Annotated in this window: 45 protein-coding genes and 1 pseudogene (2 of these 46 cut by a window edge); 13 read left to right on the forward strand and 33 right to left on the reverse strand. The window is 46.1% G+C overall.

Annotation, left to right across the window (positions count from 1 at the left end; all coding sequences use genetic code 11):
• Window positions 1–283, forward strand: partial view of a bifunctional phosphoribosyl-AMP cyclohydrolase/phosphoribosyl-ATP diphosphatase HisIE gene (gene hisIE, locus ABIE29_RS10970; protein WP_021805010.1) — the final stretch only. It extends 335 nt beyond the left edge of the window; the window shows 283 of its 618 coding nt (coding positions 336–618); its start codon lies off the left edge, out of view; its stop codon occupies window positions 281–283.
• A gap of 74 nt (window positions 284–357) precedes the next feature.
• Here the strand turns inward: hisIE and gndA are convergent, their stop codons facing one another.
• The 15 genes and pseudogenes from gndA to ABIE29_RS11045 form a co-directional block, all read right to left on the reverse strand.
• Window positions 358–1,764, reverse strand: a complete 1,407-nt coding sequence (gene gndA / locus ABIE29_RS10975) for an NADP-dependent phosphogluconate dehydrogenase (protein WP_065685396.1) — start codon at window positions 1,762–1,764, stop codon at window positions 358–360.
• Between the two features lie 153 nt (window positions 1,765–1,917).
• Window positions 1,918–3,039 (reverse strand): glycosyltransferase family 4 protein, encoded by a 1,122-nt coding sequence (locus ABIE29_RS10980; RefSeq protein WP_429618706.1) that lies wholly within the window; start codon window positions 3,037–3,039, stop codon window positions 1,918–1,920.
• An 8-nt stretch (window positions 3,040–3,047) separates the two neighbouring features.
• Window positions 3,048–4,181 (reverse strand): glycosyltransferase family 4 protein, encoded by a 1,134-nt coding sequence (locus ABIE29_RS10985; protein ID WP_337049712.1) that lies wholly within the window; start codon window positions 4,179–4,181, stop codon window positions 3,048–3,050.
• 2 nt (window positions 4,182–4,183) lie between these two features.
• A complete protein-coding gene (locus ABIE29_RS10990) occupies window positions 4,184–5,077 on the reverse strand; it encodes a GDP-mannose 4,6-dehydratase (protein ID WP_429618708.1) in 894 nt (297 codons plus the stop codon).
• On the reverse strand, window positions 5,077–6,111 hold the full coding sequence (gene gmd / locus ABIE29_RS10995) for a GDP-mannose 4,6-dehydratase (protein ID WP_429618710.1): 1,035 nt from the start codon (window positions 6,109–6,111) through the stop codon (window positions 5,077–5,079). Before gmd ends, ABIE29_RS10990 begins: the two co-directional genes overlap by 1 nt.
• The gene (locus ABIE29_RS11000; protein ID WP_429618713.1) at window positions 6,108–9,389 is read right to left on the reverse strand and encodes a glycosyltransferase; all 3,282 of its coding nucleotides are present in this window, start codon (window positions 9,387–9,389) and stop codon (window positions 6,108–6,110) included. The genes gmd and ABIE29_RS11000 overlap by 4 nt, the downstream gene beginning before the upstream one ends.
• Before the next feature lie 3 nt (window positions 9,390–9,392).
• Entirely contained in the window at window positions 9,393–9,809 is a 417-nt protein-coding gene (locus ABIE29_RS11005; protein WP_429618715.1) for a hypothetical protein, read from the reverse strand.
• A 21-nt stretch (window positions 9,810–9,830) separates the two neighbouring features.
• The gene (locus tag ABIE29_RS11010) at window positions 9,831–10,697 is read right to left on the reverse strand and encodes a class I SAM-dependent methyltransferase (RefSeq protein WP_429618717.1); all 867 of its coding nucleotides are present in this window, start codon (window positions 10,695–10,697) and stop codon (window positions 9,831–9,833) included.
• Complete coding sequence (locus ABIE29_RS11015; RefSeq protein ID WP_209555158.1) at window positions 10,694–11,905, reverse strand: ABC transporter ATP-binding protein; 1,212 nt, start codon at window positions 11,903–11,905, stop codon at window positions 10,694–10,696. Before ABIE29_RS11015 ends, ABIE29_RS11010 begins: the two co-directional genes overlap by 4 nt.
• Complete coding sequence (locus tag ABIE29_RS11020) at window positions 11,905–12,699, reverse strand: ABC transporter permease (protein ID WP_309048707.1); 795 nt, start codon at window positions 12,697–12,699, stop codon at window positions 11,905–11,907. Before ABIE29_RS11020 ends, ABIE29_RS11015 begins: the two co-directional genes overlap by 1 nt.
• A complete protein-coding gene (cpsG, locus tag ABIE29_RS11025) occupies window positions 12,699–14,075 on the reverse strand; it encodes a phosphomannomutase CpsG (protein ID WP_429618720.1) in 1,377 nt (458 codons plus the stop codon). The genes ABIE29_RS11020 and cpsG overlap by 1 nt, the downstream gene beginning before the upstream one ends.
• 14 nt (window positions 14,076–14,089) lie before the next feature.
• Window positions 14,090–15,499, reverse strand: a complete 1,410-nt coding sequence (locus ABIE29_RS11030) for a mannose-1-phosphate guanylyltransferase/mannose-6-phosphate isomerase (RefSeq protein WP_429618723.1) — start codon at window positions 15,497–15,499, stop codon at window positions 14,090–14,092.
• A gap of 667 nt (window positions 15,500–16,166) precedes the next feature.
• The gene (gene galE, locus ABIE29_RS11035; protein ID WP_429618726.1) at window positions 16,167–17,189 is read right to left on the reverse strand and encodes a UDP-glucose 4-epimerase GalE; all 1,023 of its coding nucleotides are present in this window, start codon (window positions 17,187–17,189) and stop codon (window positions 16,167–16,169) included.
• 1,146 nt (window positions 17,190–18,335) lie between these two features.
• Window positions 18,336–18,740 (reverse strand): annotated as a pseudogene (gene tnpA / locus ABIE29_RS11040) (IS200/IS605 family transposase).
• Window positions 18,741–18,972: 232 nt separating this feature from the next.
• Complete coding sequence (locus ABIE29_RS11045) at window positions 18,973–20,871, reverse strand: acyltransferase family protein (RefSeq protein WP_429618727.1); 1,899 nt, start codon at window positions 20,869–20,871, stop codon at window positions 18,973–18,975.
• A 162-nt stretch (window positions 20,872–21,033) separates the two neighbouring features.
• On the opposite strand from ABIE29_RS11045, the gene ABIE29_RS11050 reads away from it, so the two are divergent.
• On the forward strand, window positions 21,034–22,200 hold the full coding sequence (locus tag ABIE29_RS11050) for a hypothetical protein (protein ID WP_429618728.1): 1,167 nt from the start codon (window positions 21,034–21,036) through the stop codon (window positions 22,198–22,200).
• Here the strand turns inward: ABIE29_RS11050 and ABIE29_RS11055 are convergent.
• The 11 genes from ABIE29_RS11055 to galU all read right to left on the reverse strand — a co-directional run bounded on the left by ABIE29_RS11055 (window position 22,180) and on the right by galU (window position 35,010).
• Window positions 22,180–23,235 (reverse strand): glycosyltransferase, encoded by a 1,056-nt coding sequence (locus tag ABIE29_RS11055; RefSeq protein ID WP_429618730.1) that lies wholly within the window; start codon window positions 23,233–23,235, stop codon window positions 22,180–22,182. The genes ABIE29_RS11050 and ABIE29_RS11055 overlap by 21 nt on opposite strands.
• On the reverse strand, window positions 23,225–24,478 hold the full coding sequence (locus tag ABIE29_RS11060; RefSeq protein WP_429618733.1) for an O-antigen ligase family protein: 1,254 nt from the start codon (window positions 24,476–24,478) through the stop codon (window positions 23,225–23,227). Before ABIE29_RS11060 ends, ABIE29_RS11055 begins: the two co-directional genes overlap by 11 nt.
• Window positions 24,468–25,295, reverse strand: a complete 828-nt coding sequence (locus ABIE29_RS11065; protein WP_429618734.1) for a glycosyltransferase — start codon at window positions 25,293–25,295, stop codon at window positions 24,468–24,470. The genes ABIE29_RS11060 and ABIE29_RS11065 overlap by 11 nt, the downstream gene beginning before the upstream one ends.
• A 31-nt stretch (window positions 25,296–25,326) precedes the next feature.
• The gene (locus ABIE29_RS11070; RefSeq protein ID WP_429618735.1) at window positions 25,327–26,562 is read right to left on the reverse strand and encodes a lipopolysaccharide biosynthesis protein; all 1,236 of its coding nucleotides are present in this window, start codon (window positions 26,560–26,562) and stop codon (window positions 25,327–25,329) included.
• A 5-nt stretch (window positions 26,563–26,567) separates the two neighbouring features.
• Window positions 26,568–27,308: a glycosyltransferase family 2 protein gene (locus tag ABIE29_RS11075; RefSeq protein WP_429618736.1), complete on the reverse strand. Its 741-nt coding sequence runs from the start codon at window positions 27,306–27,308 to the stop codon at window positions 26,568–26,570.
• Between the two features lie 134 nt (window positions 27,309–27,442).
• Window positions 27,443–29,608, reverse strand: coding sequence for a polysaccharide biosynthesis tyrosine autokinase (locus tag ABIE29_RS11080; protein ID WP_429618737.1), 2,166 nt, complete (start codon window positions 29,606–29,608; stop codon window positions 27,443–27,445).
• A gap of 16 nt (window positions 29,609–29,624) precedes the next feature.
• Entirely contained in the window at window positions 29,625–30,059 is a 435-nt protein-coding gene (locus tag ABIE29_RS11085) for a protein tyrosine phosphatase (protein ID WP_429619061.1), read from the reverse strand.
• Window positions 30,059–31,198 (reverse strand): polysaccharide export protein, encoded by a 1,140-nt coding sequence (locus tag ABIE29_RS11090; protein ID WP_429618739.1) that lies wholly within the window; start codon window positions 31,196–31,198, stop codon window positions 30,059–30,061. Before ABIE29_RS11090 ends, ABIE29_RS11085 begins: the two co-directional genes overlap by 1 nt.
• 106 nt (window positions 31,199–31,304) lie before the next feature.
• Window positions 31,305–32,387, reverse strand: coding sequence for a UDP-N-acetylglucosamine--undecaprenyl-phosphate N-acetylglucosaminephosphotransferase (gene wecA, locus ABIE29_RS11095; protein ID WP_429618742.1), 1,083 nt, complete (start codon window positions 32,385–32,387; stop codon window positions 31,305–31,307).
• A 780-nt stretch (window positions 32,388–33,167) separates the two neighbouring features.
• Window positions 33,168–34,064 (reverse strand): sugar phosphate nucleotidyltransferase, encoded by an 897-nt coding sequence (locus ABIE29_RS11100; protein WP_429618744.1) that lies wholly within the window; start codon window positions 34,062–34,064, stop codon window positions 33,168–33,170.
• 46 nt (window positions 34,065–34,110) lie between these two features.
• Complete coding sequence (gene galU / locus ABIE29_RS11105; RefSeq protein ID WP_429618747.1) at window positions 34,111–35,010, reverse strand: UTP--glucose-1-phosphate uridylyltransferase GalU; 900 nt, start codon at window positions 35,008–35,010, stop codon at window positions 34,111–34,113.
• 668 nt (window positions 35,011–35,678) lie between these two features.
• Between galU and ABIE29_RS11110 the strand changes: the two genes are divergently transcribed.
• Window positions 35,679–37,265: a TerC family protein gene (locus ABIE29_RS11110; protein WP_429618748.1), complete on the forward strand. Its 1,587-nt coding sequence runs from the start codon at window positions 35,679–35,681 to the stop codon at window positions 37,263–37,265.
• 116 nt (window positions 37,266–37,381) lie between these two features.
• Here the strand turns inward: ABIE29_RS11110 and dcuC are convergent, their stop codons facing one another.
• Complete coding sequence (gene dcuC, locus ABIE29_RS11115; RefSeq protein WP_429618751.1) at window positions 37,382–38,740, reverse strand: anaerobic C4-dicarboxylate transporter DcuC; 1,359 nt, start codon at window positions 38,738–38,740, stop codon at window positions 37,382–37,384.
• Between the two features lie 564 nt (window positions 38,741–39,304).
• On the opposite strand from dcuC, the gene ABIE29_RS11120 reads away from it, so the two are divergent.
• From ABIE29_RS11120 to araD, 7 genes are all read left to right on the forward strand, one after another.
• A complete protein-coding gene (locus tag ABIE29_RS11120) occupies window positions 39,305–40,372 on the forward strand; it encodes a zinc-binding dehydrogenase (protein ID WP_024528572.1) in 1,068 nt (355 codons plus the stop codon).
• A gap of 133 nt (window positions 40,373–40,505) precedes the next feature.
• Window positions 40,506–41,423 carry a substrate-binding domain-containing protein gene (locus ABIE29_RS11125; RefSeq protein ID WP_429618753.1) on the forward strand — a complete coding sequence of 306 codons (918 nt, stop codon included), beginning with the start codon at window positions 40,506–40,508 and terminating at the stop codon, window positions 41,421–41,423.
• Between the two features lie 186 nt (window positions 41,424–41,609).
• Window positions 41,610–43,100 (forward strand): sugar ABC transporter ATP-binding protein, encoded by a 1,491-nt coding sequence (locus tag ABIE29_RS11130; RefSeq protein ID WP_429618755.1) that lies wholly within the window; start codon window positions 41,610–41,612, stop codon window positions 43,098–43,100.
• Entirely contained in the window at window positions 43,097–44,086 is a 990-nt protein-coding gene (locus ABIE29_RS11135; RefSeq protein WP_429618757.1) for an ABC transporter permease, read from the forward strand. Before ABIE29_RS11130 ends, ABIE29_RS11135 begins: the two co-directional genes overlap by 4 nt.
• 16 nt (window positions 44,087–44,102) lie before the next feature.
• Complete coding sequence (locus ABIE29_RS11140; protein WP_429618760.1) at window positions 44,103–45,593, forward strand: FGGY-family carbohydrate kinase; 1,491 nt, start codon at window positions 44,103–44,105, stop codon at window positions 45,591–45,593.
• A complete protein-coding gene (locus ABIE29_RS11145; RefSeq protein WP_429618763.1) occupies window positions 45,580–46,449 on the forward strand; it encodes an L-ribulose-5-phosphate 3-epimerase in 870 nt (289 codons plus the stop codon). The genes ABIE29_RS11140 and ABIE29_RS11145 overlap by 14 nt, the downstream gene beginning before the upstream one ends.
• Window positions 46,443–47,135, forward strand: coding sequence for an L-ribulose-5-phosphate 4-epimerase (araD, locus tag ABIE29_RS11150; protein WP_429618766.1), 693 nt, complete (start codon window positions 46,443–46,445; stop codon window positions 47,133–47,135). Before ABIE29_RS11145 ends, araD begins: the two co-directional genes overlap by 7 nt.
• A 360-nt stretch (window positions 47,136–47,495) precedes the next feature.
• Here the strand turns inward: araD and ABIE29_RS11155 are convergent, their stop codons facing one another.
• The 4 genes from ABIE29_RS11155 to udk all read right to left on the reverse strand — a co-directional run bounded on the left by ABIE29_RS11155 (window position 47,496) and on the right by udk (window position 51,880).
• On the reverse strand, window positions 47,496–48,500 hold the full coding sequence (locus tag ABIE29_RS11155) for a LacI family DNA-binding transcriptional regulator (RefSeq protein WP_429618769.1): 1,005 nt from the start codon (window positions 48,498–48,500) through the stop codon (window positions 47,496–47,498).
• 155 nt (window positions 48,501–48,655) lie between these two features.
• Window positions 48,656–50,497: an outer membrane assembly protein AsmA gene (gene asmA, locus ABIE29_RS11160; RefSeq protein ID WP_429618771.1), complete on the reverse strand. Its 1,842-nt coding sequence runs from the start codon at window positions 50,495–50,497 to the stop codon at window positions 48,656–48,658.
• 34 nt (window positions 50,498–50,531) lie between these two features.
• Entirely contained in the window at window positions 50,532–51,113 is a 582-nt protein-coding gene (dcd, locus tag ABIE29_RS11165; protein WP_024484888.1) for a dCTP deaminase, read from the reverse strand.
• Between the two features lie 125 nt (window positions 51,114–51,238).
• Entirely contained in the window at window positions 51,239–51,880 is a 642-nt protein-coding gene (gene udk, locus ABIE29_RS11170) for a uridine kinase (RefSeq protein WP_021180590.1), read from the reverse strand.
• Between the two features lie 255 nt (window positions 51,881–52,135).
• Here udk and ABIE29_RS11175 point away from each other — a divergent pair, with 255 nt between their 5' ends.
• Window positions 52,136–52,771, forward strand: coding sequence for a phosphatase PAP2 family protein (locus ABIE29_RS11175; RefSeq protein WP_429618775.1), 636 nt, complete (start codon window positions 52,136–52,138; stop codon window positions 52,769–52,771).
• Between the two features lie 7 nt (window positions 52,772–52,778).
• Here ABIE29_RS11175 and apbC read toward each other — a convergent pair whose 3' ends face one another.
• Window positions 52,779–53,891, reverse strand: coding sequence for an iron-sulfur cluster carrier protein ApbC (apbC, locus tag ABIE29_RS11180; protein ID WP_429618778.1), 1,113 nt, complete (start codon window positions 53,889–53,891; stop codon window positions 52,779–52,781).
• A 160-nt stretch (window positions 53,892–54,051) separates the two neighbouring features.
• Between apbC and metG the strand changes: the two genes are divergently transcribed.
• Window positions 54,052–56,082, forward strand: a complete 2,031-nt coding sequence (metG, locus tag ABIE29_RS11185) for a methionine--tRNA ligase (RefSeq protein WP_024528561.1) — start codon at window positions 54,052–54,054, stop codon at window positions 56,080–56,082.
• A gap of 419 nt (window positions 56,083–56,501) precedes the next feature.
• Here the strand turns inward: metG and ABIE29_RS11190 are convergent, their stop codons facing one another.
• On the reverse strand, window positions 56,502–56,867 hold the full coding sequence (locus ABIE29_RS11190; protein WP_429618782.1) for an endonuclease domain-containing protein: 366 nt from the start codon (window positions 56,865–56,867) through the stop codon (window positions 56,502–56,504).
• Window positions 56,868–57,105: 238 nt separating this feature from the next.
• Between ABIE29_RS11190 and ABIE29_RS11195 the strand changes: the two genes are divergently transcribed.
• Window positions 57,106–57,671 carry the 5' portion of a sugar ABC transporter substrate-binding protein gene (locus ABIE29_RS11195; protein ID WP_429618784.1) on the forward strand. The gene runs 508 nt beyond the window's last position, so 566 of the gene's 1,074 nt are visible here — the first part of the coding sequence; the start codon lies at window positions 57,106–57,108; the stop codon falls past the right edge of the window.

Below are 57,671 nucleotides of genomic sequence, written 5' to 3' on the forward strand. Positions count from 1 at the left end.
GGGCTTCCTGTACCAGCTTGAACAATTGCTGGCTTCGCGTAAAACCGCCAGTCCGGATAGCTCGTACACCGCCAAACTGTATGCCAGCGGCACCAAGCGCATTGCACAGAAGGTGGGCGAGGAAGGCGTAGAAACCGCCCTGGCCGCCACGGTGAACGATCGCGAAGAGCTGACCAACGAAGCTTCCGACCTGATATACCACCTGCTGGTGCTGTTGCAGGATCAGGAACTCGATTTGAGCAAAGTGATTGGCCGCCTGCGCGAGCGGCACGAGAAGAAATAACCCAGTTTTGCAGGCAATAAAAAAGCCGCCGGGCGTTAACCTCGGCGGCTTTTTTTATCGTTCAACGAGCGGGATTATTCCATCCATTCGGTATGGAATACGCCTTCTTTATCGGTACGCTTATAAGTATGAGCACCGAAGTAGTCACGTTGCGCCTGGATCAGGTTGGCAGGCAGTACCGCAGAACGATAGCTGTCGTAGTACGCGATCGCCGCAGAGAAGGTTGGCGTTGGGATACCGTTCTGCACCGCATAGGAAACCACGTCACGCAGCGCCTGCTGATACTCATCAGCGATTTGCTTGAAGTAAGGTGCCAGCAGCAGGTTGGCGATGTCAGCGTTCTCAGCGTAGGCATCGGTGATCTTCTGCAGGAACTGGGCGCGGATGATGCAACCGGCACGGAAGATCTTGGCAATCTCGCCGTAATTCAGATCCCAGTTGTTTTCCTTAGAGGCCGCTTTCAGCTGAGAGAAACCCTGCGCATAGGAAACGATTTTACCCAGGTACAGAGCGCGACGAACTTTCTCGACAAACTCGGCTTTCTCGCCGCTGAAGGCTGCAACTTTCGGGCCGGTCAACACTTTAGAAGCCGCTACGCGCTGGTCTTTCAGAGAAGACAGGTAACGCGCGAACACCGATTCTGTGATCAATGACAATGGCTCACCCAGGTCCAGAGAACTCTGGCTGGTCCATTTGCCGGTGCCTTTGTTGGCCGCTTCATCGAGGATCACATCAACCAGGTATTTACCCTCTTCGTCTTTCTTGGTGAAGATGTCTTTGGTGATGTCGATCAGGTAGCTGTTCAGTTCGCCCTTGTTCCACTCGGCGAAGGTTTCAGCCAACTGCTCGTTGTTCAGATTCAGCGCCTGCTTCAGCAAGGAGTAGGCTTCTGCGATCAGCTGCATGTCGCCATATTCGATACCGTTGTGCACCATCTTCACGTAGTGGCCAGCACCGTCAGCACCGATATAGGCCACGCATGGCTCACCTTCGGCCACAGCGGCGATTTTCTTCAGGATGGGTGCCACCAGCTCGTAAGCTTCTTTCTGGCCACCAGGCATGATTGAAGGCCCTTTCAGCGCCCCTTCTTCGCCACCGGAAACGCCAGTGCCAATAAAGTTGAAGCCCTGAGCAGACAGCTCGCGGTTACGACGGATAGTGTCCTGATAGTAGGTGTTACCACCGTCGATCAGGATATCGCCTTTATCCAGGTGCGGAGTCAGCGAGGCAATGGTCTTGTCCGTAGCTTCGCCCGCTTTTACCATCAGCAAAATGCGGCGCGGTGTTTCCAGCGATGCAACAAACTCTTCGACGGTGTAGTGCGGCACCAGGTTTTTGCCCGGGTTCTCTGCAATAACTTCGTCAGTCTTATCGCCTGAACGGTTAAAGATAGAAACGGTATAGCCACGGCTTTCGATGTTCAAAGCCAGATTGCGGCCCATCACCGCCATGCCGACAACGCCGATTTGCTGTTTGGACATTAGGAACTCCTGTCTGAGGATGACACCTGTATCACGGCTCTTGGCCAACAGGTTTTTGATGTGGCCAACATGTTAACTCAGGATTGCGTTCGCTGGGTAGTGATTGGTGCGATAGGTCACATAATTGCATATCACGGATAGACAATGCGGTTTTTACAAGCGCTTCTCGATCAACTGCTGATAGAGCTCAATGTAGCTTTCCGCCATACGTGCAGAAGTGAACAGGTCCTGGAAACGCTTTGCAGCATTCTCTCCGTAACGGGCTGCCAACTGCGGATCGTTCCACAGTTGCACCATCGCTTGGCGTAATGCATCAGCATCTGACGGAGGGACGACGATGCCGGTTTCCTTATCCAGATTGATGTAGGTTGTACCTGTGCCGATCTCACTGGAAATGAGCGGCTTACCAAACATCGCCCCTTCAAGCAAAGTGATACCAAACGCCTCTGAGCGCAAATGGGACGGGAAAACCACGCTGTAGCACAGTTGTAATAAGGCAGCTTTATCTTCATCCGGCAACGCGCCAAGGAAGTGAATATTGTTTAAACCTAAATCTGCGGCCTGCTGTTTCAACTCTTGCTCGATCGGACCAGCTCCAACGATCACCAACGGGAAGTCGGTGCTTTTTACCGCTTCAAGCAGAATATGGAGACCCTTGTAGTAGCGGAAAGCGCCAACAAACAGGAAGAAGCGATCGCCCACCTTTTGTCGCCAATGGTCGAGGTGCTGTTCATCCGCCATAGGATAAGAGTTCTTATCCAAACCATAAGGGATCACTTTGACTTTTGGCAGATATTTCTGCAAGGTCACGCTCGTTTCCACATAGTTTGGCGAGGCCGCAACAATACAATCAACCGAATCTAAAAATTTGCTCATCAACGGCGTATAAAATTTTAACGCCAACTTTTGCTTCACTATGTCCGAGTGATAGCTCACAATCGTCGGTTTTTTGACACCCGCGATAAAATGCACCATATCCATAAATGGGTATGGAAAATGATAATGAATAATATCCGCCTGTGCAGCCAACTGTTTAAACTTTTTTACTGCACTTATAGAAAATGGCGTTGACGCTACTTCAAAATTTGTTGCTGAGTAATAAGCCGAGTGCGAGCCGACGCGTTCATTATCAATATCACCACGCGTGCTTAGCGACAGCGTTGTCGATTCGATATCATGACATATGCCAGCTTCGCTTAACTGGTAGATAACCTGTTCAATGCCGCCAAAAGAATCAGGATAATATGTTTTATAAAAATGCAGAACTTTTAACATGAAAGCTATTAAACCTGCTGATATGCGTGAATAGTCTCTGCGGCACAACGCTGCCAAGAGAAGGTTTTTGCCCGACTTAAACCACCAGTGATGGCAGATTCACGCCAAGTCTCATCTTCAATGCTCTGATGAATTAACTGCGTCAAGGTTTCGACATCCAAAGCGGCGCAGGTCAACGCGCACTCTCCAACCACTTCGGGTAACGAAGAACTGTTGGAACACACCACCGGCACGCCCGATGCCATGGCCTCCAGCACCGGCAACCCAAACCCTTCATATAACGATGGGAATAGGAAGCTCCTGGCGCCAGCGAATAGGTAAGGTAAATCTGATGACTTGGTGTAGCCCAGATAACATAACCACCCTTCGCGTTCAGCCTGTTCAAAACGCACGTGCAAAGCCTCACTACGCCAGCCTTTAAAGCCGCTGATAGCTAATGGATAAGCCTTTCTTAAGCTAAGTGGCAACCGTTCGTAGGCGGACAGCAAGGTTTCAATATTCTTGCGCGGCTCAATCGACCCGGTAAATAAACAATATCGCCCTGCCTGCAGCCCATACTGGGATACTACGGCAGTAATAGACTCGGGATCGCGTGGGTAAAATTCCCCACTGCTAGCCAGCCTTGCCGCATACACTTTATTAGCAGGCAAGTTAAAATAATCCATCACCTCTTGCCGTGTAAAATCTGAGTCAGTGATCAAGATATCGGCACGTTTCATCGTCAGCAGTAGTTCTTTCTGCATAAAACGGACGCGCTCTTGAGGATGACATTGTGGCCACGTAAAGACAGAGAGATCGTGAAAGGTGGCTACGCTAGGCCCAACTTTGGGAGGTAAATAGAAATTTGGGCCGTGGTAGATAGCATCAGGGTGTTTCTTTAACGCTAACGTTTTTAACCAGGGAGCCGTCAAACGGTATAGCTCAGAAGCAACTCTGCTTTTTTGCACCATATGACGCAAACCCTGGCTTGAAGAACTGCTTTCCCTAGCTTGCGGTATTTGCTTACTTAGCCTACGCCCCTGAAGAAATAAAAGCTCAGATATCTCTGGGCTTTTAGTTAAACAGTTAGCTAACTCATAAGCATATCGGCCAATCCCAGTTAACGGATATTTAATCGGGTCAGTACCAAATATGACTTTCATCGTCAGTTTTCCAACATCCAGCGCAACGTTTCCTCCAACGGAGGAGTATCCCAATCACCGACAAGACTGCGCAGTTTTGTCGCATCACCACACAGTATCTTGACTTCGTTAGGACGGACAAAAGCCGGATTTACGCGGATATCCAAGTGGTGTGATGTGATTTTCTCGCACAAATCAACCGCATCACGTAAAGAATAAGTTCGCCCAGAGCAGACATTGATCGTTTCGCCGATAGGCTTGACCCGTAACAGTGCCACATAGGCCTTGCTCAAGGCGCGGACATCGGTAAAGTCACGCCAAACGTCGATATTACCGAGCTCGATAACGGCAGCCTTACTCTTGTAGTGTTTGACGATTTTCGGCAACAAGAAATTATCTGCCTGGCCAACACCGGTATAATTAAAGGGCCGCGTAATGAATATCGGCAGTTTATCCACCCACAATCTGGCCATAAACTCCATGGCTAGCTTACTCACCGCATAATCATTCGCTGGATTGGCGGGGGTCCCCTCACCGAGTTTACCCTCAGTGCTGTTACCATAAACATTGGCACTGCTGGCAATTAACACGGCATCCAATGGATGCCCACTGTCGGAGAGTGCTTGGAGTAAATTCCGGGAGCCCTGCAGGTTTACGCTATAGAAAGCATTCGCGTCACCATGGCCCACAAACGCAATGGCGGCAAGATGAACAACGACATCTGGCTTAACCTGGCCGATAGCTTCCGCTAACGCCGCTTCGTCTTGCAAGTCTACCTGAAAATAGTCTGCCTGAGCCGAAGGTAATGAACCCAGCCCATAAACCCGATATCCGGCAGCGGATAATTCCGCTGCCACATAACGGCCGGTAAACCCATTGATGCCCGTAACCAAGGCACGTTTGCCGGCGCCGAACATCAGAAGGAGGACCCTTTCTGATTACGTACAAGATCCTGCTCCACCATCATCTGGCACAGCTGCTCCAGAGTGGTCTTAGGCTCCCAACCCAAAATTTCCTTGGCGCGAGCTGGATTACCGATCAACAGTTCCACTTCTGCCGGACGGAAGAATTTCGGGTTAACGCGAACCAGCGTTTTGCCGCTAGCAACGTCAATCCCTACCTCTTGCTCATCTTTACCTTCAAAGCGCAGGGTATAACCGGCGGCTTTGAATGCCATGGCAACGAAGTCACGAACGGTTTCTGTACGGTTGGTTGCCAGCACGAAGGTATCCGGCTGCTCAGCCTGCAACATACGCCACATGCCTTCGACATATTCTTTGGCAAAGCCCCAGTCGCGTTTGGCATCCATGTTACCCAGTTCCAATACGTCCAGTTTGCCCAGTTTGATTTTGGCAACGGAGTCAGTAATTTTACGGGTAACAAACTCGCGACCACGCAGCGGCGACTCATGGTTAAACAGAATACCGCTGGAAGCGAAGATACCGTAGCTTTCACGATAGTTGATAGTCATCCAGTGGGCATACAGTTTAGCAACGCCATACGGGCTACGCGGGTAGAATGGCGTATCTTCTTTCTGAGGAACAGCTTGTACTAAACCGAACATTTCAGAGGTTGATGCCTGATAGAAACGGATTTTAGGATTAACGATGCGGATCGCTTCCAAAAGGTTAACCGGGCCAATGCCAGTGATTTCCGCTGTGGTAATAGGTTGTTCAAATGAAACACCAACAAAGCTTTGCGCTGCCAAGTTATAAACTTCTGTTGCACCTGTTTGTTGCAACAGACGAATACTGGCAGACAGATCGGTCAGATCATATTCAACCAAATGCAGATTCGGATGCTTATCAATACCCAGTTCTTCTATGCGCCAGAAGTTAACCGAACTGGTTCTACGGTAGGTACCATGAACCTGGTAACCTTTTTCGAGTAAAAGTTCAGCAAGATATGCGCCATCTTGACCAGTTATACCTGTAACCATTGCTGTTTTCATAATGATTTAATACCTAAAATCAAACGATTATATAATTCTTCGGATTGTAAAGCGGAGCGGTTTGACGATAAATATTTGACTCGAGCCTTAGCCCCCAGAGAAAGCATTTCGTATAGTGCATTATTTTTACAAAGTCGCGCCATCTTTTCCGCCAGTTCGACTTCAGAACCGTCGTCAAAAATAAGTCCGCATTGTTCATCTAATACAACCTCAGGAATTGCCCCCCCACTACTACCAATGACAGGCTTTCCATGAACAAAAGCCTCAAGCGGTACAAGGCCAAATGACTCATACCTGGATGGGAAAACCACAACATCACAAAATGCATATAGCTTTTCGCGATCCCAATCTGAAACTTCACCTAAAAGAAGTATGTTATCTTGTTGCTCGTTCAAGTGCTCATCAAGTAAAGCATTGACTCCAACACCATCGTTACCCGCCAAAACAAACATCACATCGTTAGTTTTTTCTGGGTACTGATGGTTAAACTGGCTGATTGCTTTAATAAAGACATCAATCCCTTTACGTTTTTCTAGCCGACCAAGGAACAGATAGATCATTTTTCCCTGTTGCTTGGCATTCACCAGTTCAGGGAAATGACTAATATCATTATAACCCCGTGACACATCATAACTTGGCCAATAAGCAATGCCAGCATTAATAATATTAAAGCGCTCATCTGCCTCAATACCATAGCGTTTGGTGAATGTATTTTGAATTGATTGACTGATAGGCACTACAGCATCGGCACTCTGCACCATCGCTCTCTCGAACCCGACCAACAAATCCTTATCAACGGCAGGCATATTCCAACCATTAGTCTCATCAGCAACAATCAATGGGGTGACCAAACGAACAACCAAAGGTATATTTAATTCATTTTTAACCTGCAAGAACGCATAACACTCGGCATCCCAAAGACAAGTGTCAACAACAGAGATAGGGAGTTCTTCATGTAATGCATCAAGCGCTATCGCAACTTTTAACGACCAGGACAAATTGATATTGGCGATGGCAGAATCTGTATATGTATCATTACATTCAGGAGCCGCCAAACTGATTAAACGGAAGTTCCCGCGCTCGATCCTGTCCTCACTACCCTGTGTTATGACAGTAACATCATGGCCTTGTAGTAAGAGTTCGCTTGCCAAATGGTAATAAAGAGTTCCAATCCCACCAGACTTAGTAAATGGAGGGAATTCTTTTGTTACCAATACGATGTGCAATTTATTAAATGATTTATTGGCAGAAACCGTTTCAAAAGGCAGCCAGCCGTTATTATTTGGCGCCAGTTCAATTAGCTTACGAGGGTGATTGGCAGCAGCAATACCAGCGTCAAAACCATCCCAAACACTTTTAACTAACGAACTAAAGTCAGCGGATGAGATTTCCCCCGAACGAAGCCCAGCTTCAAGGTAAGCAATACGCTCTCTTTCAACAATTTTTCTTGTTTGAGCGATAATGAAGTCCTTGTCACCTTCATTGAAACGCAAAGCAAAATAAACCGTGTTCTTGACAATCGAAAACCAGTTATACTTATATTTACTTACACGATTATCGCTTTGCGCAAATTCATGCCTCAAGTAGGCATTAGCGCAATGCTGTACTTTATAGCCATTTTTAATTAGCCGGAAACAAACATCCGTTTCATCAAGGAAATAATCGTATTCCTCATCAAAACTACCTACTGAAAGCAAATAGTCCCTACGAAAAGAGGAGTTAGTACCTAATAAGGTGCGATGATAATCCGGGTTGCTATACAACTCTTTTTCAGGGTTACTCACTCCCGAACCAAAACTATCAACCAGAATGTCAATGGCCTGGAATTGCAAGGAACCGGCATAATAAGTCGGCCCCCCGGCACCCGCAACAAAATTGTGAGAAGAATTATAGTAGGCAAGTATGCAATCGCACCAATCATAGAATGGCATAGCATCATCATCAATAAATGCAACAATATCGCCAGAAGCTAAATTACTACCTATATTACGTGATATTGAAAGATTACGTACTGGATTATCAGCATAGATAATCTTATCACGCCAACGCTCAACCACTGATGATGTATCATCAGTTGAGGGGCCATTAACAACGATGACTTCAAAGTTTTTATTATAGCTACGAGTCAAGTAATCCAGGCATCGTTCTAAATAGTCAGCGCGATTGAATGTACAAATAACAAAACTAACCGATTTAAAACGGTCAGGTCCACCAATTATTTTATCAAAGAAATTAGTGGCAATTTTTATCCAAGCATTATAATCACTAGCATGGAGGACTCTTTTTTGATGCTCAAGTAAAGCATTTCTAAATTTGTCATCCGAACAGACTTTCTCGAATTTATCAAATAGCTCAGCTTCATCTTTAAAGATACCAGCAGAGTTCCCAAGTGTTTCTGGAACCGCAGCCGCATCAAGAGCCAATACAGGAATATTATGCAATGCAGCTTCAAGTAACGGAACACCAAAACCTTCATGCTCGCTGAAGCACATAAAGCAAAGTGAATTATGATAATAATCTTCAAGCACAGACTGACTAACCTTGCCAGTAATATGCACATTAGCCTTGAGATCCAGATCACCGATGAGAGTCACAATACGCTTGTAGAAGGAAGAAGAAGAATCATATCCTCCAACAAGAATTAAATCACCGATATTAGGGAATGCTTTTCGAAGCTTTGCATATGCTTCAACAAGCCTGTCCTGACGTTTATTTTCACAGATTCGACCAACGAAGAGAATGTTGTTATCTTTCTTACTGCCGGCAACTTCGAGGAAATTAGCCTCATCAATATCATCTATAATTATCGGCAGTTTAAAGGTTTTATCAGGGTTATAACCTAGTTCGATAATTTCTTTAAGATTATAATCGCTTACACCTGTCGCAAAATCAAAATGATGAATAATTTCCTTTAACTGCTCACGTCCACGTTTACAATAGCTGTAAAGATGGCTGTTTTTCTCAAAGAAATAATGAGGTGTAATATTATGATACAGTATAACCTTCAAACAGTTTTGCTTAATAACCGCGTCCGCGCAAAACTCCGAGAGGCCAGAGAAATGAAAAATAATTATATCTTCTTCATTGGCGTCCAAAGCGCTAATGTGGTTAGCAAATTTCTCGCGTTCTGGGTGAAAGTGCGTAACGTAAATTTGTGACTCAATACCAAAAACATTCTGCAACGCTGTGTCAATATTTATGACATGATTAGAACACGCATCATAAACATCTAATGACTCAATAACTTGAATCACCTTGCCATTAAAATGCTTAAACATTGCTTACCCCTTGAATTTTCTATATATCTTTCTGGCAACATCCATTAAGCGTGGATTCTTCATCAAGAATTTAACTGCAATGAACCGCGTTTTTCCTAGAAGTTTCACTTTTGCAGCAGGATGCAACGAAAGTAAGCTAACGAAAACAAGAGGTCGCGAGCGAAATTTATCAATAATGTAATACCCTTTGATATTATCGCGTAAGTCCTTTGTCATTAATGCAACGACCAAATCGCGATAATCATCTTTACATAAGGCAATTATTTCTTTCATATGATACTGTTCAGAGGCAGCACGAAAGCGAAGGCTCTTAGGAATAACAGAAAGATAAGAGTCTTGTGCCGTGTTTCTTACCTCCCGTTCCCTAAGTATCTCCTGCCTTAATTTATTATTAACTTCATCAAGCATATTATGACTCATAAATTAACCCCAGCATGCCGATCACACTTTATTTGCGATCAATTCCATTTCACGACACAATCCATTTTTCCGGTTATCCTCTACAACATAAACATGACTGAAACCAGCTTCAGTAAGCAACTGGCTCAGGCTGGCTGTTGTGAACATTGTGTAGTGAAAATCACCATCGTAATCTTGTGCACCATAAGTCACCTTACGTAAGTCTTCGAAACTCATCGTACCGGATACATAATCGTTAATCATGCTATGTGCATCTGGGACAACAATACGTAATTGACCATTTTTACTGATTTTGCTGAACCAGTGGGGGAATATGATTCTCTTAAGCTCAAGCTCAGTAAAGTGTTCAGCTAAATGCGCACAATAAATTTCCTGCAGACTTTCATCCGCAAATGGTAAGTCTTGCGCTGACGCAATAACATCAACGCCAGGGATCTCGCGTGCATCAACATTGATGTATCCCTCTACCTGCACATGGCCACACCCAACATTGATGCTTCGAACACCAGCATCAAACTTTTCGCTATTAATCACTTTACTTTCGATGCTGGCTGATTCCGTCTTATCCTTAAAGGACCCTGTCTTCACCCGAAGCTCAAACATCAGTTCTTCACGCACAAATTCGAGACGGTCCGCAACAGTATGTACAGTATGATCAATTTGATGAAGGCTTTGTTTTTGGGAAGCTAAACCATCCTTAACTTCAGCCAATTCATTCTCTAAATGCCGTTCTTGGATACTTACCTGTATCTCCTTTAACCTTTCAACCTCTCCACCTAACAAATCAACTTTATTATTCAAACCATCCAAAACCTCAAGCACGGTTTTGTTATGGGTTACAGAATCATTAAAATGTTGAGTTAAGCGCTTAAAGTAATTTAAGATCAAAGTTTTTTCTCCAAATCAACTATTTGACAGTCAGCATCTAACCATGCGCTGCCAACGAATATTCTCTCTGGAGCAACCACATGAAAAGCTCCCAAACCATCAACCCAGTGATAACACTCCTCGTAATGGTCTCGCTCTTTATGTAACGCCGCAGAGACAGAAAACTCACCGACTCCAATATTCATATTTAGAACAAATTTAACTAACTTAGGACCTAAACTGGAAATATCAGCTTTTAATGCTAACGTATTAGTACCAAAAATAACATTGCCCAGCCTGTCGCGGATATGGAAACCCAACGTAAGCCCAGAACTGACTTCTTTATTATCTATTTCAAAGCAAAGCTCGTATTTCTCTGAGACAGTGAGCGTCTCTACTTTTGAACCTTTGCTATCAATAACGTAAAAATCATTGACTACCGCACGAAGATCTCCTGATATAGTTTTACCTTCATGAAGTTTTACCTCCATAATATCAGATGTCTTAGATAACTTAGCGTTATATAAATTCATAACGTCAGTTGGTACGGTATCAGCAACAATCTTGCCTTTCTCAAGAAGAATAGCTCGACTGCAAAGATTGGCAATTGCAGCTTGATCATGGGACACAATCAGCAGGGTTGTGCCACGTGATTTAAACTCTTTAATTCGAGAGAAACACTTGGATTGGAAATAAGCATCCCCAACAGAAAGTGCCTCATCAACGATTAAAATTTCTGGCCGCAACGCAGTTGCCACGCTAAAAGCCAAACGTACTTGCATACCACTAGAGTAGGTACGTACAGGTTGATCAATATACGAACCTATTTCAGCGAATTCTTCAATGTGAGGCATGAGCTCATTGATTTGCTCAATTGACATACCAAGTAATTGTCCAGACATGAAAACATTATCACGCCCGGTGAAATCGGGGTGAAATCCCATGCCCAGTTCAAGCAATGCAGCGACACGTCCATTAATCTTGACGTTCCCTGTCGTAGCCGCAGTTGTACCAGTGATAATCTTCAACAGTGTGCTCTTACCTGCACCATTGATACCAATAATCCCCACGGCTTCGCCTGGATTAACAGTAAAATTGATACCATCGAGGATTGTGGTAACACTATGCCTACAACTCTTGAATGGAGAAAACCATTCAATAAGACGGTCATAACGGCTATTGTATTTTTTATAAGACTTACTAATATTCTCTACAATTATACTGCTCATTATAATTCATCTACCATGTCGCCGGAATGCTTCCGGAATAAGTGAAATGCAGTTATCAAAAGTATCACTGACAACGTGGCAACTAGATATAAATTACTCCAATCTGGCCATTGTTTTTTTACAAAAATGCTTTGATATCCCACAATGAGTCCTGTCATTGGGTTGAGCATTAGCCATTGGCTAGCCCACTTAGGCAAAACATCAATGATATAAATTATTGGTGTGAACCAGAACCAGAATTGAAGCAAAATAGTCATAAACTGTGAAACATCACGAAAAAATACGTTTAAAACGCCTAATGTAATACCTAACCCCAAGGCAAAAAGCACTTGGATAATTAACAGCGGAATTATGCCAAGAATATAAATCCCTGGAAAATTATTTGTAAACAGTAAAAATGCAATGTAGAGGCTAAAAATGATGACAAAGTTAATGAAAGAGGTTCCCAATGAGATAACCGGAAGACAGATCCGAGGGAAGTTAATCTTCTTTAAAAAATTAGCATTATCTACAAAGACAGTCTGTAAACGCGTAACCAATTCAGCAAAAAGGCCCCAAGGTAATAACCCCGCACAGATATAAATACTATATGCAAATGGACCTGTATCGCCTGGCATCCTTGCTCGCATTACTTCTGCAAAAATAACAGTATAAACAATAATCATGGCCAAGGGCTGAAGAACTAACCACGCAGCACCAAGCATACTTGTTTTATATCTTGATTGAAAATCTCGCTTAATACTGCTACCAATAAACCCTCGATAATTGAATATCGACATTAACAATGCTTTCATTATTTATTCCCACCTAACAAAGTGAGCAACTCTTCTGTTTTAGTCTTCATTATACTAGTGTCAGCTCTTGACTCAACGTTAAGTCTTATTACAGGCTCAGTATTAGATGTGCGTAAATTAAAACGCCAGTCATCGAATTCGATACTCAATCCATCAGTTAAATCGATGCTAATTGAATCGGGTTGATAAACAGTGCGAATCCGTTCAATTACGTCATTTGGTCGTTCTACTTTACGGTTAATCTCGCCTGACGCAGGGTAGGCCAACATACGAGCACCAACCAACTGACTCAGTGCCTTACGTTTCGTAGAAAGTAAACCAGCCACCAACAACCACGGGATCATCCCACTATCACAGTAGGCGAAGTCGCGGAAATAGTGATGCGCGCTCATTTCCCCACCGTAAACGGCATCTTCTTTACGCATACGCTCTTTGATAAATGCATGACCGGTCTTAGACATAACCGCTACCCCGCCAGCCTGGTTAACAATATCAATGGTATTCCATGACAACCGCGGGTCGTGAATAATCTTGGCACCTGGATTGGTTTGTAAAAATGCTTCGGCTAATAAACCAACGATATAGTAGCCTTCAATGAAGGTTGCGTTTTCATCAAATAAGAAACAGCGATCAAAATCGCCATCAAACGCGATCCCCATATCAGCTTGGTGCTCCAATACCGCTTTTGCGGTATCAGCACGACACTCTGGCAACAAGGGGTTGGGAATACCATTTGGGAATTGGCCGTCCGGCTGGTTATGGACCTTAACAAAGGAAACGGGCACATTATCTTGCTTGAAACGCCGTTCAATCTCATCGACCACATGGCCGGCAGCACCATTCCCTGAGTTGATCACCAACTTCATTGGGCTTAGCGTCTTGGTATCAATGTACCCTAACAGATGATCTACATAATCATTCAGAATGGAGATCTGCTGATAGCTACCACGTTTGCTTTCATCAACCGGAGCGAAGTTATTCATTTCGGCCAATTCCTTAATCGCAAACAGGCCTGTATCGCCACTGATAGGCTGTGCATTCTCACGCACCAGCTTCATCCCGTTATAGTTCATAGGGTTGTGGCTTGCTGTAACCTCGATTCCACCATCCATATTGAGATGGAATGTGGCAAAGTAAACTTCTTCTGTCCCACTTAACCCAATGTCAAAAACATCTGCCCCGGCATCACGCAGGCCATTAGCCAAAGCTAATTTTAATGCTTCGCTCGTTAAGCGCACATCGCCACCCACGATAATACGCTTTGGCTTTAAATATTCGCCATAGGCTCGACCGATGCGGTAAGCAATATCTTCGTTTAACTCTTCACCAAGTTGACCGCGAATATCATAAGCCTTAAAGCATGTTAAACTGTTCATTAAAACCTCAAAAATTAGCAACGCCCGTAGTGATCTTTTATGCGGATAACGTCATCGTCCCCAAGATAAGATCCAGACTGAATCTCAATCAATTCTAGCGGAATATTGCCTGGGTTTTCTAAACGATGGATAACCGCAACTGGGATGAATGTTGACTGATTCTCGGTAATCAAGAACGTCTTGTCGCCAGTAGTCACTCTCGCGGTGCCAGAAAGCACAACCCAATGCTCAGCCCGATGGTGGTGCATTTGTAAAGAGAATGCTTCACCCGGGTTCACGGTAATACGGTTGACGTTAAAGCGTTTTTCGGCAACCAAAATATCGCAACGGCCCCATGGACGATATACCTCACGATGCCGACGATATTCACTACGCTTGTTCTTCTTCAGATGTTCAACAATCTTTTTGACATCTTGAACCTTTGATCTATCTACCACCAGCACAGCATCTTTGGTGTTAACAATCACCAGGTTTTCTACACCTACAGCAGCGACCAGTTTCTCATCAGTGTTGATGTAGCAGTCATGGGAGTCATAGAGGAAAGTATCCCCAGTTAGCGCATTACCCGCCGAGTCTTTCTTGCTTACTTCCCACAACGCCGACCAAGATCCGACATCACTCCAACCAGCATCAAGGGGAATGACCACCGCATCGTGAGTCTTCTCCATTACCGCATAGTCAACCGAATCATCTGGGCAGGCAGAAAACGCATCGCGATCAACATTGATAAAATTTTTATCGCATTCAGTGTTAGCAAGTGCATCGCGGCAGGCAGCAAGAATATCTGGGCGGAATTTTTCCAGCTCTTCCAGATAGCGCTTGGCGCGAAACATAAACATACCGCTATTCCAGTAGTATTCACCGGTCTCGATATAGCTTTGTGCCGTCTCACTGTCAGGCTTCTCTACAAACCGTTGAACAGGCGCAATCACCGAACCATTCTTACATTCCCCACGTTGAATATACCCGTAACCCGTTTCAGGCCCGGTGGGGACGATGCCAAAAGTGACCAGACTCTTTGCAGCCGCATGTGGCAGTGCCAGGTCAATGGCACGATGGAATGCTTCGACATCATTGATAATGTGGTCGGCCGCCAGAACCAACATGATAGGGTCATTGCCCTGAGCAACTGCATTCAATGCCGCCAGTGCAATCGCTGGAGCAGTATTGCGCCCTACCGGTTCCAGAATGATGTTATGCGATAACATGTCGATCTGCCGAAGTTGTTCAGCAACCATAAAGCGATGATCTTCGTTACAGATTACGACAGGCTCACTGACGCCGACACCATCAAGCCGTCTTAACGTTTCTTGCAGCATTGAATGGATGCTATGCAAACGCAGGAATTGCTTAGGATGGAGTTCACGGGACATTGGCCATAAACGACTGCCAGTGCCGCCTGCCATAATTACGGGTAGTAACATTATTTATCCTTTATTACGTTAAGCTAAAAAGCTTCAGGTAATACAAACACTTAATAAAAATACGCCAATCGCAGTCTTTACTCGCTTTCTCAAGTCATCACTCAGTTTAAATCCTCTTGGCAGCCAATATGTCATTATTCTGATTCTTACTCGAACCTTCATATTTTGTTACATCATGAAGTATAATGGTGTACCGTGGTCAGGCGGTCAAAAAACAACCAAAAAAAGCCTTTTCTCACTACCAGGTCAAAAAAAGCACGCTACCGCCCTTGGCTCAACAGCTACCAACAGACTGAAATTAAGTATAAATGTTACTTTTTGTCCAACACCTATGTTGAGTTAAGCACACAACAAGGCACACGATCATTACCCGAAAAGGTACTTACGGCCAATTGGATCGAATTTTTGTAGCGTATGCTACCACCTAAGCGGACAAAACACCTGTACATTGTCCACTCTTTCAGTTTAATCTGAAAACGGTTGTTGGTTTATTGAACTAGCCCTCCGACTCATCAGTAAATTTATTTTATATTAATGAATTAAGATAGAAGAAACCTCTAACTTTCATAACAAAGCTAGCAAATTGATAGCGTACTTATCATTTTATAAGTATAAAAAAAAGCCCGTGAATGGGCTTTTTAAGAATGTGCAATACTAAGAAATTTTCTTAGTTTTCAGTGGAATACCCCCGCGGATTACCCTGTTGCCAATTCCAAGCATCGCGCATCATCGTCTCCAAATCGCGTTCAGCATGCCATCCCAGTTTTTCTGCTGCCAAGCTGGGGTTTGACCAACACTCCGCAATATCACCATCACGACGAGGGACGACCTGATACGCAACTTTACGCCCAGATGCTTTTTCAAATGCACGTAGCATATCAAATACAGAGTAGCCTTTACCCGTGCCCAGGTTATAAACAGTGAAGCCTTTTTGAACATCAATATGGTCGATAGCTTTCAGGTGCCCTTCAGCTAGATCCATGACATGAATATAGTCACGAATGCCAGTACCATCCGGGGTTGGATAGTCATCACCAAAAATTGATAACTTCTCAAGTCTGCCGATAGCCACTTGCGAAACATATGGCAACAGGTTATTCGGTATGCCATTAGGATCCTCACCAATACGGCCAGACTCGTGTGCCCCTACCGGGTTGAAATAACGCAATGCCGTGATTGAAAACTCTGGTTCAGCCTTAGCAAAGTCTTGCAAAATCTGTTCAACCATCAGTTTTGAAGTGCCGTAAGGGTTGGTGGTTCCGCCAACACGGGAAGTTTCAACAAGTGGAACCTCTTCTGGGGTACCGTATACTGTGGCTGAAGAACTAAAGATGAACTGATGTACTCCGGCTCGGCGCATTTCATCGAGCAGTACCAAAGTGCCAGAGACGTTATTCTGATAATACTCTAACGGTCTGCGGGTTGACTCCCCTACCGCTTTCAGGCCAGCAAAGTGGATCACGGAGGAGATCCGGTGCCCAGCAAAGATACGCTTAAGACATTCCGCATCCCGAATGTCGCCTTGGTAAAAGACTGGCGCTTTACCTGTTAACTGTTCCACGCGGTGTAGTGACTCTTCAGAAGAGTTCGACAGGTTGTCTAGAACGACGACATCCTCTCCACGCTCTAGTAGAGCTAAGACTGTATGTGAACCAATGTACCCGGCACCACCGGTGACTAGAATTGCCATTGTTACTCCTTGCATGTGCAATGGGTGTGGAAAACGGTAAGGCAGCGGGTGACTATTCTACCCTTGAAATTTGCGGCGACTACCCTGTCAGGTAAATTTAACGTGGATAACTGGATTAATAGGATACGTCGCAATAAGCCCCCTCAGCTCTAATCATAAGCGAACAATGAATTCGCATTGTGTGATCTAAATGATGTAATAAGCTTGAAGGATTTTAACCGAAACGGTCTTCGGCGTATGGTTCCACCAGATGTTGGGCTAAGTTGGTATGCATGCGAGTCAACACACATCATGCAACCAGAGGTCAGGGTAGTAGCCATTGAGTTTAGCTGTTTCCAGCAGGCTATAAAGAGCATCTGCAGCTATCCGTACGCTATAATCCAGCAACCAGCAAGTACTTGCGGCCCACAACCACACGATGGATGCAGCTTGTTACCTATGCGCACAAGGCAATTGCCCAGTTAGCGCAGCAACACCGACCGCGTTTCAAGGTGTAGCCCTGCGCCTTGAGCACCTTAGATTGGGGGGCTGCCTGCGTTGAAGCAACAACAATCAATGATCAAGGGGGTTCCAGACAAGGACTTCACATAGCGCTGTCACCATTGGCATTATTATCCGTAGCCGGTGTATGATTTTGCGCTCAACCTTGTATAGTTCACGATTTGTGTCTAGAGCAAGTTTGGCTATAAGACTTTTGTTGGCAGTAAACAACTTGAAGAACTTGCTCCTAACAGCCCCCTTGACCTCTTGATCACTATCGAGCAACGCCTGATAACCAACATAGCAGCCTAACAAAGAGTACAGCCCCCCTTTGCCCTGGCTAACAGCCATGGAGAGGTTGACAGTCACCGTGTCGGCGCCTTCATTTTCAAAGAAAACCTATCATAAGGGAATAAAGGCAGCATGAATTGAAATGAAGGTGTCATTTTGATGATGCTTGAGCTAGTGATAAATAGTAGCTGGGTTCACATCATGCAGATAACAATAGTGCTGTTTTTTAGTAGGTCTTTATAGTGTGACCTTAAAATGGTTATTTATGTGAAAAGTAAAAGACTACCTCCTGAGGAGGTGGCTTTACACGACGCTCCCTAGAAGGGGGCAATATCCGAGTTAATCCTGTAACAACTCCATTTGCTGTTTGACCTCTTAGTCCTTCTTATCCTGATGCCTCACATATCGCCTGGTTATTTATTCGTTTACACCAACCGTATCGGCAAAGTATCCCCTTGCCCAAAAATGATTGCCCCATAGTTTCTTTCGTATATGTAGAAAACGGTTGTAAAGACGAATAGCACTGCGTCCTTTCAGGACGCCCATCAACGTCAATATCGACAGCTTAGGTGGCACTATCATCACCAAATGAACATGATCAGGTTGAATATATAGCTCAAGAATCTTCGCAATCCTTCATGTTGCACAGAATGTAAATCGTCCGGTACAGCTCCTCCCCCTACCTTGTCCCGAAGTATTTTAAATCGATACTTCGGGGGCTAAACCAAGGTGGTATTTGCAACGCCGGAACACATGTGATGAACTCCTGTATAAACCCATGTTGGTGATCTCCTCTTATCTTGTGGTGAGTAAGGTGAAATATTCCAGCATGGGTTTCCTTCAGGCTAGAGCCTCACAGGTTCAATCACCACCGCCCTTGGAGGTGGTTTAAGGCTGACAATCAAAGACAGCTGTTGTTTAACCACTACATCTCATTAGCCCACAAAGCTCATTATCATTTAACTAAGGAGCAGAGCAGTAAGGAGAGGCTAATTTTTCCAAAAATAGCAATTTAACCCTTACCAGGAAACATGAAGTTATTTTTACTGATAAAGTCTTCACCTAACAATCGAGAACTATCTTGAGAAATATGGCGTCCATCAAGTGAGTAAGGAATAAAGAACCCGTGTGACAGATACCCCTCCTTGTCACCATAGATAGACTTTCTATCCAAGAAAATAATATCCCTCCCATTAGATATCCCACTAAATAACTCGTGCGCCTTATTGGAGGATTCATCCTGGTTACTAGTAATATCCTTAGGGTCTAGCGTTTTGTTTTTAAATATTTTCGACAGAGCTTTTGCGTAAATATCAATATCGTAAATTTTAGGAGAAGCTAAAATAACAACAGGGACATTTAATTTATGTGCATAATTGATAAAATCGATAGTGTCGTAAATAAATCCTTTATCATAAACATCTTTCCACATCCCTGAAATAAAAATAACATCATAATCACTCAGATTCTTTTCCACATACCGCCTATTAAACAGGCATTGTTTATAAGCAGGATTTGATTTTTGACCTGTATAGCCATTAGTTAACCCAGGATAACACCAATTGGTTGTTATAGCATTAATACTAATGCCATACTTCTTCCCTACAACATCTATGAAAGGTTCATACTGTCCCGCAAATGAATCACCAAAAAGCAATGCTTTCTTTTTTGAGCTTTTATCACCGAGGACACAATTAGCCGCTTTCTCAGAGAATTTAGCTGAATGACCATCGTTAAAATCATAGAAGCAATACCCATTAGAAGCACGTGGCATCTGATGAACCATCATTACATTATTTAATAATCGAGCGTTTTCAGACCTATTAATAAAACCATCATTGAAATAAATTACGAGTGCTAGCGCCAGACAAAAAACATAAACAAACACATTAGTTAAATAATAATCCTTTAGTTTTCTCTCGACATAGGAGAAAGAAAACGCACCAAGAACAAAGGAAAAAAGAACCCCCAGAAGAATATAAAAAATATTATTTTCAACTTGATTTAACCATAAGTAAAAAACAACTGGCCAATGCCATAAATAAATAGAATATGACGCCCTTCCTATATATGAAAAAACTTTATTCCCCGTAAGAAAAGAGTTTGTCTGCCTTGATAAAATAACAAGCGCCGCCCCCAAGCAAGGTACTATTGCCAAAAAACCAGGCCATGTGTTCTCTGGTGAAATTAAAAAGTATGATAAGCCAATAAGAATAAACCCAAGATATTCATTTTTTTTATTTTCGAAATAATATAAGGCACTTTCTTTTTCTGAAATAAGGTAAACAATACCGCCAAAGCATAACTCCCATGCCCTAGTGGGCAAAAAATAGAATGCCACAGAGGGTTTTAAACTAGAGAGCGCTCCGCAAAGAATAAATGAAATAATGAAAACCATGATACTACACCACAGCAACCCATTATTTTTAGACATTTTGAAAAACAATAAAAACAAGAAAGGTATAGCCATATAGTATTGCCACTCAACAGAGAGTGACCATGTGTGAAGAAGCTCCTTTGCATGAGAGTCGGCATCAAAGTACCCAGACTCACTCCAATATATTATATTAGAAACAAATAGAAGAGAGGCTACAGCATGTTTGGATAAACTCTTATACTCTAAAAATGAGAGATTGAAATATCCAATTACTAAAAGAACAAGCACCAATATCGACAAAGGAGGAACTATTCTTTTTGCCCTAGCCTTATAAAATCTCCAAACAGAAAAAACTTTAGAATCCAGCCCCTTTTTTATTATACCAGCCATCAAAAAACCGGATATAACAAAAAAAACGTCAACACCAGCAAACCCTCCTTTCAAACCAACAAGGTTGAAATGAAAGAGTACAACTCCTATTATAGCCCAAGCACGTAACCCATTAATATCTTCGCGAAAACTTAATTTTGACATTCCTAATCTCTCAGCTTATCAGTTTCTTAGGCAAAATATTTTAATTATGAATTAATCAGAAAATTTACAATCATACACAAAAGAAAGGCGTTATATAAAACAAAGAATTGACAAGAAGAAAAATATCGCCATAATAAATATCTTATTTAAGAGGGGCTCCTTATGCTTTTAACATGCTTTAAGAAAACATCGATATTTTTAATAGTCAACACATGTGTTTTAGGTTTAGCAAACGCGAATCCATCAACCTCTCAGGTAGAAAAGGCATATTCATCAATAAATCAAAGAGGAAATATAGTAAATAAAAACAAGCATGTAATCTTTCCATTAGGAATATATTCAACCTTCGCAGATGAAAAAGATCTAAAAATAATAAAGAGCCTAGGGTTGAATACAATAACTAACTATAATTACGGTTACAGAACCGACGTAAATGAATTTATTAAGCATGCTCAAGATAATGATTTATATGTCATTCTTTCACTAAAGGACTTTTATTCTGGTTTAAAGTGGAGCCCAAAAGATTTTGATGATAACTACTTAGATAGATATTTAAACAACCTACAGCATAAAGAAAATATTATTGGGTTCAATATAAACGACGAACTCCCATCAGAATACAAAAAAAAAATACTCAACAATTATATTAAAATAAGAAGGAATGGATATACCCAACCTGTAATTCAGGTTTTTTCTGAAAAACAAGTAAATCAGCTATCCACAGCCAAAAATAGTGCCGATATTCTTTCCATTGATAGTTACCCTATCGGATTAAGAAAAAACTTAGGTTCTGTTTCTGAATATGTTAACAAAGTAAAAAATAAAAATCCATCTTCAACCTGGGCAATAATACAAATAATGAGTTGGTCACTATACAAAAAAGATTTGCCTTATCATTTACCAACCACTAAAGAAATAAAAAATCAAGCATACCAAGCAATAATTTCAGGTGCCAATGGAATACTATTCTACTCGTATAATGATCTTTTTTATAATGAGTATGGTAGAGCCCAGGCAAATAAAGAAATGGCTATGGAAAACATATCTAATTTAAAGAATGCCATTCCGGAAATTAAAAAATTAATCAGAGTATCTTTATCCGAAAAAAATGACAACACATATATGTCAACAAATGGATCTGTAATATATAAATATTATAGTACAAAAAATGAAAAATGGTTGGCTATCGTTAATACAAGCTACAATAAAGTAGAAGTAAAAAATAGTGAATTAAAGAAACAACTAGCCAACCACATTAACGCAACTGGTGATAAGGAGGCTATTTACATCCCACCGCTATTCAGTGAATTAATTAATATTTCCAATTAACTTCCGGTACAGATCATAATGTGCTTTAGCTGATTTATCTATTGAAAAATGGAGAGCCCTTTTATAAGGCAGCGATGATGCAACTGAAGACTCAATCAAGGATTCTAACTCATCACGCTGCCTGTCGTTATATCCCTCTTTTGGATATAACTCACCGATTACCTCAAGTGAAACTTTATAGTTATCGTTAACAATAGGAAAGCAATTGCTCCCCATAGCTTCAATTAAAACATTGGGCATCCCTTCCCTTTCTGAGAAGAACAGTATTCCTTTTGCTCTTCCATAATAAGAAAATAAGTCGTTTTTACTTTTATTACCTACGAATTCAATATTATGCCCCACTGCCAATTTGCAACAATGTGCATAGTACTCTTTATTAAATTCTGGTATCCCATCATTATTTGGTCCAATGATATACAAGGTCTTATCTGTAGCTTCAAGGTTATTAATAAAGAACACTATTGCCTTGTCAACGTTTTTTCTTGGAACAACAGCACCAACACAAACATATATATTTTCCTTATCAAAAATTGGTGATCCAACTAACTCAATACCGTTATTAATTACTAGTATTTTTTCTTCATTCAAAAATTTTTTATTCTTTTTATATATATCAATAGTTAAAGCATTATTGGCGGAAATTTGCTTATTGAATATACATTTAAAGAAGAATGGACTTTTTCTCTGTATCGATTCTAAATCGTCATGTCCATCTAAAGTCGATTTGAACAATACGGGTTTTCTTATAAAGAAATTAATCACTAATGGAAGTCGGTGAAATCCGTGCAGATGTATAACATCGGTTTTTATTATCAATTTTAAAACTGAAAAAAATTTAAAAATTAAACTTGATTTTTTCCTTATTGTCGATACCGAGAAGTAACCGTCAGGTTTCTTTACATCATCTGCATTGGAGTAATTTAAAAAAATCGAATCAACATTATATTTTTCATATAATACTATTGCCAACTTATATGCCTGAAAAGCAGCTCCGCTATAGCTATCCAAGTTATAGACAAAATGACTAACTTTCATTAAAACCAACCTCATCATTAATATTTTTTTTCATATCAAAACAAACAATATAGAAAAGCATCCAGTAGTAGAAAACGAAAGGAAAGTTTCTATTGAAGTCGTTTGCTAAAGAAAATATAAAAAACACAAGGTAAAAACAAAATAAGAATAGTTTGGCTTTAGTCTTGATTTTTATTATTTTGAAAAGGAAAATAATATTTATAATCAAGTAAATCAATGAACCAATAATTCCTCCATCAATGAAATATGTCAAGAATGAGTTTTCAATTATTAACCCACCTTTATCAAAGGTAGGATTGGAAATACCTAAACCTAGCCCGAATAAATAGTCGTCAAAGCTTTTGAAATGGCCGAATGCTGTGTTCCAGTTATAAACACGTTGATTTCCAGATATGGCATCACCTGACAACAATATTGATAGCCTATCCACTACGGCACTAATATCAATTTCAAAATTAAAGCCAAAAACTCCCCAGCCTAATATCGGTAATAACATTATTACAAATATACCTACATCCCTATTCTTCACTCTGTCCATAAGAATAATAAGTGAAACAAACACATATGCTATGACCGCTGTCCTGCTAAATGTAAACCCTACCTCTAAAAGGCATAGTCCCCAAATGGGCCAAAAATAAAAATGAAAAAATCTATTTTCTTTAAAAAAACAATAGAATGCTACAATGCCGATACAAAGGAATGCGCCTAAGTTTATTGGGTTCTCCATTGTGGAAATTAAACGATCACCAATAGCCAACGTAACATTACTCATTTCTGCTTTAGGAATACCATAAAGAAGTGTAATTATTGCCGGGTTAAGATACTCCAGAAAACCCACTATTAGTACAATGAAAAATTGAATTGATATAACCTTAAGTAATAAATCAACATCCATGATATCACATCTGGTTATTAGCAAGAGGATGAAAATAATAATATAACCAAATTGCAGCCTAAAAGCCTCAAAATATAGTGATAGATTATCGGCACGAAGAATAGTAAAGAACATAACTAATAAAAAAATAAAAACTATAGTAGCAATATAACTTTTAAATATTCGGTCCTGCGCCAGGACTAAAAATACCAAGGAAAATATAGCTACCGCTTGTAATAGCTCCTTGATAGCTCCAGTAATTGACACGCCACCAATATTTATTGGTATTCGCGATACTAACATCCCAAGGAAAGGTGAAAGTATAAATATTGCAAAAATTGAAAGTGACGCCACTCGCTTAAAAATCATGTCGAATATCCCTGGTACCAGAAAGTATCTTTCTTAAAAAGTGAATTTTACTCCCGCCAGGCAAATCACCATCTATAATTTTTTTAATATAGAAAATTATTGTAATCAACAAACCTTTTTTCATACCGTAAACACGACAGAATGCAGCCCCCTTAGCTCTTAATATTGCATCATTAGTTAGTTGCTTTCCTGAGGATTCCTTTGGATGAGTCATAACATTAATTTTTGTTCTCTTCATAGAAAGGCCATATTTATAAGCATCAGTTAAAAGAATAAATTCTTCACAAGATGGATACTCTGCTCCCAGTCCAAAGCGTTCATCATATTGTAATTTTGATCGTATGAATGACTCTCTTTTAAGACAGATTTCTATTGAACTTATTCCAGCAAGAGTATAGATATTTTCATTTTTTATATCTTTATACTTTTTAAAGTATTCGCCTTCAGGGGTTAATACCTGAGTGAACATAATATCTGAATCGGGGTTTTCTTCAAACTCATCGCATACTGAAAGAATACCAGATATAGAAATATCAACATCATCATCACATATCAGTAAGTACTTACCAATTGAATTATTTAAGGCTTCGTTTCTACTTACAGATAAACCTTTTCTATTCATTTGTATTATTCGTACATTTTCAGAAAAGCCTTTGATTATTGAATAAATTGATTGATAATCCTCATTTTTTATATCATCAAATACTTGGTGAACGATCAATACACCGATAGAATTTTCCTGTGCTGTTTTTTTGACCAAATCATATAATCCAGAAATTCTATCATTACACGTGGAAATTAGTAATTCGGCTTTCATACCCCCCCCTTTATATAAATCACAAAAAGATTTAAGAACATGATTTATTTTTTTTCCAGTAAATGGCATAAAAATATGCAAATGAAATAGCTAATAAAGTTCTAGCAAAAACAACAGTAATCACTCCACCTAATGCACCATATTTATATATAAATATAATAGCGAGTATAGTTGAAACAATAGAAACGTAAAGGTTTACCTTTCTATAAATTATATACTCACCTCTAGCAAGGAAGTGCATATGTCCAAATGCAAAAACAAAAGCACTAGAAAAAATACCAAGTGATATTAATTTTGTAGCATATGAAACATCTTCATTCCTGACACCGAGGAAAAACTCAACCAGTTGATCAGAAAAGAAAAATGCAATAAGTGCAGATGGAAGTGAGATGAAGAAAAAGCCAAATATTACTTTTTTATTCACCTTACTTTCAGTTGGCAATGTATTTTCTTTTATCAAGAACGGGAGAATAGCGCGAGCTAATGAGTACATAAGGTTTATAGTTGCCGAAGAGATCCGACTAGGAATAGAGTAAACTAAGAACTGAGCTCCATGATAGTACCCACCAATAAATATTGCTGGCAGCATATTATAAAAATTATTAGCAAAATCCCCCCAAAAAACATCAGCAGAATCTTTATAGTTACTTAGGCACCCTTTGAAAGAAACTCCACCTAACTTTAAGTTTCCAGTAACAACAACGGCAGCAGTGATGACTGATGGCAATACAACAGAGATAAAAGCCAAGTACTCACTCTTATGATGGTTTAATAAAAGAAGGACAATAGCCACACTAATAATTCTTGATATACATATTATCAAGGTTAGTTTCTTGACCGTTGAAATCGCAATAAAGTACCATTGTGATGTAAATATAGAGCCGATCCAACCTATTATCATTAGTGATAACAAGACAGGTATGTTAACGCCAACCGGAGAGAAATAAAGGTATCCAAATGTCACTGCAGCACATATCAGTAATATCAATATTTTAAAACCATTAACTTTTGAAATGAATTCATTCATCCCTCTAGTTCCATGATCTTTTATTGCAACATGTAGTTTTTTACTACCAACAGATATGAACCCAAATTCAATAACCGTCACAGAAAACTGAAATATAAAGGAAAATAAAAAATACTTGCCTAATTGGTCTTGTGTCAAGTAACGTCCAAAAATAGGCAACGTTAGTAAAGGGACTAACAAATTTAGTACATTAATGCTAGCCAAACTTAAAAAATTTTCTAGTATTTTTTTTATTTTCATGATTTTTAACGAAACACCGCCCTATATGCATAATGAACAAAAAAGACAGCCGAATCAAAATAACCTAACTTTTCAACTTTTCTATATATACCCCATTGGCTAATTGCTTTCTTAAACTTGTTTCTCGAAATAGAACCTTTAACAATTCTATATTTTGTAAGTGGAGCTTTATATATATATGCATGTTTTTCTCCTCCTCGTAACATACTCAACCATAGCGCATAATCCTGTCCCGTCCTTCTCAGTGGCATGCTGATTGTTCCATTATTTCTAATCATAACAGTGGAACAACCTAAAGTTGCCTTCTTCTTGAGGAGATCTCTATATCCAATCTTGTCACCAACATTCATATCGATAACCTTCCCGCAATCATTACCATCCTCGGTAATTATGAAATAAGGTGTAAAAGAAAAGTTTTTATCTTCATCCATGAATTTCACTTGCTCCTCCAATTTAGTTGGCAGCCAAATATCATCACTATCAATAAACGCTATGAACGCACCGGAAACATGCGATAAACTAACATTGCGACTTACTGCCGCTCCTGAGTTCTTTTCATTATGAAATACTCGAACCCTACTATCTTGTTGAGCAATTTCAGCTAAGATATCTTTAGTCGCATCATCAGAACAATCATCAGTAACAAGCCATTCCCAATTCGTATATGTCTGTCTGAAAATGGAAGAGTATGTTTCTTTAATAAACTTCTCTGAGTTATAGGTGGGTGTAATGATAGAGACTTTCATCTAACTATTTCCTTCTCAATTTAGCCTTTACTTAATAATGATGCGGTATTTTAAGTTATATTTATTTGCTAATATAAATGCAATGCATCTTAATAATAAAAAGAAGGCCGAGGATATATCGGCCCTATTTTTAACTATTCCTTACTTTTATACTCATATCCATAACTATAGTTTCCATCAGTATAACTTATGGCTGATTTCCTTATTACAGCATTAAGTATTACGCCCTTGATTGGTACCCCATCTCTCTCGAACCTGCGGATACTAACATCAACTTCTTTCGGAGTATTAGCACCGAAGCGGGCAACCATTAACGCTGTCCCAACATATCTGCCTATAATAGAAGCATCGGTTACCGCCAAAATAGGAGGAGTATCTACAATAACTAAATCATAGTTATTGCTAGCCCACTCAAGCAAATCAGAAAGCTGTGATGTCATTAACAATTCGGATGGGTTTGGTGGCGTATTTCCTCTTGAAATAAAGTCAAGTGAGTTTACTTTTGTTTTCTTAATTACATTTTCTTTTGGTTCAACTCCGGATAGATAATCAGATAAACCACTTCCTGGCTTTAAATTTATTTGTGTATGTAAGTAACCTCTTCTCATATCAGCATCAATGAGAAGAACTCGTTTTTCAGACATACTGATCACAGTTGCAAGGTTTAGACTCACAAAAGACTTACCTATCCCAGGACTAGCACCTGATATCATTAAGATATTATTTTTAGCTTGAATAGTGGCAAAGTGAAGACTGGTTCTCAAACTACGCAGGGCTTCGACAGCCAAGTCTGCTGGATTTTCTATAGCAAGAATTTCACTTCCATCACCATTCGGATTCATTTTCCTCTTACTAGCTGCATCTTTTGACTGTTGCCAAACTGACAACGGTATATTAGCGTAAACACTTATACCTAACTCTTCCAATTGCTCTGCACTATCAATTCCTTTATGGAAAGATATACGTGCAAAAACATAGAAAATAGATGCTATAAATCCAAAAATCAATGAAACCAAGATAATAATTATTCTTTTAGGTTTAACTGGCTTTGGCTGAGTAATAGCGTTATCAATGATCCTTACATTACCGACCGTACTAGCTTTAGTTATGCTCAACTCTTGTTCTTTATTAAGCAATTGCATGTAGATTTCTTGTCCGGCGCTAACTTCCCGAGTTAACCGTAGTATCTCTTGCTGAGTTTTCGGTAATCCCTCGACTTTTAAGTTCAACTTTTCCTTTTCAAGCTCTAATGCTTTTCTTTTTTCTAAAAGGGTCCTATAGGCAGGGTGTTCTTTTGTATAAAGTTTTGATATTTCCGCCTCTTTGAAAGTTAACTCATTTAATTGCCCGTCCAATTGAACACTTGAGTCTAATACTGACTTGGCTTCGAGCGATAAATCAACTGATTCATTTTTCTGCCTAAACTCATTCAGCTTACTTTCCGCCACATCAAGGCTAGCTCTAATTTCAGGCAGCTTAACTTCAAGGAAGTTTAAACTTTTACCTGCTTCTTCAGATTTTCTTTCAATATTTTGTAATAAATAGTTTTTTGTTATTGAATCTACTATTTTCTGTATTTGATTAGGTTCAGTACCATCAAGACTAACAAGAATTACTCCTGAGTCTTTCGCCGCATCATTAACATTAATATCATTCTGTAATTTGTCAATTGCTAATATTTTTGGAACTTTTACAATTTCAAACTGACGCCCAGATGTAGCATTGATATTATCTATTAGCATCAAAATATTATTACTACTTTCTGCTTTACCAAACTGTCCTTTGACAAGTACCTTATCATTATAACTCAACGAATAAGTATTTTTATCTTCGACTGTTAAGACCAAAGTCTCATCTATTAGCTGCTCAGGAATTTTTAAGGCTTTAATAGCAACTCTTTCAACTCTTTCTCCCATCAATCTTGCAAATCCACGCCCCAGAATTGGAAAGTACTTTTGCTCAACTTGTACACTTAAGTTTAAATCATCTACTGTCTTGCCTATTACTAATCTAGATTTTATTAACTCCAACTCAGCTGATGACTTTGGAGAGGCTCCTGGCATAATTTGGCTTAAATCATTTAAAATACTCCCACCAATATTTTGTTCAACCTGAACCAGTGCATCAGCACGATATACAGGAGTTGCAAAAAGGCTATAAATTATACCAAGGCAGGTAAAAGCCGAAGTAACAGCTATTACTAGCCATTTATGATCAATTACAGCACCTATCATCTTTGATAAATTAATTTCATCAGGATTAGTATCAGATGAAAGCAATTTATTATTCTTTAAAGACATTTCATTTCCTGTGGCGTTATTTGGTTAGCATTTTTTCCCAATGCCCAGCGGCCTCATCAAGCAACTGGAAAACATGTTCGAAGAGCTCATTACTTCTCCTGTATGGATCAGGAACATCAATTTGCTTTAACCAATGCCCAAAAAGCATTGTTTTCCCTCGAGCTTCTGGAGAAATCTTTGTTATTGCATCGATATGACCTTTTTCCATTACTAAGATCAAGTCACTATCTCGACACATTTTTGATGTCACCTGCCGAGCAACATGATTATTTAAATCAACATTATGCTTTCTGGCTACATCGAGTGCATGTTCATCTGCTGAATGCCCCACTAATGCACTAATTCCTGCAGAAGAGATTTTTTTACCAGGGAGCCTATCTTGCAACAACCGCTCCCCAGTTGGGGAACGGCAAATATTTCCCACACAAACGACAAGTATATTATTAAACATTAGTTTGGCCAATTCCTCATCCAACGTACCGACTCCGTCATATTATTGACTCCAGTAATAGTTGGCACTAATTGACTGATAACACGGTTCCAACGTACAACAGGTGCCGTTGTCACATAAACGATATCATAAGGCTGTAAATGAAACTCTGTTCCCATCACTAGTGCGGCCGCGTCAGAAGTATTTAACTGGTAAATATTAGCTAACTTCTCGCTCTCTTTCCCACGTAGTGAACGTATTACAAACACCCCTGTAGCATCTGACATAGCCTGATCTAGGCCTTCCGCATTACCTAATGCCTCAGTCAACGTCATACCGCTTCTATCCATACGCAAAGTACTCTGCTTCTTCACCTCCCCCATCACAAAGACTTTCAAGTCATCGTTACGAGGAATATAGAGAATATCACCAGGGTACAAGAGGTGATTCTGCTTAAGATCGCCGTTTTGCATCAGTGCTTGAAGAGAAATGCGTTGCTCTTTACCATTATGCGTTAGGACCACATTGCGCCAGTCGGCGTTCTCAGTTAAGCCGCCAGCACTGTTGATAGCGTCTAAAACAGTTAGTGGCACGTTTGTGATGGCCTGTTTACCTGAGGTTGCAACTTCCCCTGTAACATAGACCTTCTGAGAGCGGAATGCCGCAATGCTGACATCAACCTGTGGTGACTCAATATATTGAGCTAAACGGGACATGATGACGGTGCGAATTTCAGCAATTGTCTTACCGGCAACTTTCACTTTGCCAATATAAGGATAGAAGATTGTGCCATCCGAATTTACCCAGTTACCGGTATCACTCGCGCTACGGTACTGCCCTGCCGGGGTCGTTAGTTCTGGGTGATCCCACACGGTCACCATCAGAACGTCGCCTACACCAATGCGATATTCATAGTTCTGAAGTTCCGTTTCCAACGCTGTGTTTGCCTGCGCCACAATCGGGTTTGGTCGCATTTTTTCAATCAGCTTAGGCGTCATTGGGTAAACATTAACCAATTTACCAATGTTAAAATCAGCGTCAGATTGCTTTACAACATCCTTGCCTGAAGTCGAGAGATGTGAGCCAGGTACCACCGTGCATCCACTGATAAAGCTGGCAGAAATCAGTAGCGGTATCAGCTTAAATGTAACTTTTATCATCTAATTGTTCACTATTATGAGAAATGCTATCCAATCTAATGTACGAACATTATAAACGGAAAACGGCTCAATAATGAGCCAAAGTAGCAACAAAACAAACGATTAATCATTTGTTTGATGGTGAACCTTCCGCTTCGCTCATCGCTGGCTTGTGGTTCGATTTACGGATCCAGGTCAAAATTTTCCATACCCGGGTAATAGACCAAAAATAGCCCGCGAAAACAACCAAAAATAACCCTAGCATCAGCAGTTCGGGTACACCTAACCTATCACCAATGACCCCGATTGCCGCCAATAAAGATGCAAATGCAACAATGGCAAAAAGTGTCTGGCGCGGCCCTAGCCCTGCTCTCATCAATATGTGATGCAAGTGCTCACGGTCGGGTTTGAAAGGGCTATCTCCCCTACGGATCCTACGCACCATAATTGTTGCCATGTCCATCAATGGTACCGCAATCACCCACAGTGCAGATACCGGTTGCATCACAGCTTTATCACCTTGAGTGGCCAAAACCAGCAGCCAGATAACGGTAAAACCGATCAGAGTACTCCCCGCATCCCCCATGAATACTTTGAAACGTTTCCCCATAGGAATGCCAAGGTTCAACATGATATAGGGCAATGATGCTATCAACAAACATAAGCACCATTTTGACAGTTCGGAGTTACCGCCCAGTGCAAACACCACAGAAAGCGCACCAAAAGTAACGCATGATAGCGCACCTAGTAATCCATCAATGCCGTCAACCATATTGAACGCATTGATAGCCCCCCAAACCGCAAACAAGGTTATAAAATAACCAAACGCCCCCAATGCCAGTTCGCTACCTACAATAACATGACCAAGACTTGCCAAATACAAGCCTGACCACATCATAACCCCAGCCACCAAAGCCTGAATTCCAACTCTTGGCAACACAGGTAAATCAAACCGGTCATCTAACACACCAACCATCAGCAGGATAGTGGCACAGACCATGTACAAAGTGAACTGAGGCATCCAATCTGGGTGCAATGCATAAAGTACCCACAAAGCCAGGTAGATAGAAACCCCGCCTACTAATGGGATATGTCCGTTATGCTTTTTACGAGCATTTGGCTTATCCACTAAACCAACATAAAAAGCTAGCTTCCTTGCACCTAACAGTACAAGAAATGCCCCGATAAAAACAACTATCAACTCTTGCATATTTTCACCATAATCAAGAAGTTGCAACTCCCAATCCGAGTCGTACAGCTACGTTACTGCTATTGGCCTACCAACTACCAATGTATTGCAGTAAGGGGCAACCATACTTACTTACGTCACATTTTCTTGTGGGGGTTACCAGAACTTACCTATCAAACCTGTCTTTCACTGATTCAAATTCAGCACAAGCATACAAAATCTTTACTAATGTCAAATTATGATGACAAGATTCTTATACTATTAACCGCTCGAAACAAGCCTTAGATAGGTCGTGAAATCCTTTTCGGAATAAGGCTACTCGTTAACTTGCAATGCTCAAATTTTTGGGGATAAAAAAACATTGATATTTTGATTTTTGAAATTATTATTCGAAATAGAAAATTCTCAAAGTATTCATTTAGCCCCGTTACATCCGCATTTCAATATCAGCATTGATGACCAACAAGCTACTCGACCTATACCCTTGATCGCCTCTCAAAGTCAGGGAAAGCTACCTTGAAAGATAAAATAATTTGAAGTGCAATTTCTTAGGTGTAGTAACGAAGAGTTTAGGATATCGACTTATCAATCAATGCCAGCAATCAATAATGTGTATAGTCTTTGAAAATAAACCACCTCAAATGCCAGCTAGTCTTGCGGCTACCGCTAGACTAGCTGGCATTGATGAAAAGCAAATTGCAAACTTTCCAAACAAAGCCAACTCTAAAACAAACACCTAGAAAACTTTCGCTACTAAATATTCATACATTATCCATTTTCTCGGCATTGCCAGTATAAATGTTAAAGCTCCAACTGCTCGGCCCATTCACGGAACGCTTTGCCCTGCGTTGGATGGCGTAGACCAAAGGTCACAAAGGCTCGGAGATAACCTAGTTTTTCACCACAGTTGAACGATTCTCCCACCAGTTCCATCGCTTCTACCGTCTGTTGTTTCATCAAGTCAGCAATCGCATCGGTCAGTTGAATACGCCCCCAGGCACCTGGCTGAGTTTTTTCCAGAATAGGCCAGATGTTGGCAGAGAGCACATAGCGGCCTACAGCGGAATAATTAGACTTCAGTTTCACTTCACGGCTTGGCTTCTCAATGATCGACGTCATGCGTGAACTTTCCCCTGGTTGCAGGGTCGTGGTCTCACATTCCGCCACCGAGTAGTCATACAGCACATTTTCATCCGCGGGCTGCACCAGTACCTGGCTCAGCCCGTTATCTTCGAAGCGGGCAATCATATGCGCCAGGTTGTCTTTGTGCATATCGGCCTTGGCGTCATCCAGCAACACGTCTGGCAGCACTACCACAAAAGGTGAATCACCTACCAATGGTTTGGCACACAGTACCGCGTGCCCCAACCCTTTCGGCTGCCCTTGGCGAATATGCATCAGGGTTACGCCCTTCGGCGTGATGGATTTAACTTCATCCAGCAGCTGACGCTTCACGCGCGCTTCAAGCATCGCCTCAAGCTCATAAGACGTGTCGAAATGGTTTTCGATCGCGTTCTTGGATGAGTGGGTAACCAGAATGATTTCCTTGATCCCGGCAGCCACGCATTCGTTGATGATATATTGAATCAACGGCTTATCAACGATCGGCAGCATCTCTTTGGGGATCGCTTTGGTCGCAGGCAACATGCGCATACCCAGACCAGCAACAGGAATGACGGCTTTCAACTTCTTCGACATGGTGTTCCTCTTAAAATCTTGTGGTCGTGCTAACCGGCTCGGGCAATTACTTGCTGTTCAGGGTCTGTTTCATCCACTGAGTGAAGTTTTCGCCTTCGGAAGGGTGGCGCAAGGCATACTGTACAAACGCCTTCATATAGCCCAATTTGTCACCACAGTCGTGGGATTTGCCACTCATATGAAAAGCTTCAACCGTTTCCTGCTCCATCAGCATGGCAATGGCATCGGTCAGTTGGATTTCATCACCTGCTCCCGGAGGCGTTTTCTCCAACAATGGCCAGATATCGGCTGAGAGAACATAGCGCCCTACCACAGCCAGGTTGGAAGGCGCATCTTCCCGTGCCGGTTTTTCTACTACCGCAGTCATTGGCGTACTTGCACCAGCGGCTAACGCCACACCGCCGCAATCAACCACACCGTATTTGGAAACATCCTCTTGCGGCACTGGCTCAACCATAATCTGGCTAAAGCCGGTTTGCTCGAAGCGCTGGATCATTTTGGCCAGGTTTTCTTTCTGCAGGTCGGCGGTAGAGTCATCCAACAGCACGTCCGGCAGCAGCACCACAAAGGGGTTATCCCCAATCATTGGTTGAGCGCATAACACCGCGTGACCAAGCCCTTTGGCCTGCCCTTGGCGCACCTGCATCACCGTCACATCTGGCGGGCAGATACTTTGTACTTCGGCAAGCAGTTGGCGTTTTACCCGAGCTTCCAACATCGCTTCCAGCTCAAAGGAGGTATCAAAGTGGTTTTCAATCGCGTTTTTCGATGAGTGCGTAACCAGTACGATATCCTTGATGCCAGCCGCTACGCATTCGCTCACGATGTACTGAATCAATGGTTTATCGACCACAGGCAGCATTTCTTTCGGGATCGCCTTGGTTGCGGGCAGCATACGAGTGCCCAAACCTGCTACTGGGATAACGGCCTTCAATCTTTTTTGCATAAATTTTTCCACCGACAAATAACAAGTAAGTGTAACAGAGCCAGGAAGAGTGGCTAACCCAACGTCAAAATGAATTTTTAACCTTAAAAATCAATTATTTACACTCATTCAATGACATTTTGGGCACGCTACCGCCCTTGGCTTGCAGCTACCAATGCACTGTAGACAATGTTGAACTGACACCAGCGTGCAATCGACTCCACGCTTGTAGATGAACCTGGGGTTCTGTTCAGAATTTAATGAGAGGCAAGTCGCAGAATATAGGGAAAAGGCGGTGCCTTCCTGGCCAAGTGGTCAGTCTTGCTATCATTTATAGGATACTAAGATTCTTATACTATTGACCCGGTGAAACAAGTGTTAGTGACTATATTAAGTCCTTTTCAGAATAAGACTACTAAACACACGCTTTTTTTAAGATTCTACTCGCTTAACTATTTTATAACAAATTGATTATAATGGTTATTATCTAAGCGTGGAATTTATAAACAGTTATTTTTTCCTATGTTTTCTGATGGTTACCCCTGATGACAAGATCCTGACACTGTTTAATTATTCTACTTACATAGATTACCCGCATCCAGTGCGGATTTTGAGTTGAATTCCCCCCCTTCAGCGTCCATCATTCTCAATGCGGCATAAGCCGTCGAACTAAAGGTGAAATTAGGCGTATGGAATGGATCGCAGATCCAACAATTTGGGCCGGCTTGGCCACCCTGGTTGTACTGGAAATTGTACTGGGCATTGACAACCTGATCTTTATCGCCATTTTGGCAGAGAAATTACCCAAGAAACAACGAGATAAAGCCCGTATCGTCGGCCTTTTGCTGGCATTGGTGATGCGCCTGATGCTGCTAGCCTCGATATCCTGGCTAGCCACCCTGACCAAACCGCTGTTTGTGGCCATGGGGCACGCTTTCAGTGGCCGCGACCTGATAATGCTGGTCGGTGGTATCTTCCTGCTGTTTAAAGCCACTATGGAGCTGAACGAGCGGCTGGAGGGTAAAGACGAAGAACACCATGGGTCACGCAAAGGTGCGCGTTTCTGGCCGGTGGTCGCGCAAATTGTGGTGCTGGATGCTGTCTTCTCGCTGGATTCGGTGATCACGGCGGTTGGGATGGTCGATCATCTGGCCGTGATGATGATCGCGGTGTGTATCGCCATTGGTTTGATGTTGCTGGCCAGCAAGCCGCTCACGCGCTTTGTGAATGCTCATCCCACCATTGTTATTCTGTGCCTCAGCTTCTTGTTGATGATTGGTTTCAGCCTGGTAGCCGAAGGCTTTGGCTATGCCATTCCAAAAGGCTATCTCTACGCGGCTATCGGTTTCTCGGTGATGATCGAAGCCTTGAACCAGTTTGCCCAGTTTAACCGCCGCCGTTTTCTTTCCAAGGTGCGGCCTTTGCGTGAGCGTACCGCAGAAGCCGTATTGCGCATGTTAAGCGGCAAGCATGAAGAGGCCGAGATAGACAGCCATTCGGCACACCTGCTGGCAGACAGCTATAACGAAAATGGTGAAATCTTCAACCAGCAGGAACGCCATATGATCGAGCGGGTGTTGGGCATGGCACAACGCACCGTCAGCAGTATCATGACTTCGCGGCACGATGTGGAATACCTTGGGCTTAACGGTCCACTGGATAAATTGACGCAACTGTTGGAGAAAAACCAGCATACACGCATCGTGGTAACCGAAAATAGCGCCAGCGATGAGCCATTAGGGGTGATCCACACCATTGATGTGCTGAAACAGCAGTTGCAGCAATCACCACTGGATCTGCGCGCCTTGGTGCGTCAGCCGCTGATCTTCCCAGAGCAGTTAACGTTGCTGTCTGCATTGGAGCAGTTCCGCCAGGCCAAAACCCACTTTGCGTTTGTAGTGGACGAGTTTGGTTCAGTGGAAGGGGTGGTGACGTTAACCGACGTGATGGAAACCATCGCCGGTAATCTGCCAGAGGCCGATGAAGAGGTTGATGCACGCCATGATATCCAGCAAACCAGCGAAGGCGACTGGATTGCCAATGGCCATATGCCGCTGGAAGATCTGGTGCTGTATGTACCACTGCCGATAGAAGAAAAGCGGGAATATCATACCTTGGCAGGGTTGCTGATGGAGCATTGCCAGCGCATTCCACGCGAAGGGGAACTGTTGAAGATTGGCGACTATCTGTTTGAACCGTTGGAAATCAGTAGCCACCGCATCGTGAAGGTGAAGATCACGCCGTTAGTGACACCTAACGAAGAGGACGAAGAGTAAAATCCATGCTGGGCACCCGCTTGCGGTGCCCAGTTCAGATTGATGTCAAAGCGGTGATCTACACGGGCGCAACATACAGCGCCCCATTGTGAGCCGGTTGGCTGTTTCAACATGGCTTACAGGTGCACTGGCACCAGCAACTCCGTAGCCACCACTACCACCACCAGTCCGACAATCACCGGTACCGAGGTGCGTTTCACCACTTCGAACGGTGAGATTTTTGCCATACCGGAAACCGCGACTACCACACCAGAAACCGGCGAGAGCGTACGGCCCAGGTTGGAAGCTTGTAGCATCGGGATCACCAGGTAAGCCGGGTTAACCCCCATCTGTGCCGCCAGTTTCGGGATAAGCTCGACAAACGCATAAAACGGCGCATTACCAGATCCGGTCGTCATCGCAGCCAACATGGTGATCACCACCAGCACCAACATCATGATGATGCCACCGGTACCAAACGACTGTGCCAGGCTGATCAAGCCGCTGATAAAGCCCACGGTGCTCAAGCCTTGGGCAAACACCCCAGCCGCGACCAACAGCATCACCACGCTGGCAAACGCATCGGCCATGCCGCGATAAGCCACTTCTAAACCGGCGAACACCGTTTTGGCGTTGAAGCTGCGGATAAACTCGATCACCGCAGCCAGGAACATACAAATTACCAGTACGCTAATGATGTGCAGCTCCGGTCCCCATTTACCATCAAAAACCAGCACCCCCAGGATCGGGGTAAACGGCAAGATGGCATAAAAACCGGGCGCATTGGTGGTGATTTCACTCACGTCCATAATATGGTGCTGTTCGTTGGCCTTGCGATCGAGATAACGCTGCCAGAAGAAGTGGGCAATCGCCATACAGATAATGGCGGCGATGGAGATCGGCAGCGTGGTTTTGAAGGCGAAGTCCACCAGCGGCATTTCGGCCGCCTTGGCTGCCAGCACCACATCACCCGATGTAGGCGAAAGGATTATGGCTGCTGGAGAAGCACAGATAGCCGCCGCCGCACCACGGCTGATCCCCACGTTAACCATCAGCGGGAACAGCGTTGCCATCAGTAGCACACCCAACCCTGTCGCCGAAGAGACGGCCAGTGACATCAGGCAGGCAACAAAGTAGGCCGCAATCATCAGTAAATACGGGGAGTTGATCATCTGCAGCGGACGGGATGCCAGCTTTACCACCACGTCATTGGCGCCAATGTGCGTCATATAAGCGGCAAAGCCACACAGCATCATGATCATCATGCCGAGATCGCCACCGCGGCTCATCAGCAGGATTTTGACATATTCGAAAATATCGGTGGTGCGCCAGCCGGTCGAAGTCGCACTGGCGGGCAGCAGATTTTTGCCCATAAATGCACTCACCGCCAGCAGCACCAGGCCGCCAACCATTAACACCCCAGTGGCAGAATAGCCTTTGATGATGTAGCGGCCAACGAACACCGCCACCAAGGCTCCAATCATAAGTTCCATCATTATTCCTCGATTTAATTATTTTATTTCAGCGCATCGCCCCATGGCAGCCGAATAACGCCACACTCTGCCGAAAATCAGGACAGGATATTATGACATTCATCAAGGTTGCGGGGGGAAACTATCAACAAATCGTGAAATTCCAAGCCAGGTCGCTTTGGCAATCACCTCCAGCTGGCGGGTAGATGCCGGAGGCCGCAGCCAGACAGCCCAGAGCAAGCAAATCGGCCATCAATCATATAACCAATTGATTTAATGTCAAAAAATGAAATAACATCCCCTCTCCTATCTTACATACGCCTGCATGACATTGTGATCATGATCTGAATTTGTAGAATCTTTACACCAGATGTTAACGATGTGTGAGTTTGATCAAACAAATGTTTTCTCCACTTTGGTTATATGATCACCAATGTTCACGTTGTCATTTTTAGCCTGACGTTAAAAATCATGCATAACTTAATGAATAATATAAATTAAATAAGTTTTGTCCTTTTTATTTTGTAAAAAATGACAACGTCAACATTCGTTTCTGTATCGCTGTCTAGCATAATAATGGAGAGAAAAATGAGTCAGTTACCCGAAAAGATGAGCGCGGTAGTTTGCCATGGCCCGCAGGATTACCGTTTTGAACAAGTCCCTACCCCACTACCTAAAGCCAAAGAGTTGGTGATCAAGGTCGAAGGCTGCGGGATCTGTGCCGGTGATTGTAAATGTAAAAACGGTGCCCAGATGTTTTGGGGTGAAAATCCTTGGGTAAAACCGCCGGTCGTGCCCGGCCACGAATTTTACGGCCGCATTGTTGCCATGGGGGAAGGCACAGAGCAGAAATACAAGATCGGCGAACGCGTCATTGCCGAGCAGATCGTTCCCTGTTGGGAATGCCGTTACTGTAAATCCGGCAGCTATTGGATGTGTGAAACACACAATATCTACGGCTTCCAAAAGGATGTGGCCGAGGGAGGAATGTCGGAATACATGCGTTTTTCCGCCAACGCCATCGTGCACAAGATCCCGGAAAGCCTCAGCCATGAAGATGCCGTGCTGATCGAGCCGATGGCTTGCGCTATCCACACCGTTGCCCGTGGGGATATCCAGTTGGACGATGTTGTGGTACTGGCCGGTGCCGGGCCGTTGGGTCTGTGTATGGTGCAGGTTGCCAAACTGAAGACACCGAAAAAGCTGATCGTGATTGACGCCATCGACGAGCGCTTGGAGCTGGCAAAAGCGTTCGGTGCCGACGTGGTCATCAACCCGCTCAAGGAAGATGCCGATAAAATCGTCAAGGCGTTAACCGATGGCTACGGCTGTGATGTTTACATCGAAGCAACCGGCGCACCGATCGGCGTAACCCAAGGATTGCAGATGATCCGTAAGCTCGGCCGCTTTGTCGAGTTCAGCGTGTTTGGCAAGGAAACCACCGTCGACTGGTCAATCATCGGCGATCGCAAAGAGTTGGATATTCGCGGTGCGCACCTGGCACCTTACAGCTATGAAATTGCCATCGACCTTTTTGAACGCGGTCTGGTGACCTCCAAAGGTGTAGTAACCCACAGTTATTCATTAAACGAATGGGATCAGGCATTCGCCCTGGCTGATTCAACGGATTCCATCAAGGTTATTTTGGTTCCTTAATATTGAGTGATTAGTTTTAAGCAAATAATTATAACGCGCTTTTATAGCGAGGCCGACGTTTGGCCGATAACCACCTAATTATTATAAATAACACTGAAAGAAAGACACCGCCCCTACAACAGGAGAATAAACCATGTTTTCATTATTCAAGAAAACCTTACCCATGATGCTTGCTGGCGGCATGCTGCTGGCCAGCCAATCGGCATTAGCCAAACAGATCACCATTGGCGTTTCATTCCAGGAAATGAATAACGACTATTTTGTCTCAATGAAACAGGCATTAGAGCAGGCTGCCGGTGATATTGGCGCCAAGCTGTATATTGCGGATGCCCATCATGACGTCTCAAAGCAGATTAATGATGTGGAAGATATGCTGCAAAAGAAAGTCGATATTTTACTGATTAACCCAACAGATTCGGTTGGCGTGCAGTCGGCGGTAATCTCGGCCCATAAGGCCGGGGCGGTGGTCGTGGCGATCGATGCCCAGGCCGAAGGCCCGTTGGACTCCTTTGTCGGTTCGGAAAACTATGATGCCGGTTTCCAGGCGGGTGAATACCTGGCCAAATCTCTGGGCAACAAAGGCAAAGTGGCGATCCTGGACGGTATCCCGGTGGTGCCGATCCTGGAACGGGTACGTGGTTTTGAGGACGCCATTAAAAAACACCCGGAAATGCAGATTGTCACCAAGCAGAACGGCAAACAAGAGCGTGATACCGCACTGACCGTAACCGAAAACATGCTGCAATCCACTCCCGACCTGGCCGGTATCTTTAGCGTCAACGACGTAGGTGCCCTGGGTGCATTGGCCGCCATCGAGAGTAACGGTGCCAAGGTCAAATTGGTCAGCGTCGATGGCCAGCCTGAAGCGATTAAGGAGATCCTGAAACCGAACTCACCGTTTATCGCCACCTCAGCCCAGTTCCCACGCGACCAGGCACGTATTGCCTTGGGGATTGCCCTGGCCCGCCATTGGGGTGCCAACGTGCCGAGTACCATTCCGGTGAAAGTTAAGCTGATCGACAGCAGCAACGCCAAAGGCTTTAGCTGGTAAACGCCCGGCCTCGAGTTTGATGACCACGCGGCAATACTGCTGAATGTGTAGGGGCGAATACCTGTTTGCCCCAAATTGACACATTGATTATCAGAACATACGGCCCCCCAACAACACAACGAGCCGGTTGAGGTTTGTACCCGACCCATTTCGCAACGATGGGTATAAAACCCGGAGGAGTTAACCGTGACGGCGTTATTAGAATTAAAACAGATAAAGAAGTCCTTTCCAGGCGTGAAGGCGTTGGACGGTATTGACCTTACCATTCAACACGGCCAAATACACGCCTTGCTAGGAGAAAACGGAGCCGGTAAATCGACGTTGGTGAAAATCCTGTGTGGTATTCACCAACCGGATTCTGGTGAAATAATCATGGAGGGTACCAGCCGCCAGTTCGATAATTATCGGCAGGCCATTAACGCCGGAGTAGGGATCATATTTCAGGAATTCTCGCTTATTCCTTACATGAACGCCCTGGACAATATTTTCCTCAACCGGGAAATCAAGAACCGCTGGGGATTATTAGATCGTAAAGCGATGCGCAAGAAAGCCGAGGCTATTTTCAAGCGGCTGACGGTAAAAATCGATCTGGATTGCCCGGTGGCGCAGTTGAGCGTGGCACAACAACAGTTTGTCGAGATTGCCAAGGCGCTGTCACTGGACGCCCGCGTGCTGGTGCTGGATGAGCCGACCGCCACCCTGACGCCGGGTGAAGCCGAACACCTGTTCAGCGTAATGAACGATCTGAAACTGCTGGGCGTCGGCATGATTTTCATCTCGCACCACCTGGATGAAATCTTCACCATCTGCGACCAGATCACCGTCTTGCGCGACGGCACCTATGTGCAAACGCTGCCCACGGCCGACACCAACGTGGACGAACTGGTGAAGCTGATGGTCGGGCGCAAAATCGAAAATGCCTTCCCGGTGAAGTCGCACCCTGTCGACACCTCGGTACGCCTGCTGGAAGCCAGCATTCAACGCACCAAGCATCAGCAGGAAGATCGCTTCCATCTGTTCAAAGGGGAGATCCTGGGGTTTGCCGGATTAGTGGGCTCGGGCCGTACCGAGACGGTCTCCGCGCTGATTGGTGCCAGCGCCTGCTATCGCAAACAGGTCAGCCTTGGTGGGCAACCAACCCTCCTGCATAACCCGGCTTTGGCATTGAAGCAAGGCATTGGCCTGCTGCCGGAAAGCCGTAAAACCGAGGGGCTGGTGCTGCCCTTTTCCGTGGCGCAGAACATCACCCTCAATCGCCATGAGCGGTTCGGCAAGATATTCGTTAACGCCCGTAAGGACGACGATATCGTTCAGCGGCTGATCCGCGCGGTAGGCGTGAAAACCCCGGACGCGGATACCGCCGTCAGCACCCTGAGCGGCGGCAACCAGCAAAAAGTGGTCATTGCCCGCTGGCTGAACAATGACTGCAACATCCTTATTTTTGATGAGCCTACCCGTGGCATTGACGTCGGCGCCAAATCCGAAATCTATCAGCTGATGCAACAGCTCACGCAAAAAGGCATTTCTATCATCATGATTTCATCCGAATTACCGGAAATTATCGGCGTTTGCGATCGCGTGCTGGTGTTCCGTGGCGGCCACATTGTTGCCGAATTGGCCGGGAATGAAATCGAATCTCATAACATCATGCTTCATGCAACCGGGAGTGCATTATGATCGGAATTGAACCATCCCCACTGACACACGCGGCCCAGAACCAGAGCCTCGGCAAGCGTTGGAAGCTGCTGCTGCATCATCCCGCAATGCTGCCTTTTATCGGCTTTGCCATTTTGTTCCTGCTGATGAGCGGGCTTAATGACAGCTTCCTGACGGTCAACAACCTCACCAACGTGGCACGCCAGGTGTCGATCAACGCCATTATTGCGGTGGGCATGACCTGCGCGATCCTGACTGGAGGTATCGATCTGTCGGTCGGGCCGGTGATGGCACTGTCGGGTTCAATTGCCGCTGGCTTGATGCTGGGAGGGATCCCCATTCCTCTGGCGATGGTCGCCGCGTTGGCGATCGGTGCCCTGTTTGGCCTGGCCAACGGTGCCTGCATTGCCTATCTGCGCATGCCGCCGATTATCGTCACCCTGGCCTCAATGGGTATCGCCCGTGGTTTGGCACTGCTGTACACCGGCGGTTATCCAATTTCTGGCCTGCCAGACATGTTCTCCTTCTTTGGCCGCGGTTCCGTATTGGGTATTCAAGTTCCGGTGCTGATCATGGTCGGCGTTTATATTCTGGCCTATCTGATGCTTAACCACCTGCCGTTTGGCCGCTATGTCTACGCCATTGGCGGCAACGAAGAGGCCGCGCGCCTGAGCGGTATTCGCGTCCCCCGTTACAAGGTCCTGGTGTATGTGGTGAGCGGAACGACCGCCGCACTGGCTGGGTTGGTACTCACTTCACGTCTGATGAGCGGGCAGCCCAACGCCGGTGAAGGTTTTGAACTGGATGCCATCGCCGCCGTAGTGCTTGGTGGAGCCGCCATCTCCGGTGGCAGAGGCGCCATTATCGGCACGCTGGTCGGTGCAATGATGCTTGGCGTACTGAACAATGGTCTCAACCTGATGAGCGTATCGCCTTACATCCAGAACGTGGTCAAAGGTGGCATTATCCTCGCCGCTATCTACCTCAGTTCCAGCCGCCGTAAATAAGCCAGGGAGAACTGATATGGGATATTTTCTGGGCATTGATATTGGCGGCACGCTGATCAAGGCGGGTCTATACCGGGCTAACGGTGATGAAATTGCCGTGGCGGAGTGTGATGGGGAAACCGTTTCCCCGCAGCCCGGTTTCTCTGAACGCGAGATGGAGCCCTTGTGGCGTGACCTTTGCCAGACCATTCGCCAGGTACTCAGCCTCGCGGATATAACTGGCGATCGGGTGCGTGGTGTAAGCTTCTCATCACACGGCAAAGGGCTATATGCCATTGATAAAAAGGGCCAGCCGGTACGCAACGGCATCGTTTCTTCTGATACTCGTGCCGGTGCAATGGTGGTTGAGTTACAGCAGCAAGGTATCGAAGCCGTTACCTATCCGCGTAGCCTGCAACCCATCTGGAACAGCCATCCGGCAGTGCTGTTACGTTGGTTGAAGCAGCATGAGCCCGCACACTTTGAGGCGATTGATCGGGTATTGATGGCTCATGACTATCTGCGCTTTCGCCTGACCGGTGAAGCGACGGCGGAGATCACCAACATCTCCGGCAGCAACCTGTTCAACCAGCAAACGGCGGATTACGATCCTGTGTTGATGGCGGCATTCGGCATTGAGGAAGTGGCCGATAAAACCGCGCCGCTGCTGGGCTCCGCCGAGCTTGCCGGGCAAGTGACCGCCGCCGCTGCCGCCCAATGCGGATTACCCGCCGGAACGGCGGTGTATGGCGGCCTGTTTGATGTGGTTGGCGCAGCCTTGTGCTCGGGAGTAGTCGACAATCGTACCCTGAGTGCCGTAGCGGGTACCTGGTCGATCGCTACCTGCGTGACGGAGAGCCTGCTCCCCTCCTCCCATCCTTTTGCCTGGGGGCGTTATTGCATGGAGGGCCGCTACTTTGTTCACGAAGGCAGCCCAACCTCAGCGAGCAATCTGACCTGGTTCTTACGGCAGTTTTGCGACAACGATCATCAGCGCTATGCGCAGTTCAACCGTTGGGTACAAGAACGTAGCAAACAGCCGAGCAACATCACATTCCTGCCCTACCTGTTCGGCTCCAACCTCGGAAGCAATCTGCCGGGCGCGCTGATTGGCCTGAGCGGGCACCATGACATGGCCGATATCGTACATGCGATCTATCAGGGCATCGTGTTCTCACATCTGGTTCATCAGGATCGTCTGGTGGCGCTGAATCCACGCGTAGAGCGTATTCGCATGACCGGCGGCCCCACACAGTCCGAGGTCTGGATGCAAATGTTTGCCAACGCCGGCAATTTGCCGCTGGAGGTGGTGAACATCCGGCAAAGCGGCTGCCGGGCCGCAGCGATCTGTGCCGCCGTAGGCGCCGGGGAGTACAGCAGCTTTACCGAGGCCGTGCAGGTTATTCAACCTGAAGTCCATATCTATTATCCCGACGCGGCGGCTAACCAACGCTTACGCGATCGCTTTGCGGGCTACCTGAATATCGCCCAAGCATTAAATGAGGCCAACCAGCATGCACACCACTAATAACGTCTCGCTTGGGCTGTACGAGAAAGCCTTGCCGGCAGAGCTTGATTGGGCGCAACGCCTGGGTATCGCCAGCGAGCTGGGTTTCCAGTTTATGGAGATCTCCATTGACGAACAGCCGGAGCGCCAGCAGCGCCTGGACTGGGATCGTCAGCAACGGCTGGCGCTGATCAACGCCCGTTTTGACAGCGGTATCACGGTGCCCAGCATGTGCTTATCCGCCCATCGTCGTTATCCGTTTGGCAGTAATGATGCCGCCATCCGCCACCAGGCCCGCGCGTTGATGGAAAAGGCGTTGGACTTCGCCGTTGACGTCGGGATCAGAAATATTCAGCTAGCGGGGTACGACGTCTATTACGAAACGGCCAATCGCCATACGCGCCAGCGTTTTATCGAAGGTATGCAATGGGCAGTAGAGCTGGCGGCCAAGGCACAGGTGATGCTGTCCGTGGAGATCATGGATACCACCTTTATCAACAGCATCAGCAAGTGGCGTGAATTTGCCAGGCAGATTGAAAGCCCGTGGTTTACCGTCTATCCCGATGTCGGCAACCTCAGCGCCTGGGGCAATGACGTCGCGTATGAGCTGGAGCAAGGCATCGACAAGATCACCGCCATTCATTTAAAAGATACCTTGCCGGTGCTGCCGGGTACTACAGGGCAATTCCGCGATGTGCCTTTCGGCAGCGGCTGCGTCGACTTTGCCCATACGTTTGCCGTGTTAAACCGGCTCAACTATCGCGGCCCATTCCTGCTGGAAATGTGGACGCGCAACGATGGCCAGGATATCCAGCATATCACCCAGGCCAAAAGCTGGATCGAGCAGCAGATGAAACAGGGAGGCATCACATGTTAAGCGAGTTGAAGCAGCAGGTGTTGGCGGCCAATCTCAGCCTGCCGGGTTATGGTTTGGTGACCTTTACCTGGGGCAACGTGTCGGCGATCGATCGCCAGCAGGGGCTGGTGGTGATCAAACCTTCGGGGATCGCCTATGAGGTGATGACGGTAGAGGATCTGGTGGTGGTGGATTTGGACGGTGTGATCCAACAAGGGCAGCGTAAACCGTCCTCGGATACCGATACCCATTTGGCGCTGTATCGTGCCTTTCCTGCTATTGGCGGCATCGTCCATACCCACAGCCGTTATGCCACCATCTGGGCACAGGCCGGCCAGGCGATCCCGGCCCTGGGCACCACGCACGCCGACTATTTTTATGGTGACATTCCCTGTACCCGCCCTATGCGTGAGGACGAGATTGCTGGCGACTATGAACGGGAAACCGGCCAGGTGATTATCGAGACGTTCCAACAGGCGAAGCGCGATCCGCAACAGGTGCCGGGGGTCCTGGTCTATTCTCATGGGCCATTCGCCTGGGGAAAAACGGCGGCGGATGCGGTGCATAATGCGGTAGTGATGGAGGAAGTCGCGGCCATGGCGATGGCCACGCGGCAATTGACTCCGACGATCCCTCCCATGCAACCCGCACTGTTGGATAAGCACTTTTTACGCAAGCACGGTAAAAATGCTTACTATGGGCAGTAATGAGGTGGGATTAGCCTGATATTTCAGCGAATTGCCCCTCACCCTAACCCTCTCCCACAGGGAGAGGGGACTGAGCGTGCCACATATTAATTTAGGGTGTCTACTTTGGCTAGGTCAGAACATAGTCCCTACGCCTGACCACTACTCGTCCAATTTAGGCCATCAATTAATCTAGGGTGTCTAGTGTAGCCAGACCAAAACATAGCCCCTGCTCGGCACTAATTAGTGCCACAGCCAGCCCCTGAGCCTGACTGGCTACCCTTTTGGGGTGCCACGAATTAGCTTCCGTACCCAATAACATCACCGGAGCAGCTCCCTCTCCCTGTGGGAGAGGGTTGGGGTGAGGGAGCAACCAGCACATTACTCGACAAGTAGCATCCCGGTAAAAAATTCCCGCCGTAAAGGTTGATCGCTGTGATTATTTTGAATCGCATTAAACAATAACTCCGCCGCGATTTCCCCTAACACCTGCGTATCGTGATAAACCCCGGCAATATGTTGCCCATAATCCCGCGCCTTGGGCGGTTCATCGATCGAAAAGAATTTCACCCGATGATAAATATCCAACTGATGGCACAACGAAATCGCGCCCAGCGTGATAATACCGTTGAGACCAACGATATAATCCGGTTGATGCTGTTCATCGGCCAGATATTCTTTAACCCGTGCCGCCTGAGAAATAAAATCATAATCGCCATTGATAATGGTGATTTTACCCCCCTTTCCCTCCAGAGCATCAATAATACCCTGGGTTCGCACCAAGGTAATTTCCGAGTCGGCCGGGCCACCCAGGATCAGGACATTACTTTCCGGCTGTTCGGCCAGATATTTACCGGCCAGCTTGCCAATCTCTTGGTTGTTGAGGAATACGCCGCTAAGTTGTTGATTATAAATGTCCCTGTCGATCAGGATCAGCGGCGTATGATAGCGCTCGGCCTGATCAAGATAGGCGGGTTGATAATGCCGATCGTCGCGTACGGCAGAGAGCAAAATGCCCCGCGCCTTATAACCGAACAGCGCCTGTACCGCCTGCATTTCAGCCTCTTCGCTACCGTCGGTATCAAACAGCATAATCTGATAGCCCTGCATACGGGCAATACGCGATACGGTTTGGATCAGGTTGGAGTAAAAGGGATTATACATGCTGCTGGTAACAATGCCGATAATTTGGCTGCTGCTTTTCTTTAATCCCTGAGCGAAAGCATTGGGAACATAATTAAGCTCTTTGGCAATAGCATGAATTTTCTCCAGCGTTTCAGACTTTACCAGTTCGGGTTTATTAAAAGCACGGGAGACAGTGATATTGGTCACGTTGGCTCGGCGGGCAATATCCACAATGGTGGCATTAGAATTCGCTTTTGACACCGTCAATCCTTGCTTTATTCATTCACAGATCCCTTATTGTAGGGAAGCCATCAGCAGTATGCCAGATGAATGTGAGCGGAGTTGATTTTGTCTATCGGAGGGGCAAACCCGCGCTCATCCAAACCTAAAGAGAGCGCGGGCAGTTTTGATAAGGCTTACAGCTTATCGAGCAGCTTTTTCAGATCCTGGCCTTCCTGAGAGCCTTTATTCTTCTCGGCCCACTTGTTCAAGGCGTCTTTGGCACGATCCTGCAGCTTTTTACGCAATAGCTGATCGACCTGCAACTGATAATTTAGCTGATCCCACGGGCCATAGACGCGCAGTGGGATCGGCGTTTCGCGCAGTTGTGCGATTAGCGCATTGTTGCCCTGCCAACCTCCGGTTACCAGAACGTTCATGGTTAAATCGCACTGTTTGCCAGGCATGTTGAGTATACCGCTGCCGGTCAGGTTCATCACCGCAGACTCTGCCCGTAGCTCACTGAGCGTGATCTGCCCCTTGCTCAAGCTGGCCTTGGCACTCATTTGTTGTACAGCGGTGTAGCGCTGATTGTTATCCTCGCCACGCACGCTACTGTCATTACGCGCCACGGCTTGCTGGATAAGCTGTTGAATATTCAGACCATGCAGCTGCGCATTCTGCATGGACAGTTCCGCAGTCCCTTGCCAGCGATGTTCGAAAGCCGTTGCGTTGAGGCGATCGCCGCTCAAATCACCCTGCATGTTGAACGTGCCGGTCACTGCCAATGGCATGTCGAAGGCCTTGAGTACCTCACCCAGCTCAATGTGCCGTAACTGCGGCTGCAGTTTGATCAGCGGTTTATCAGCCCGCACATCCATTGAGCCTGGTAGGGAGAAATCACCGCCGGCCAACTTACCAGACAGCGTAGCCACCGTCATTAATCCCTGTTGGTTGCTTGCCTGTACCGCCAGTTGATTAACCGACATCCCACGATAAGTCACCTGATCCGCCTTCAGCTTAAGCTGCGCGTTGAAGTCACGTAACACCTGTAAATTCTGTTGCGGATCGTCGGCCTGATTAGCGATCACCGGGGATGCGGTCACCGGTTGCGGCGGCTGCTCCTCATCAGGGGTTGTTGTCTGCCAGCCCGAGAGTGCATCCAGATCGAGTTGTGTGGCGCTGAGATCCAAGGTGTAAGCAGGCACTGGCCCCAGCTGCGCGCTAACACTCCCCGTCAACTGGCTATCGTTGGCACTGAGCATCAATTGGCTCAAGGCAATCTGCTGCGCAGCCTGCTGATAAACCGCCTGTACGCTCCCTCCCCCCTTGATGGCACCGGCAAGAATATCTGCGCCCTCAAGCTGATAGCTAAACTGCGTGACCTGCGCGCCTATCTGGCGGGGAAACTGTTGCAGATCGAGATTGGCCGCCAGGTTGAAGCTCAGATCGCGTTGATCGCGATTCACCCGGCTGGAAAGTTCGATCTGCGCCTGATGCTTTTCATTCTGCTGCAGGGTTAAATTGATATCGCGAACGTTAATCTGCTCGTTGTTGGCCCGTTGCCAGATCAGCAGGCTATCCACCACCCGCAGGTTGTCGATATCAAATTTCCACAGGGATCCCGAGCTATCATCCGATTGGCTACCACCGGGGGCGATAGGGGCATCGGGCTGGTTTTGCTCTGCGCTGTCGGGGGTCAGGCGGATGACGGCATTTTTCAGCATCACCTGTTTGACATAAAGCTGGTGGGAGAGGAGCGGCAGCAGTTTGACATCCAGACGCATATTATCTGCACTGACCGCCGGAGCCGCTGCCCCTGGCGCCGTCAGCGTCATTCGCCCGGCAAGAATGCTCAGCTGTGGCCAGACATGCCAACGAAGGTCGCCTTCCAGCGTCAGATGATAACCGCTGCGCTGTTCCACCTTCTTGATCATATAGGTGCGGAAATCATTCGGATTAACCAACAGCACCAAGGCAGACATCCCTGCCACCAGCACCACCAGCAAAATCACCAAAGTCGTCAGTAGTCTTCTCATGCCATCCTCGTGTCAGCGCAATACCGATTCGCTGTTAATCCTTGTCAATTCGACTGGCCACGGCCCCTTGCTGATCCCTGTATTTCGCGTCCTGGCGGCTGTTGTATGGCCGTGCCGCAGGCCCGGATAGCGGTTCAAAACTCAGCGCACCGATCAACATGCCAGGGCGTAATGCCAACGGCAGCTTACCTGAATTATAGAACTCCAGCACAATACAGCCTTGCCAACCTGGATCGATACGGTGTGCGGTCACGTGCACCATCAATCCCAGACGGGCTAACGAAGAGCGGCCATCGAGCCAGCCAACCAGATCGTTAGGGATGGTGACCGACTCCAGCGTCACCGCCAGCGCCAGTTCTCCTGGATGGAGGAAGAAGGCTTCGCCTTCCGGCAGCACGATTTCATCGCTCATTACGCGGTCAAGAGCGGCACTCACTTCATCCTTTGGGCCACTGAGATCGATAAAGGCAGCGGTGTGGCCACGGAACACGCGGAACTGATTGCCCAGACGGACATCCACTGTGGCCCCGTTAATACGCTCAATGGGAGGACGCGGTGAAATCACCAGTTTTCCGTTATCCAGCCAGGCTTCGATATCGCGGTCGCACAGTCTCATTATTTTCTCCATTCCATCAAGACGCATAAACTCATACGAAAATTGCCACACAACTGGCTCAAGGTCTATGTCAGGACTCAAATAGTTCGCTAAAGGCCAGCAAAACAGGCTGACCTGTTAATGACTTATTCAAAGAATTGGCTGATTTTTGCCTTCAGGATATCTATCGCGATACGGTTTTTACCCCCGCGCGGTACGATAATATCGGCATATTGCTTTGACGGCTCAATAAACTGCAGGAACATTGGGCGGACGGTTTTCTGGTACTGCGCCATCACGGAATCCATGGAGCGGCCACGCTCATTCACGTCGCGCTTCATACGGCGCATCAGGCAAATATCCAACGGGGTATCAACAAAGATCGAGAAATTCATTTCCTGGCGCAGGCGGATATCCGTCAACAGCAGGATCCCTTCCAGGATGATGACTTTCTTGGGTTCCAGGTGAATCGTCTCTTTCTTGCGCGTATGTTCGGTGTAGCTATATAGCGGCAACTCAATCGCCTGGCCGGATTTCAGCATTTGCAGATGCTGGAACAGCAGGTTGTGATCCATGGCGCTGGGGTGGTCATAGTTGGTTTTGACCCGCTCTTCCATGGTCAGGTGCGTCTGGTCTTTGTAGTAACTGTCTTCCGGGATCACACCGATATGTTGATCGCCAACCTGATCGCGGAGTTCGCGGTATAACGTACTGGCAATAAGGCTTTTTCCGGAGGCTGATGCGCCAGCTATACCAATAATGACGCACTGATGCGACTTGTCAGTCATAAAATTAAAGACCTGATTTCAATGTGGGGAAAGGGGGTATAAAGCAGGCCAATTATAGGGAGTTAGTGCTCCCGGCGCCAGCGTTTAGAAGGTTGGACGGGTGATAATCCCCACAAACCGGGGTAATTGACGAGCAGATTATCTTTTGCCGGGGGATTTAAGATTTTTTACGCTACTGCAAATCGGCGACTCAGGGTACAATTCGCGCCATCATAAAGACCGTCTTCGATCCTATTTCTTAGAGTACAACCGCACATGAACTGGCATTTTCTGACTTTCTTTGGTGACAGCATGCTGCTGCTGCCCTGCGCAGCCATCGTCTTTATTATTCTAATCCTGTCCCCTGCCAGCAGAAAGCCGACCTGGCAATGGATGCTGTTGTTTGGCGGCGTGGGTGCCGTAGTTTGCGCATCAAAGCTGGCGTTTATGGGCTGGGGCATCGGCAGCCGCCACTGGGATTTTACCGGGTTCAGCGGCCACTCGGCCCTGTCTGCCAGTATCTGGCCGGTTTTGCTGTGGTTGCTCTGTGGGCGTTTCTCGTCGCCGGTCAGGCGTACTGCGGTGGTCGTCGGCTATCTGTTGGCTGCCGCAGTAGGTTATTCACGTTTGGTGATCCACGCCCATTCCACTTCTGAGGTGATCACCGGCCTGGCGCTCGGTTTTATCGTCAGCAGCACCTTCTTAATGCTGCAACGTGGCACGCTGCCACCGCGGCTGTCTTACCGCAAAATCGCCGTTACGCTGGCGCTGCCCATTGTCCTGATCAATTCCGGCACTGCGGCACCGACCCAGGGGTTATTGGAACGGATTGCCGTGACCATTGCGCCGGTAGAGAAACCTTTTGTCCGGGCCGATCTGCATAAAGAACCCTCCCCCACAGGGAGAGGGTGAGGTAACATCACAGCGCGCGGAAGGAGATCTCGGTAGGGATAGCTTCCCCCTGCCAGTACATCTGAGCCGCGACGCGCCCCGCCAGTTGACGGTACATCTCGGCAAACTCGCTGTCCGGGCGGCTGACTACGGTCGGTTGCCCACGATCCAGATCTTCACGCAACGAAATATGCAGCGGCATTTGCCCCAACAGGCGGCTATGGTATTTCTGCACTAGTTTCTCTGCCCCACCGGTGCCAAAAATAGGCTCATGATGACCACAGTTGCTGCAGACATGCATGCTCATGTTCTCGACGATGCCCAATACCGGCACATGCACCTTTTCGAACATCACAATCCCCTTGGCAGCATCAAGCAAGGCAATATCCTGTGGCGTCGTTACCACCAGCGCCCCGGTCACCGGGATATTCTGCGACAAGGTCAATTGGATATCCCCAGTTCCCGGCGGCATATCCAGCACCAGATAATCCAGATCCGGCCACAGCGTATCCTGCAACAGTTGCAGCAGCGCCTTGCTGGCCATCGGCCCGCGCCACACCATGGCGTTGTCGTCGGTCACCAGATAGCCGATAGAGTTGGTCGCTAAACCGTGCGCTATGATCGGAGCCATATGCTGGCCATCTGGCGAGGTCGGGCGTTCATGTTCAGTACCCAGCATGTTGGGGATCGACGGCCCATAAATGTCCGCATCCAGGATACCCACTTTGGCACCTTCGGCGATCAGCGCCAGCGCCAGATTGACCGCGGTGCTGGATTTCCCCACTCCGCCTTTACCCGAGCTGACGGCAATAATGTTGCGCACGCCTTTCACACCGGCCTGGTCATTGGCACGTTTCAGGGTGGTGATATCGTGTTTCAGCTTCCAGTCGATAGCCTGAACGCCGGTCACGCGCAGCAGCTCGGCGCTTACCGACTCTTTCAGCGCTGCAAACCCACTTTGCCAGGCAAAAGGCATGACCAACTCAATATGCAGAACATTGTCCAGCAGCGTGCAGTGGTGAATGGCTTTCAGTGCGGTCAGGTTATTTTTTAACGTCGGATGTTCGAAGGCGGCCAATACTCCGGTCACCAGGGCGCGCAGAACTTCAGGGTTGGTCTGCTCAGGGGATTTGGCGTTCATCCCGGCTCCTTGATTTTGAATGGGTAGCAACCTGATAAGCATATCAGAATTGCAGGGTAACTCGCTCGTATAACCCGAAAGAAACCGCCCTAGCAGCAGAGAGCGCGATCGGGTAACATCAAAGACCCTTTTCACTCATTAAAGAAAGCAATTTTTCATTATGGCTCAAGTCGCGAAAAAATTATTGGTGACGTGCGCGCTACCGTACGCAAATGGTTCCATCCATCTCGGCCACATGCTCGAGCACATCCAGGCAGATATCTGGGTTCGTTACCAACGAATGCGCGGCAACGAAGTTCATTTCATCTGTGCGGATGACGCGCACGGTACGCCAATCATGCTCAAAGCACAGCAGATGGGTATCCCGCCAGAAGAGATGATCGCGGAAATGAGCCGCGAGCACCAACAGGATTTCGCCGGTTTTGGCATCAGCTATGAGAATTATCATTCGACCCATAGCGAAGAAAACCGTGAACTGTCCGGTGTGATCTATGGCCGCTTGAAAGAGAACGGTCATATCAAGCGACGCACCATTTCTCAGCTTTACGATCCCGAGAAAGGCATGTTCCTGCCGGATCGTTTTGTGAAGGGCACCTGCCCGAAATGTAAATCTCCGGATCAATATGGCGATAACTGCGAAGTGTGTGGCGCAACCTACAGCCCAACCGAGCTGATCGACCCTAAATCCGTGGTTTCTGGCGCTACTCCGGAGATGCGTGATTCTGAGCACTATTTCTTCGACCTGCCCGCTTTCAGCGACATGCTGCAGGCCTGGACGCGCTCCGGCGCGCTGCAAGAGCAGGTAGCCAACAAGATGCAGGAATGGTTCGAATCCGGCCTGCAACAGTGGGATATCTCCCGCGACGCGCCGTATTTCGGCTTCGAAATTCCGGATGCCCCAGGCAAGTATTTTTACGTCTGGCTGGATGCGCCAATCGGTTACATGGGTTCGTTCAAGAACCTGTGCGACAAACGCGGCGATCTGGATTTCGACGAGTTCTGGCGCAAAGACTCCACTACCGAGCTGTATCACTTTATCGGTAAGGATATCGTCTATTTCCATAGCCTGTTCTGGCCGGCGATGTTGGAAGGCAGTGATTTCCGCAAGCCAACCAGCCTGTTTGTGCACGGCTATGTGACGGTGAACGGCGCCAAGATGTCCAAGTCGCGCGGCACCTTCATTAAAGCTGGCACCTACCTCAAGCATCTGGATGCCGACTGCCTGCGTTACTACTACGCCGCCAAGCTCTCTTCACGCATCGACGATATCGACCTGAATCTGGAAGACTTCGTACAGCGCGTGAATGCGGATATCGTGAACAAAGTGGTGAACCTGGCTTCCCGTAACGCTGGCTTTATCAACAAGCGTTTTGCCGGGCAGTTAGCCGATCATCTGGCCGACCCCGCGCTGTACCAGACCTTTGTTGATGCTGCCACCAGCATTGCGCAGGCCTATGCCAGCCGTGAAACCAGCCGGGCGATCCGCGAAATCATGGCGCTGGCCGATCTGGCCAACCGCTATGTCGATGAGCAGGCTCCTTGGGTAGTAGCGAAAGAAGAAGGCCGCGACGCCGATCTGCAAGCTATCTGTTCGATGGGCATCAACCTGTTCCGCGTGCTGATGACCTATCTGAAGCCGGTACTGCCTGCGTTGACCGAACGTGCCGAAGCGTTCCTCAATTGCGAACTGAGCTGGGATGGTATTGAGCAGCCGCTGCTGGGCCATCAGGTGAGCACTTTCAAGGCGCTGTTCAACCGTATCGATCTCGACAAAGTGAATGAAATGGTCAATGCATCAAAAGAAGATCTGGCCGCCAGCCAGAAGGTTGTCAGTGGCCCGCTGGCGGACGATCCGATCCAGGACACCATCAGTTTTGACGATTTTGCCAAGGTCGATATGCGCATCGCGCTGATCAAGAGCGCCGAGTTTGTTGAAGGTTCCGACAAGTTGCTGAAGCTGCAGTTGGATCTGGGTGGCGAATCGCGCCAGATTTTCTCCGGGATCCGCTCTGCCTACCCTGATCCTTCACTGCTGGAAGGGCGTTTGACGATTATGGTGGCCAACCTGGCGCCGCGTAAGATGCGCTTTGGCGTTTCCGAAGGGATGGTGATGGCGGCTGGCCCTGGCGGCAAGGAGATCTTCCTGCTCAGCCCGGACAGCGGCGCACAGCCTGGTATGCAGGTTAAGTAAGCTTTTGTAATATAACAAAGTCCCCTCACCCTAACCCTCTCCCGCAGGGAGAGGGGACTGATCGAGTTCGTTGATTTCTCTGAGTCATACCCAACCTTTCTTCTTATTCATTTCTTTCTTCATTTCTTTCCGATCTAGTAATGCCTAGCTTCTATTTACTCCTTACTTTCCGAAGCAGCACGGGCTAACTATATGCTCCGGACAGCCCCCTCTCCCTGTTGGAGAGTGAGCTGATCGAGTTCGTTGATTTCTCTGAGTCATACCCAACCTTTCTTCTTATTCATTTCTTTCTTCATTTCTTTCCGATCTAGTAATGCCTAGCTTCTATTTACTCCTTACTTTCCGAAGCAGCACGGGCTAACTATATGTTCCGGACAGCTCCCTCTCCCTGTGGGAGAGGGTTGGGGTGAGGGGCAATCTCAACGGCCAGAATAAAGGGATATCTTGCGCTGCAGATGCCATAAAATCACCTGTCTCACGCCCTCCCAATTAAGTAAAACTTCATCGTTCCAAAAACGAATCACGGTAAATCCCTGGCGTTTTAGAAAGCTTGTGCGCTGCTGGTCATAAGCCGCCTGCACCGAATGCTGGCCACCATCCAGCTCAACAATCAGCTTCGCCTGCCAGCACGCAAAATCGGCAAAGAAAGGCCCAACCGGAAATTGCCGTCGAAACTTAAACCCCGCCAAGCGGCGATCGCGCAGCTGTAACCACAAAAATTTTTCGGCATCCGTCATGCAAGCCCGCAATCGGCGGGCTTTGGTTAAGGTTGTTGTTTTTGTCATAGCGACCTCCGCAACAACGCTACCCTTGCAAAAGAGGGTCAGCCATAGCCTCCTGCCAAAACTGCGTACCCCATCCAAACCAATCGTTATAACACCTGAAAAAAATTCATAAGCCGGTGGATTCCCAAGTGCCGGACATCTGGTTATGATGCTGCATCGCACAAAATAGACGTCCAGACATAAAGACAGCCACACATCCAATTTTACCGGGAACTCTTCACCTGCTTCGGAGCCAATAATGAAAACGATAAAGACCTCACTGCTCGCCCTCAGCCTGCTGACCAGCCTGCCCCTGCTGGCCGCTGAAGCCACGCTTGCCCCCGTTCCTGACGCTATTGCCCAACATCAGGGGCAAATCCGCGTCGCGGTGATCCGTAACCTGGGTTCCGACGACAACACCACCCAGTTTTTGGCCGGAGCAATCCAGGAAGGGCGCAAGCTCGGTTTCAAGGTCGACACTTTCCTGAGCAACGGTGACGACGCGCGTTTTCAGGATTTCGTCAACCAGGCCATCAGCCAGAAGTATGACGGCATCATTCTTTCTCAAGGCCGCGCGCCCTATTCCACCGATCTGGTCAAGCGCATCGCTGCGGCAGGTATTGCGGTGTCGGCCTTTGATACCGACGTTAGCGGCGAGATCCCAGGAGTCACCGTTTCCCAACAGGATGATGCCTCTCTGGCCAATGAGTCTTTCGGCCAGCTGATTAAAGACTTCGACGGTAAGGCCAACATTATCAAGCTGTGGGTTGCAGGCTTCCCGCCGATGGAGCGCCGCCAGGCCGCTTACCAGCAATTACTCAAGCA

The organism is Serratia sp. 2723, from assembly GCF_050434425.1.
Classification (GTDB): domain Bacteria; phylum Pseudomonadota; class Gammaproteobacteria; order Enterobacterales; family Enterobacteriaceae; genus Chania.

Bases quoted from the DNA above. Each gene is read 5' to 3' on its own strand.
- ABIE29_RS11055 (WP_429618730.1), bottom strand. From the start codon at position 23,235: ATGAAAGTTAGTCATTTTGTCTATAACTTGGATAGCTATAGCGGAGCT.
- ABIE29_RS11145 (WP_429618763.1), top strand. From the start codon at position 45,580: ATGCACACCACTAATAACGTCTCGCTTGGGCTGTACGAGAAAGCCTTG.
- ABIE29_RS11175 (WP_429618775.1), top strand. From the start codon at position 52,136: ATGAACTGGCATTTTCTGACTTTCTTTGGTGACAGCATGCTGCTGCTG.
- ABIE29_RS11050 (WP_429618728.1), top strand. From the start codon at position 21,034: ATGCTTTTAACATGCTTTAAGAAAACATCGATATTTTTAATAGTCAAC.
- metG (WP_024528561.1), top strand. From the start codon at position 54,052: ATGGCTCAAGTCGCGAAAAAATTATTGGTGACGTGCGCGCTACCGTAC.
- ABIE29_RS11030 (WP_429618723.1), bottom strand. From the start codon at position 15,499: ATGTTACTACCCGTAATTATGGCAGGCGGCACTGGCAGTCGTTTATGG.
- dcuC (WP_429618751.1), bottom strand. From the start codon at position 38,740: ATGATGGAACTTATGATTGGAGCCTTGGTGGCGGTGTTCGTTGGCCGC.
- gmd (WP_429618710.1), bottom strand. From the start codon at position 6,111: ATGAAAACAGCAATGGTTACAGGTATAACTGGTCAAGATGGCGCATAT.
- ABIE29_RS11015 (WP_209555158.1), bottom strand. From the start codon at position 11,905: ATGAGCAGTATAATTGTAGAGAATATTAGTAAGTCTTATAAAAAATAC.
- ABIE29_RS11045 (WP_429618727.1), bottom strand. From the start codon at position 20,871: ATGTCAAAATTAAGTTTTCGCGAAGATATTAATGGGTTACGTGCTTGG.
- galE (WP_429618726.1), bottom strand. From the start codon at position 17,189: ATGGCAATTCTAGTCACCGGTGGTGCCGGGTACATTGGTTCACATACA.
- ABIE29_RS11135 (WP_429618757.1), top strand. From the start codon at position 43,097: ATGATCGGAATTGAACCATCCCCACTGACACACGCGGCCCAGAACCAG.
- ABIE29_RS11110 (WP_429618748.1), top strand. From the start codon at position 35,679: ATGGAATGGATCGCAGATCCAACAATTTGGGCCGGCTTGGCCACCCTG.
- asmA (WP_429618771.1), bottom strand. From the start codon at position 50,497: ATGAGAAGACTACTGACGACTTTGGTGATTTTGCTGGTGGTGCTGGTG.
- ABIE29_RS11065 (WP_429618734.1), bottom strand. From the start codon at position 25,295: ATGAAAGCCGAATTACTAATTTCCACGTGTAATGATAGAATTTCTGGA.
- ABIE29_RS11140 (WP_429618760.1), top strand. From the start codon at position 44,103: ATGGGATATTTTCTGGGCATTGATATTGGCGGCACGCTGATCAAGGCG.
- ABIE29_RS11020 (WP_309048707.1), bottom strand. From the start codon at position 12,699: ATGAAAGCATTGTTAATGTCGATATTCAATTATCGAGGGTTTATTGGT.
- ABIE29_RS10990 (WP_429618708.1), bottom strand. From the start codon at position 5,077: ATGTTCGGCGCCGGCAAACGTGCCTTGGTTACGGGCATCAATGGGTTT.
- ABIE29_RS11085 (WP_429619061.1), bottom strand. From the start codon at position 30,059: ATGTTTAATAATATACTTGTCGTTTGTGTGGGAAATATTTGCCGTTCC.
- ABIE29_RS10980 (WP_429618706.1), bottom strand. From the start codon at position 3,039: ATGTTAAAAGTTCTGCATTTTTATAAAACATATTATCCTGATTCTTTT.
- cpsG (WP_429618720.1), bottom strand. From the start codon at position 14,075: ATGAACAGTTTAACATGCTTTAAGGCTTATGATATTCGCGGTCAACTT.
- galU (WP_429618747.1), bottom strand. From the start codon at position 35,010: ATGCAAAAAAGATTGAAGGCCGTTATCCCAGTAGCAGGTTTGGGCACT.
- ABIE29_RS11100 (WP_429618744.1), bottom strand. From the start codon at position 34,064: ATGTCGAAGAAGTTGAAAGCCGTCATTCCTGTTGCTGGTCTGGGTATG.
- ABIE29_RS11000 (WP_429618713.1), bottom strand. From the start codon at position 9,389: ATGTTTAAGCATTTTAATGGCAAGGTGATTCAAGTTATTGAGTCATTA.
- ABIE29_RS11125 (WP_429618753.1), top strand. From the start codon at position 40,506: ATGTTTTCATTATTCAAGAAAACCTTACCCATGATGCTTGCTGGCGGC.
- ABIE29_RS11060 (WP_429618733.1), bottom strand. From the start codon at position 24,478: ATGATTTTTAAGCGAGTGGCGTCACTTTCAATTTTTGCAATATTTATA.
- ABIE29_RS10985 (WP_337049712.1), bottom strand. From the start codon at position 4,181: ATGAAAGTCATATTTGGTACTGACCCGATTAAATATCCGTTAACTGGG.
- ABIE29_RS11120 (WP_024528572.1), top strand. From the start codon at position 39,305: ATGAGTCAGTTACCCGAAAAGATGAGCGCGGTAGTTTGCCATGGCCCG.
- udk (WP_021180590.1), bottom strand. From the start codon at position 51,880: ATGACTGACAAGTCGCATCAGTGCGTCATTATTGGTATAGCTGGCGCA.
- dcd (WP_024484888.1), bottom strand. From the start codon at position 51,113: ATGAGACTGTGCGACCGCGATATCGAAGCCTGGCTGGATAACGGAAAA.
- ABIE29_RS11190 (WP_429618782.1), bottom strand. From the start codon at position 56,867: ATGACAAAAACAACAACCTTAACCAAAGCCCGCCGATTGCGGGCTTGC.
- apbC (WP_429618778.1), bottom strand. From the start codon at position 53,891: ATGAACGCCAAATCCCCTGAGCAGACCAACCCTGAAGTTCTGCGCGCC.
- ABIE29_RS11070 (WP_429618735.1), bottom strand. From the start codon at position 26,562: ATGAAAATAAAAAAAATACTAGAAAATTTTTTAAGTTTGGCTAGCATT.
- wecA (WP_429618742.1), bottom strand. From the start codon at position 32,387: ATGCAAGAGTTGATAGTTGTTTTTATCGGGGCATTTCTTGTACTGTTA.
- araD (WP_429618766.1), top strand. From the start codon at position 46,443: ATGTTAAGCGAGTTGAAGCAGCAGGTGTTGGCGGCCAATCTCAGCCTG.
- gndA (WP_065685396.1), bottom strand. From the start codon at position 1,764: ATGTCCAAACAGCAAATCGGCGTTGTCGGCATGGCGGTGATGGGCCGC.
- ABIE29_RS11080 (WP_429618737.1), bottom strand. From the start codon at position 29,608: ATGTCTTTAAAGAATAATAAATTGCTTTCATCTGATACTAATCCTGAT.
- ABIE29_RS11090 (WP_429618739.1), bottom strand. From the start codon at position 31,198: ATGATAAAAGTTACATTTAAGCTGATACCGCTACTGATTTCTGCCAGC.
- ABIE29_RS11005 (WP_429618715.1), bottom strand. From the start codon at position 9,809: ATGAGTCATAATATGCTTGATGAAGTTAATAATAAATTAAGGCAGGAG.
- ABIE29_RS11075 (WP_429618736.1), bottom strand. From the start codon at position 27,308: ATGAAAGTCTCTATCATTACACCCACCTATAACTCAGAGAAGTTTATT.